Raw genomic sequence first — 53035 nt, 5'->3', positions numbered from 1 at the left:
CCGCGGAGGTGGAAACGGCGACTGGCTCGGTGATCGCGTCATCCGCGGAGGTGGAAACGGCGACTGGCTCGGTGATCGCGTCATCCGCGGAGGTGGAAACGGCGACTGGCTCGGTGATCGCGTCATCCGCGGAGGTGGTGGCAACGTCGTCCGAGGACGAGGCGACCGGCTCGGTGACAACGTCATCCGACGTAGCAGGTGCGGTGGCCGGAGCAACCGGCTCCGCCACCACCGGAGCCGCCACGACGGCGGTCGGCTCGGCGGACGATGCCACCGTCGAAGAGGAAGCGGGCACGGTCTCGCTGACGGCAGCCGGTGCGGTCGTCGCGGGAGCCTCAGCCCCAGCGCGGCGATCACGGATGAACCATCCGGCTATGAGGCCGATCACGAGCCCGGCCACAAGGGAGAGAATTTCTGCCATATCGGGCCTCCGGGCAGGAGATGAGGGTGCATGTGGTAGCGGGCAGCTTCGCACATCACCTTCAGTAGCCACGAGCAGGGTGGTTGGTCCGGCGGTGCAGTGCATACGTGATCGCCCACAGCACCATGCCGATCAGGAGCAGGATCCCGGCGACCCGGTAGTCCGCGGATGCCCGCCCGCTCAGCGGACTGGCCAGGAACGCGCAGGCCAGCGCCCGAGGACGGGAATCACCGTCGGCGCCCGGAAGTGGTCGTGAGTGACCCGGTCCCGCCGCAGGACCAGCACCGCCACGTTGACCACGGTGAACACGCAGAGCAGCAGCAGCGCGGTGGTCCCGCCGAGCGCGGTCAGGTCGGCGAACCAGATCAGCCCGAAGGCGACCAGCGTCGTGAAGACGATCCCCACCCAGGGCGTACGCCGTGAAGCGTGCACCCGTCCGAGAAGGCGCGGCAGCACACCCTCGTTCGCCATCCCGTACAGCAGCCGGCTCGCCATCATCATGTTGATGAGTGCGCTGTTGGCCACGGCGAACATGGTGATCCACGCGAACACCGAGACGGGGAACCCGGGCGCGCCCGCCTGCACCACCTTGAGCAGTGGAGTCTCGCCCGTGCCGAGCTCGGCCGGCGGTACCAGCGCGACCGAGGAGATCGCCACCAGCACGTAGATCACCCCGGTCACGCAGATCCCGGTCAGCATCACTTTCGGGAACGTCCGCCCCGGGTCCCGGGTCTCCTCGGCCATGTTGACCGAGTCCTCGAAGCCGACCATCGCGAAGAAGGCGAGCGCCGTCCCGGCGGTCACGGACAGGATCACGCTGTGCCCGGGTGGCGTGTTGAAGTCCCCGAGCCGCGACAGGTCGCCCTTGCCGCCGGTGAGGGCGAGTGCCCCGACGCCGATCACGATCAGCAGCCCGGTCAGCTCGACGCAGGTCAGGACCACGTTCGCCTTGACGCTCTCGCCGACGCCGCGGAAGTTGACCAGCGCGACCAGGACCATGAACGCCAGCGCGACGAGGGTTGTCGGCACGTCCGCCTGCAGGGCCGAGCCGAAGTTCCCGGCGAACGCCTTGGCCGCGCTGGAGGCCGAGGTCAGCCCGGAGCACATCACCGCGAACGCCACCATGAACGTGAGGAAGTGCAGACCGAACGCCTTGTGCGTGTAGAGCGCGGCGCCGGCCGCCCGCGGGTACTTGGTCACCAGTTCGAGATAGCTGAACGCGGTCAGCAACGCGACCACGAACGCCAGCAGGAACGGCAGCCAGACCGCGCCGCCGACCTGGTTGGCGACCTTGCCGGTCAGCGCGTAGACGCCGGTGCCGAGGATGTCGCCGATCACGAAGAGCAGCAGCAGTCCCGGCCCGATCACCCGGTTGAGGGACGGTTCGGTGGTGGTGGTCATCACCTCCGATTACCTGTGCCACGGGCAAAAAGTAACGCGGTGGTCACTCTCCGGAGAGGGTGACCACCGCGTCGGTGGATCAGGGAGCGGGGTACTGGTTCACGTAGACCGGCACGCCGACCTTCGTGGTGTCGGCCGCGTCGCCCACGCCGTTGACGACGTGATCGATGACGCCTGCGCTCAGGTTCACCGTCATGATGTGGTGCAACTGGACGCCCGGCTTCTGCGGCACCTCGAAGCCGTTCTCCGTGTGGATCGACGGGTTGTTCTGGTTGAAGACGTAGACCCCCGCGCCGTACAGCTGATGGGTCTTGACCTTGTCCCCGACCTTGTAACCGGCGTAACCCTCGACCTTGCCGTTCATCCAGTCGGCCTGGGTCGGCGGGTCGTAGGGCAGTTCGTTCTGGTACAGGATCGTCTCGCCGCCGTTGCCGTTCCAGACCGTGTTGTATTTCTGGAAGTGCTCGACGAACAGGCCGGTCGCGGTCACGTCGTCACCGTTGATCACCGCGCCGTACGTGCCGATGTTGGTGTTCCACCGCTCGGTGTCGCCGCCGGTGAAGCCCTCGACGCCGTGGTCCGCGCGCCACACCCAGGTGTGGTCGATCAGCACGTCGTCGCTGTTGACCTCGAGCGCCGTGCCGGTCTTGCCGACGTGCGGGCCGCCGACGCGGAAGTAGACGTCCTGCAGCGTGGTCGGGTTGTTCGGCTGGGTGAAGCCCTTGCCGTGGCTACGGCCGACGCGCAGCAGCGCGGACGACTTCTGCGTGCCGGCGTCGATGGTGAGGCCGGCGACGACGACGCCCGGGACGTCCTCGATCTGCAGCGGCGTGGAGCCCTTGACCGCGGTCAGCGTCGCGTGCCCCAGGCCCAGCACCACGGTGTTCGGCCGCCACACGTCGATGCTGCGGTCGATGTTGTAGACGCCCGGCGTGAACAGGATGTTCTTGCCGAGGGCGGCGGCCAGGTTGATCTTCGCGGCGGAGTCACCGGGCTTGGCGACGAAGAAGTCGCTCAGTGGGATGTTCCGGCCCGGCGAGTTCCAGGTGACGCCGGAGGTGTTGCGCTGCGCGGCGGCGACGTGGACCTGGTACTTGCCCTTGGCGTCGACGAACAGGTACGGCTTTTCCCGGCTGACCGGCGTCTTCGCCACCGTGGTGTACGGCGGGTTCGGGAACGCCGAGTCGTCGGGGGCGCCGACGACGCCGGAGAAGACCTGGTTCCACACACCGTTCGACCAGCTCGCGACCTCGCTGTTGCGGGTCAGCCACTGCTGCTGCGAGCCGTTCGTGGTGGCCGGCAGCTTGGAGTCGGCGATGAAGCCGCCGGAGGCGTACTGCGGTCCGGCGGTGCAGTAGTCCATCAGCGACAGTGTGCCGCCGGTGAACTGGGTGCGGCGCAGCGAGACCGCCTGCGAGACGCCCCAGAAGTTGGCCGTCTGCCGGCAGCCGTCCTGGCCGGCGCCGTTGATGTTGACGGTCAGGTTGCCCACGGTCCGCCAGAAGTTGACCAGGGCCAGGCAGTTGCTGGTGCCGCCGTTCTCCAGGCAGCGGTTGTAGACCTCGACCTTGCCGTTGATGACGACGTCACCCGGGTTCGCGCCCAGGCCGGCGAGCTCGGTGTAGTAGCCGACCTTGATCTGCAGCGGGTGCTCGGCGGTGCCGTAGGTGCCCGGTTTGAACAGGAACGCGTACCGGTCGGTGCCCATCTCGTTGTCGACCTGCTTGGCGTTCGCGGCGTCCAGGGTGGCCTGGATCTCGCTGACCGGCTGGCTCGGATCGAAAACGGTCACATTGGTGCCCAGGTTGGGCGTGGTGCTCTGGGGGTGCGCGGCGGCCGGCGCGGACTGCGCCGTCACCGCCGTGAGGGCCAGGCCGAGCGCGAACGCTCCGGCGGTGGTCCGGCGCAGAACGGTGCGCCGGCGGATTCTCGTCATACGGAGGAGTCCCTTCCGGAAACAAGATCGCAATGATCCAGGTCACGGAAGCAATCGGCGTGCCTCCATGTCAAGAGCGCTCTCAGAACAGACCGCCGCCAATGCGGGCAAGCCGCCCAGGTTCCGGAACTTCAATGTCCGTTCAGCTCGGAACCGGTACCGAGAGCGCTCTCTCAGCGTGACTCCGCGAACACCACGATATTGCTCCGATAACTGCCGCGATCACGGTCGAACGAGCCGCCACACGTGATCAGCCGCAGCGTCGACCCGGGTGTCTCGCCGTAGACGTCCGCACTCGGGAACGCCTTCTTCGGGTAGCTCGCCACCTTGGTGACCGTGAACGTGACGACGCTCCGGCCGTCCCCGCGCACCGTGATCGTGTCGCCCGGCTTCAGCTCCCGCAGCCGGAAGAAGACCGCCGGACCGTCCCTGGCGGTGTCGACGTGACCGGCAATGATCGCCGGGCCGGGCGAGCCGGGCATCGCCGAACCCTCGTACCACCCGGCCGGTGCGTCCGACCGCAGCGGCGGCGTGTCCAGGGTGCCGTCCGGGCGCAGCCCGATCGAGGTCACCGCGGTGTGCACCCCGATCGCCGGGATGTCCAGCCGCGTCGGCGGCCGCCCCGGTTTCGCCGACTTCGCCGGTTTCCGGGCACTCGGCGTCGGCGCGGGCAGGTTCTCCCACGTCAGCGCGGCCGTCTCCGGCGACTCGGCCACGGACGCCACCGGGGGCGGCAGGGCATCGTCGGTGAACAGGCCCAGCACGGTGATCGTGGCGCCGAGGACGGCGAGGACGGCCGAGAAGGCCGCCGCCCGCGGATTCTGGATCGCGACACGCCGCGATGTCCGCTCCTGCCCACCCATTCCGGCGCGGCGCTCGCTCCGCCGTGTCATCAAGGACATGTGCGCGTACGCCGTCAGCCGCGCGCCGGGCGACCGACCGCGAACCGAGCGGTCACCAGCGCCGCCAGCATCAGGAACACGCCCGCCACCAGCAGCGACACCCGCCGTCCGCTCAGCCCGCCGCCCCCGCCCGCATCCACCCCGCCGGCCGGGGTCGGCTTGGTGCTCGCCCGCTTGCTCGGCGACGGCGACTTCGTCGCCAGCGGCGTGGTCGCCGCCGGATCCACACCCGGACCGTCATTTCCGGTCGGCGTCGCCGTCGTCTTCGGTGACAGAGTGCCCGGCGACCCCGACGAGGCCGGCCCGTTCACCGGCGGAAGCGTCTCGGAGGACGCCGTGCTGCCCGGTGCGCTCGCGGTGTTGCCGTCCTTCGTCGAGTTGTCGCAGAACGACAAGGTCAGGGCGAGCAGGATCAGCAGCAGGGCCGCCGCGCCCAGCGCGATCAGCCAGTTCCGGCGCTGTTCCGCCGCGTGTTCGGCCATCGTGGACCTCCCCGGGACGCCCGGCCGGGCAGTGGGACCGCCACGATACCGGCCGCCCGGGCCGGGCCGCGCCGTTCCGTCCATGATCGGTCACTGTCGGCCACCTCCGTCGATGGCGGTCCAGTACCCCGTCAGGACAGTTTTCAATTCCTCCTCAGCTGTCAGCCTCCCGACCCTGCTGGCTCCCGGCGCGCTTCCCTGCTCCGGGAACACCCCGGACGGCCGGTCGGCGACCGTGAGCCGTGCCGCGTGGCCGGGCCCGCGGGCTGAGGGCTGTATTCCGGCGGGAGGACAGTCCTCAGTGCAGGTTCGGGGTCAGCGCAGGAGGACGGCGTAGACGACCAGGGCGGTGAGGATCACGGCGGCGAGCGTGGCCAGCAGCAGGGGGTGGGTGAGCAGGCCGGTGGCGTGGCGGGCGCCCGGGCGTTTGTCCGCCTCCGGGGCCGGGCTGCTCCCGAACGCCGACAACGCGTCCGCGGGGGAGAGCGTCGGATGATCGTCGGTCAGGGACACGGCCGGCGGCAGGGCGCCACCGTCGACGGGCGGCATCGTGTAGCTGATCTGTTCCGCGGCGGGCGCGGGCAGACCGCCACCATGTCCGCCGCCCGAGTACCCACCGGCCGCACCGGTCGACTGGGTCGCGAAGATCGGCGCGGACTCCGGATCGGCCGGAACCACGGTGTGCGCCCCCGGCACCAGCGGCCCCGACGGCGCCAGCTGCGGAAAGTAGCCGCCCAGCCCTGCGGTCGGGGGCAGCATGGCCGCTCCCGGCTGAAGGTGGTCGGTCCACTGCTGCCCGTCCCACCAGCGGGTCGCGGGCAGGCCGCTCGGGTCTGCGTACCAGCCGGCAGGCTGCGCGGGGATCGTCATCGGCGCGGGTCTCCGTTTCCCGTTGCGGTCCAGGACTGCCGCATCATCGGGCCCCACACCCTCTCCTTTAGCGAACTGTCCAGTGATCAACACCCCACCCGGGCAGAACCGGGCCCGGCGCCGAGCCGCCCGCGAAGCCCGCAGCCCGGCCCTGCCTGCGTGCCGCGCAGTGCGTGGCGCGGCTCTCACCTGCTCCGGGGCCGCGAGCCTCGCTCCCGGACCGGGCCGCGGCGCGCGTCTGACCTCCATCGACCTGTCGCGCGGTGGGTTGGTGTTCCGACCGTGCCCACCCACGGAGGTCGCCCTGGCGGGCTGAGCGTTCTGGGCGCCCCGCGCCCTGCTCGGCCCGCCAGGGTCCCCGCGGGAGCGGCGGAGATCGACCACAGCGGAGAGGGGACAAGAAATGCTTTTACACCGATTTTTGGTACGCCCGGAATGTCCGAGTGGAGAGCACCAGCATCACCACCGCGAGGATCAGCAGCCATCCGCCGCGACTGGCGACGACGCCCCAGTCCGGTTCTGATCGCATGGCGGCGCGCGCGGCGTCGAGTGACCAGTTGACCGGGTTGAAGTCGGCGATCCGGCGCATCCACGACGGCATCAGCGTGGACGCCATGAACGCGGACGACAGGAACGTCAGCGGGAGCAGCAGCAACGTGTTGATCCCGATGATCGTCTCGCGCTGGCGGACCAGCATGCCGACCGTGTTCGACAAGGCGCTGAAGATCGTGCCGAGCAGCAGCGCGGCGACGAGCATGGCCGGCAGGCCGGCCGCCCCGCCGGGGTAGGTCGCGCCGGCGGCCAGGCCGAGCAGGATGATCGCGGTGACCTGGACAGCCGTGGACAGCGCCTGTTCGAGGACGAGCGAGTTCATGATCGCGCCGCGCGCCACCGGGGTGGTGAGCAGGCGGTTCATGGTGCCGCGCTCGATCTCTTCGAGCACCCCCATGCCGGACCACATGTTCGACGAGACCGCGGTCATCGCGACCACGCCGGGGATGATGTAGTCCAGGTAGGAACCGCCGCCGAAGCCCGGCAGTTCGACGACCCGGCGGAACAGGTTGCCGAACAGGAAGAGCCAGATCGCCGGCTGGATCAGCAGGATGCCGACGAACGCGGGCTGCTTGACCAGCACTTTCAGCCGCCGGTTGGTCATCCACCAGGTGTGTGTCACGAGCGTCGTCACGCTGTGCCTCCTTGGGCATGCCGCCCCGGCCCGCGCCGGCGAGGTGGTTGATCGGCTGCGGCGAGGTGCCGCTCGGTGCAGTCGGTCATGCGGCGAACCGCCTTCCCGCGTGGCGGAGATAGACGTCGTCGAGGGACGGGCGGGCGACGGTCACCGTCGCGACGCCGATGCCGGCCGCCTCCAGCGCAGCCAGGGCGGCGGGCACGGCCGCGGCGCCGTCGTCGGCCCGGGCGCTCAGCGTCCGCCCGTCCAGGGCGACGTCGCGCAGGCCGGCGACGTGCGAGATCGCCTGCCGCGCCTGCGGCTCGTCCGGGGTCCGGTGCAGTTCCAGGTGTACGGCGTCACCCCGCAACTCCCCTTTGAGCTGCGCGGGCGTGCCCTCGGCGACGATCCGCCCGCCGTCGACGATGGCGAGCCGGGCGGCCAGTTTGTCCGCCTCGTCCAGGTAGTGCGTGGTCAGCAGGATGGCGATCGACTCGTCGGCGGCGAGCCGGCCGATCTCGGTCCACATCTGGGCGCGGCCCTCCGGGTCGAGTCCGGTGGTCGGCTCGTCGAGGAACAGCACCTCCGGCCGGTGGATCAGGGCGAGCGCGACGTCGAGGCGGCGCTGCATGCCGCCCGACCAGCCACGGACGCTGCGATCCGCGGCCGGGGTCAGGTCGAAGCGTTCCAAGAGGTCGTCGACACGGCGCTTGTCCCGTACGCCGAAGATCCTCGCCTGAAGCGTGAGGTTGTCGCGACCGCTCGCCATCGGGTCCAGAGCGGAGCGCTGCGGGACGACGCCGATCACGCGGCGCACCCGCTCGGGGTGGCGCAGCACGTCGTGCCCGGCGACGGTGGCCCGGCCGGAGTCGGGACGGGCCAGCGTCGTGAGGATCTTGACGGTGCTGGACTTGCCGGCGCCGTTCGGCCCGAGCAGGCCGAACACCTCGCCGGCGCGGACGGTGAGGGTGAGCCCGTCGAGGGCCCGCACCCCGCCGGGATAGGTCTTTCGCAGGTCTTCTGCCGTTACGGCATGACTCATGGTGATCCTTCTCCAGATCGCCACGGGTCGTGTCCCGGTTATCCTTGTTGCTGCTACACGCCTCGGATCACCGGGCCGTTCCCGCGGCCGGTTGATGGGGTCCGGCCCCGGCCCGGTGTTCCCGCACCGGCCGGGGCCGTTTTCTTACGTCTCCGTCATGAAGTCGGAGAGGTCGTCCGGGAGTTCCCCGGTCTCGTGGATGCGCTGCCAGGTGCTCATCCCCGGCATCTTCCCGTCCCGCAGGTCGCTGAGCAGCCCGGTGATCCAGGCGACCTCGGCCTCCCGCATGGCCAGGCGATATTCCGCCTCGACCAGGAAGAGCCGCGGCACCTCGTGGACCAGGGTGCGCAGATCCTGCCGCATCCGGTCGTTCTCCAGGGCGAGGATGCCGAGCCGTTGCTCGAGCAGCTCGATCACCTCGCCGGGTGGCAGCACCCCGAGGACGGAGAGGGCTGCCTGCAGCTTCGGGTATTCCGCCTCGGGGGTGCCGACCAGCTCGCGCATCCAGTCGGCGAGCTCGTCGCGGCCGGTGCCGGTCAGCCGGTACACCGTGCGCTCGGGCCGACGGCCTTCCCGGACCGTCTCCGCCGCCTCGATGAAACGGTGCTTCTCCAGGTTCTGCACCACCGTGTAGAGCGAACCCCACTGGATCTTGATGTCGGCGTCCTTGCCGAACGCTTTGAGCTGGGCCGCGATCTCATACGGATGCAGGGGCCGGATGCTCAGCTGCGCCATGATGTGCAACCCGAGCAGGTTGCCCACCTTGCGTCGCTTCGCCATCCCGCTCCCTCGCTCCCGAATGCTCGTAGCCGAGTATTACCCATCCGAGCATCGGAGCGAAAGACCCTGTGGTTATCCCCAGGGCAAGTCGGTGGACCGCCACATTCCGCCGGCCACCCGGAATTTCTAGCGTCTTCAGGCATGACGACTGCGACGGAAATGGTTATCGACCTGGTGGAACGACTCGGTGGCCCAGGTGCCGGGCTCGCCGTGGCGCTGGAGAATCTGTTCCCGCCGATCCCGAGTGAGGTGATCCTGCCGCTGGCCGGGTTCACCGCAGGTCAGGGCCGGATGAGCCTGATCGGGGCGCTCGTCTGGACCACGCTGGGTTCGGTGCTCGGCGCGCTCGCCCTCTACGGGCTCGGCGCGGCGCTCGGCCGTGACCGGATGCGCGCCGTGGTCGCTCGCCTACCCTGGTCAAACTCGCCGACGTCGACCGGACCGAGGCGTGGTTCGCCCGGCACGGCGCCAAGGCGGTCCTCTTCGGCCGGATGATTCCGATCTTCCGCAGCCTCATCTCGATCCCGGCCGGTCTGGAGCGCATGCCGGTCGGCACGTTCCTGGCCTGCACCACGCTGGGCAGCGCGATCTGGAACACGGTGTTCGTGCTGGCCGGGTATCAGCTGGGGGAGAACTGGGAGGCCGTCGAGGGCTATGTCGCCGCCTTCCAGAACGTGATCATCGTGGCCTGCGCGGTCGCCGTGGTGGGGTTCGTCCTGGTCCGGCTCCGTAAACGGCCGGCCCACCGTGCCTGATACTGGGCCGGTGGTGGTCGCCGTGCTCGCGAAGTGGACTCGCCTGATCGCGGGCCTGGTCACCGGCGTCGTCAGTGCGGTCGCCGGGATGCTCGTGCTGGTCATCGCCGTGCCGGCTGGGGGTCTCGCGGCCCGGGCCGCCGCGGCACTCACCGGCTGGGAGCGGCGCCGGGTCGCGTTCGCGCTCGGCGAGCCGATGCCACCACCGATCAGGATCAAAACCCGCCGCGCGTACGGCTATCTCGCCGCCCGTCTCCCGCTGGCGTTGCTCGGCGCGGTGGTCGCCGGCTTGCTCGTGGTCGGGATCGCGCTGGCCGGCATCGTGGTCCGGGCCGTGGTGACCGGCCGCATGAGCGTGCCCGACGCGCTGGCCCAGGCGCTGCTCGGGGCCGCCCTGCTGACGATGAACCTGCAGGGCGTCACCGCCGTGACCGGCATGGAGCAGCGGTTGAGCCGTAATCTGCTGGAGCCGTCCGGCAGCCGGGAGGCGTTGCGCGCGCGGATCCGGGAGCTGGCCACCAGCCGGGCCGAAGTGGTCGCGGCCGTCGACGCCGAGCGCCAGCGGATCGAACGTGACCTGCACGACGGGTTGCAACAGCGACTGGTCGCCCTGGGGGTGCTGCTCGGCCGGGCCCGGCGCCGGCCCGACGACGACAGGGTCGCTGAGCTGCTGGCCCAGGCGCACGCCGACGTGCAGCAAGCGGTCGAGGAGATGCGCGAGGTGGCCTGGCGGCTCTACCCGTCGGCACTGACCCACAACACCCTGGAGGACGTGCTGGTGATGCTGGCGCAGCGGACGTCCGTCCCGGTGAAGGTCGATTGTTCGCTGCCGGAGCGCCCGGCCCGGCCGGTGGAGACCGCGCTCTACTTCGTGGCGTCCGAGGCGATCACGAACGCGGTCAAGCACGCCCGGGCTACGGTGATCACCGTCGAGATCGGAGCGAGCGCCGAGGGGGTCCGGATGCGGGTCCACGACGACGGCGTGGGCGGCGCCGACCCGGACGGCACCGGGCTGCACGGCCTGGCCCGCCGGGTCGCGGCTCTGGACGGTCGTCTCCAGGTGGAGAGCCCGGCCGGCGGGGGCACGACGATCCGGGTCGAGGTGCCGTGCGACTAGTGCTGGCCGAGGACTCGGCACTGCTGCGCGAGGGCCTGGTGCGGCTGCTCGCCGACGAGGGCCACGACGTGCTCGCCGCCGTCCCGGATGCTCCCGGCCTGCTCACCGCGGTCGAGGAGCATCGGCCTGACGTGGTGGTGACCGACGTGCGGATGCCGCCGGACAACACCGACGACGGGCTGCGGGCGGCGCTGGAGATCCGCCGGCGCCGGCCCGGCATGGCGGTGCTGGTGCTCTCGCAATTCGTCGAGAAACGCTACGCCACCCAGTTGCTCGCCGCCGGCTCGGAGGGCGTCGGGTACCTGCTCAAGGACCGGGTCGCGCACGTCGACGACTTCCTCGACGCGCTCGACCGGGTGGCCGCCGGATCCACCGCGCTGGATCCCGAGATGGTCCGGCAGCTGATGACCGGTCACGCCGATCCGCTGGAACGGCTGACCCCGCGCGAGCGGGACGTGCTGCACCTGATGGCGCAGGGCCACACGAACGCGGCCCTGGCCACCCGGTTGCACGTCTCGCAGAGCGCGGTGGAGAAGCACGTCAACACCATCTTCGACAAGCTGGACCTGATGCACGTCACCGGGTACAGCCGCCGCATCCTGGCGATCCTGCGCTACCTCGGTTCCTAGGACTTGGTGATCACCACGTTGTCGACGGCGGCCTCGATCAGCGACGCCGTGCCCGTGTCGGCCGCTTCCACCTGGAGCTGGATCGTCTGACCGGCGTACGCGGAAAGGTTCGCCGTGGCGGTCGTCCAGGCCGCCGCCTTGTTGCTGGCCGCGGCGTTGAGGTTGATCAGCGTGGCACCTCCGGCGATCCGGATGCGCAGGTAGTCGGCGCTGGTCGCGTTGTTCAGGTACGCCAGGTACCACGACAGGTTCAGCGTCAGTGTCCCGCTCGGCAGCGTGATCGCCGGTGACGTCAGCGTGGTCACGCCCCCGTCCAGGTCGTTCGCGCCCGCGCTCGATCCCGCCGCCGCGCCGGTGACCAGTGCGTAGGTGCCGCCGGCGGCGGTGCCGAGCTGGGTGGTCACGCCCGAGCTGCTGGTCGCCTCCGGGTCGCCGCGCTCGAACGCGCCCGCCGTCGCGGTGTCGGTGGTCCCGGCCGTCCAGCCCTTGGCGGTCTCGAAGTCGTCGGACCAGACGGTCGACCCGGTCGGGGGAGTGGAGGCGCCGGCGAGCGTCCAGACGGCGTACGCGATCGCATCCGCATTCCGGTCCAGAGCGGTGTCGTTGATGTTCGCCGACGTGTCACAGGCCTTGTGGTAGCAGGCGTCGAACGCCGTGGCCGTACCACCCCAGAGCGCGACCTGCGCGGACGTCTTGATCCCCTCGGCCCCGGTGAAGATGCCACCGGCCGGGATGCCGGCGCTGATGAACGGGCCGTAGTCGCTGCGCCCGTCGAAATCGGTGCCGCGTGTGGGCACCCCGATCGAGGTGAAGTAATCGGCGAGCGTCTGTTCGATCGCGGCCGAACCGGTGGGCCCGGGACCCGATCCGGTGTTGTCCGAGTTGTCACCGTCGTAGAGGAAATAGCCGGGGTTCGGTGAAGCGACCATGTCGAAGTTCAGATATCCGGTGATGGCCGCTTTCTGCGCACTCGTCAGAGAATTGACGTACGCCGTGGAGCCGCGCAACCCGAGTTCCTCCGCGCCCCACCAGCCGAACCGCAGGTGTCGCGCCGGCTGGAATCCGGATCGCGCCACCTGGAGTGCCACTTCCAGGTTGGCCGCCGATCCGGAGCCGTTGTCGTTGATCCCCGGTCCGGCCGTGACGCTGTCCAGGTGCGCCCCGACCATCAGGGTCTTGCTGGTGTCGCCGCCGGGCCAGTCGGCGATCAGGTTGTAGCCGGTCGCGCCGTTGTACGTGAAGCTCTGCTGCGTGGTGGTGAATCCGGCCTGGTCGAGCAGGCCTTTCACGTAGGTGACGGAGGCCAGGTAGCCGGGCCGGCCGTGCGCCCGGTTGCCGCCGTTGGCGGTGGCGATGCTCTGCAACTGGGCGAGGTGGGCCTTGACGTTCGCCACCGGGATGTCCGGGGTGGCGGCCGCGGCGGCCTGGGCGGGGGCGGCGGCGAGGCCGGCGATCAGCACGACGGCGCCGATGGTTGCACGCAAGGGGTGTCCCTTCATTAGGGGGCAAACGCATCGACGAGCATGACATTTGTCATGGGCCTCAGGGGCATATCAATCAATACCTATTTCCGCCTTCGCCATCGATTGATCCGCCGAGGAAATCGGCCGTAAAGGTTGTGCGACATCTCCATGTCTGAATAACTAGTCTGCGGAGATCGCCCGGGCCCACCACGGCCCGCCGGGCGTTTCGTCAACGGAAGGCAAGGGATGCGCAAAATCCTGGCGGCCACCTTCGCCGCCTCGGTCGGCCTCCTCATCGGCGCCGGTACGATCCCGGTCGCCGCGGCGGCCCACACGAACCCGAGCGGCAGTGGCTACACGCCACCCCCGATCGACTGGGGCACCTGCACCCGGGCGAGCCTCAAGGCCCGTAACGCCCAGTGCGGTTTCCTGGTCGTCCCGCTCGACTACGCGAAACCGAACGGCACCAAGATCAAGGTCGCGGTGTCCCGGATCAACCACAAGAGCACCGCCGACAAGTACCAGGGCGTCATGCTCACCAACCCGGGCGGCCCCGGCGGCTCCGGGCTCGGCCTGCCGGTCATCGGCGAGACCGTGCCCAACGGCGCCGGCGACTACTACGACTGGATCGGCTTCGACCCGCGCGGCGTCGGCTCCAGCGTTCCGGCGCTGTCCTGCGACGTGAACTACGCCGGCTACAACCGGCCGTACTACGTGCCCGTCACCAAGTCTCTGGAGAAGACCTGGCTGAAGAAGGCCACGGACTACTCGAAGGCCTGCGACAAGGCCGGCGGCGCCCTGCTCGACCACGTCAAGACCACCGACTCGGTGGCCGACATGGAGAGCCTGCGCAAGGCCCTCGGCGCCAAGCAGATCAACTACTACGGATTCTCGTACGGGACGTACCTCGGTCAGGTCTACGCCACGTTGCACCCGGACAAGGTCCGCCGCGCGATCTTCGACGGCGTGGTCGACCCGCGGCGCGTCTGGTACGACGCCAACCTCGACCAGGACATCCAGTTCGACAAGAACATGGACGTCTACTTCGCCTGGATCGCCAAGTACGACTCGGTCTACCACCTCGGCACGACCGGCAAGTCGGTGAAGGCGAAGTACTACGCGACGCTCCAGCAGCTCCGCAAGGCCCCGGCCGCCGGCAAGATCGGCCCGGACGAGTGGAACGACATCTTCGTCTCGGCCGGCTACTACGTCTACGGCTGGCAGGACGTCGCCGACGCCTTCGCCGCGTGGGTCAACGAGAAGGACGCGACGCTGCTCCTGGCCAACTACGCCGAGCCGGGCGCGGTCGGCGCCGACAACAACTACGCGATGTACCTGGCCACCCAGTGCAGCGACGTGAAGTGGCCGACCAACTGGTCCAAGTGGCAGCGGGACAACTGGAAGATCTACTCCAAGTACCCGTTCATCACCTGGAACAACGCCTGGTACAATGCGCCCTGCATCAACTGGGGCGCCAAGCCGGGCACGCCGGTCACGATCAACGGCAAGAAGTCGCCGTCGGTCCTGCTGATCAGCGAGACGAACGACGCGGCGACGCCGTACACCGGTGCGCTGCAGGTTCGGAAGCTGTTCCCGAAGTCGGTCCTCATCGAGGGCGTCGGCGGCACCACGCACGCCGGCTCGCTCAGCGGCATCGCCTGCACGGACGACACGATCGCGAACTACCTCGCGACCGGCGCCCTGCCCAAGCGGGTCAACGGCAACCGCTCCGACATCCAGTGCGCGCCGGTTCCGCAGCCGGACCCGACCGCGGTCAGCACCTTCAGCAAGAAGACCGCCACGGGCGACACCGCCCGTGACGTCATCCGCGCCGCCACCGGTCGCGGCTGACCCTGCCCCACCGATGGGCCGCGCCGACCCCGGCGCGGCCCATTCCTTTCCCTTCGGGCCGCTTCTGGTCGCTGCCACTGATCGGCGCGTACGGCCTCAGCGCTTCTTGCGATCCGGCCGGGTGCCGCGCCAGGTGGCGAAGAGCGCGCTGCCCACGCCCGTGACCGCGGCGAGCGCGGCCGGCCCGGCGACGAGGTAGATCGCGCCGCAGGACACCAGGATGACGAAGAGTGCCAGCAATTCAACAAGCTTGATGTTCATGTGACCACTGAAGTGGATGCGAGCGGGGATCCCGGCACGTGACGAAGGACCTCGATGAGCCTCGAAGGGCCGCGGACAGGCGCGCTTCGCCGACCTTCGCCGGCCTTCGGCGTCGTACGATGAAAGCCCTGTCGAAGAACGCCGGAGGGCCGTCGATGGAACGGGACGAGCAGGCCGGGGACCCGAGCGTTCAAGCATACGAAGTGGAGCTCGCCCGCTTCGCCACGGACCTCACGACGCTGCGGATCGAACAGGGCAAACCGTCACTGCGCGCCATTGCGAGACATGCCCCCGCGGCCCGATCGCTGTCGGAGTCCGGCGTGAGCGAGGCTCTCAGCGGCCGCCGCCTGCCGAGCATCGACTTCCTCGTGGCGCTGGTCAAGACGCTGCTGAGCCTCGGCCACCCGCAGCACAAGCCACCGGCTGACGACGACCCTCGCCTCGAGTTCTGGCGGCAGCGCTGGAGTCTGCTCCAACGCCTGCAGGTCGCCGAGCGCCGCCACCGGCTGACCAGCACCCCGGTCGCCGTGAAGCCGGCTCCCGCCCCGCGCCCCGAGCCCGTGGTCCCGTCCGGGAAGCCGCTGCGCTGTTTCGTCGCGATGCCCGGCCGCACGATGGGCCCGGCCAGCGGGTGGGACGACGTGAGCGCGATCCGTGAGCAGCTGCTGCTCCCGGTCGTGCGGGCGGTCGGTGAACGTACCGGCCGTCCCGTCGAACTGGTCATCGAGAAGGAGAAGACGGCCTCCGGCGTCATTCACCGCTCGATGTTCCGCGAAGCCCACGACGCCGAGATCTACATCGCCGACCTGACCGGCGCCAACGCCAACGTGTACCTGGAGCTGGGGGTCCGCTGGGCCACCCGCGACAACGTGACGATCGTGATCTGTCAGGACCTCGCCGACGTCCGGTTCAACCCTCTCGTCGTCCGGATCATCGAGTACGGCAAGGACCGCATCGCCGAATCCGTGCGGCGGATCGCCCAGGCCGCCGTCGACGGGATCGAACACCCGGAACTCGTCGACAGCCCGGTCCGGGACACCGCGCTCGCCGTTGTCGTTTCCCGCGCCGAACTGGAGGCGATGCGCCGCGAGCACGCCGCGGCCGCCGTGGAACTCGCGCACCTGCGGGAGCAGCTCGGCGACGACCTGCTTCTGGCCGCCCGCAACACCTCCGACTCGCGGCGCCGGGTGTTGCTGCTGGAGAAAGCCGTCGAGCGGAACCCGGCGAGCTGGCAGGCCCACTTCGAGCTCGGCTCCATCTTCCGCCGGGAGGGAAAGTACGCCGAGGCCGTCGAGACCCTGCGCATCGCCACGGAGTTGCGCCCCGACCACGCCCCGGCCTGGCGGGAACTCGGCACTGCGCTCGGCAAGGTCTCCGGGTCGATGACCGAGGCGACGACAGCGTTCGAGCGGGCGCTCGCCCTCGACGACCGGGACGCCGAGAGCTGGGCCACCCAGGGCGGGCTGCTGCGCCGGCTGGCCCGCACCGCGACGCCCGGAGCCCTTGACGAGACCCTGCTCGACCGGGCCCTCACCTGCTACCGGCGGGCCGCCGAGCTGGCGCCCAACCAGCTGTACCCGGAGATGAACGCCGCCCGTATCGAACTGCTGCTCGCCGGATGCCGGCGAACGGACAGCGGCCCGGCCCGCGCCCGCATCGAACAACTCGAACACCTGGCCCGCTTCGCCGTGCACAACAGCGGCGGCAAGGACCCGTGGGCGGCGTTCGATCTGGCGGACACCCTGCTGCTGACCGGCCGGGCCGGCGAAGGGCTGGCCATGCTGCGCCGCGCGGCCGACCTCTGCGTCGCGGAAGAACGCACGGCCATCCTCAAGACGGTCGCGGAGCCGATGAACGACCTGCTGACCGTCGCGGACGCCCTCGAGCCGGCCGCCGCGGAGGCCCTCCGGGAGGCGATCGAATTGTGCAAGACTCTGGCTTTCCAGGACTGAACCCCTGTTAGCTTTACGGCGTTGATCCCGCCGATGCAGCCGGTGCCGAGGAGCCATGGGCGTCCACGAGTTCCTGGACACGTTCGCCGGTCTGCCGGTCGTCCGCTGGGACGAGGCAACACCGGAGGTTCCGCCGGCGGTCGCCTGGTGGATGACTGTCGAACGCAGCGGCGAGACGTTCGCGTCGGTCTTCGAGCAGGTGATGGAGCTGGCCGGGCCGGCCGGGCCGACTGCCCTGATCGTCAGCGACTGGGGCACACCGAACCTGGAGCCGTTCCCGGTGGAGGTGCTGACCCGCAGCGCCGCCCGGCTCGGCGGCCTGCGCGCACTGTTCCTCGGCGAGATGTCCGGCGAGCAGTGCGAGATCTCGTGGATCCGGCACGGCGACATCACACCCCTTCTTGAGGGGTTCCCACAGCTGCAGCACCTGTGGATCCGCGGCGGGGCCGGTCTGGAACTGACCCCGGTACGCCACGAGAACCTGCACGAGCTGGTCATCCAGTCCGGTGGCCTGCCCGGCTCGGTGGTGCGGTCGCTCGCCGCCTGCGAGCTGCCGAACCTCGAGGAGCTCGAACTGTGGCTCGGCGTCGCCCAGTACGGGGGCGACGCGCGCGCCGAGGACCTGGCGCCCGTCCTGGCCGGCCGGGCGATGCCGTCGCTGAGCTGGCTGGGCCTGCGCAACGCGGAGATCACCGACGAGCTCGCGGCCGCCGTCGCCGCGGCGCCGATCGTCGCCCGGCTCCGGGTGCTGGACTTGTCCATGGGTACGCTCAGTGACACCGGGGCGGAGGCTCTTCTTGCCGGTCAGCCGTTGACCCACCTGGAGCACCTGGTCCTGCACCACCACTTCCTCTCGCGTGAGGTGGCGCGCCGCCTGGTCGACGAGCTGCCGGAGGTCGAGGTCGACATCTCCGACGAGCAGCAGGTGGAGGACCGGGGCCGCTACACGGCGGTCAGCGAATAGGGGGAGTTTCGAGTCCGGACCGGAGGGAACGGTAGGGGGCATGTTTCCGGCGGAGAATTTGCGTGACTGGCGTGGGCTGAAGGTCATCGACCCGAACGGCGACAAGATCGGTGACCTGGAGGCCGTGTACGTCGACACGGCCACCGACGAGCCGTCCTTCGTCACCGTGCGGGTCGGGTTCATCGGCCGCCACCGCCTGGCCTTCGTCCCGCTCGCCGGCGCGACCGTCAAGCCCGACGCGGTGCGTGTCCGTTACGAGAAGAAGCTGGCCGGCGATGCCCCGGCGATCGACGTGGACGGCGAACTGCCGGCCGCCGACGAGCCGCGGGTGTTCGCACACTACGGCGTCCCGTACACCCCGGGCACCGGGGGAGAGCGCCGCCTCGCGCGCCGCTGAACGGCCCGCACCGTAGAGGTCCGGGCCGTTGAGCGGCAGTCAGTGCGTCGCGGCCTTCTTGGCCAACTGGATCTGTTCGTAGACGCGCGTCCGCAACTCCACGAACCGCGGGTCCGCCCGGGTGTGCAGCTGATCCCGTTCCGCCGGCAGGTCGACGACCAGCTCGTCCTGCACCACGGTCGGCGACGACGACAGCATCACCACGCGCCGCCCCAGATATACGGCCTCGTCGATGTCGTGGGTCACGAACAGCACGGTCACCTTCAGCCGCTGCCACAGTGACCGGACCAGATCCTCCAGGTCGGCCCGGGTCTGTGCGTCGACGGCCGCGAACGGCTCGTCCATCAGCAGCGTCTGCGGCTCGTAGGCGACGGCCCGCGCGATCGCCACGCGCTGCTGCATGCCGCCGGAGAGCTGCCACGGGTACGCCGACGCGGTGCCGCTGAGGCCGACCGCGTCGAGGGCCGTGTCGACCAGCGTCTTGCGGCGATCACGGTCGACTTTCTTCTGCTTGAGCGGCAGCTCGACGTTGTCGCGCACGCTCATCCAGGGGAACAGGCTGCGCCCGTACTCCTGGAAGACGACGGCCATGCCGGGGGGCGGCCCGGTGACCGCGTTGCCGTTGACCTTGACCGACCCGGAGGTCGGGGTGAGCAGGCCGGAGATGCAGCGCAGCAGGGTGGTCTTGCCGCAGCCGGACGGGCCGACGAGGCAGACCAGGTCACCGTTGTCGACGGTGAAGGTGAGCTCGCGCAGCGCCTCGACCTCCCGGCTGCCAGAACTGTAGACCTTGCGCAGGCCTTTGACCTCGAGCATCGTGGCCCTCCTAACCGGCCCGGCGCTGCGCCGCGCGCAGCCCCTCGTACCATCGCAGCGCCCACCGTTCGGCGAGCCGGAACAACAGCGAGAGCGCGAAGCCGAGCAGGCCGAGCAGGATGATCCCGCTCCACATCTCGGGGATCGCGAAGCTGCGCTGGAACTGCACGATGGTGAAGCCGAGACCGTTGCTGGACGCGAACATCTCGCTGATCACCATCAGGATGATCGCGATGGAGAGCGCCTGACGCAGGCCGGCCGCGATCTGCGGGGAGGCCGACGGCAGGATCACCCGGGTCAGCCGGGCCGGGCCGGTGATCCCGTAGGCGCGGGCGGTGTCGAGCACCACGCTGTCGGTCGCCCGCACGCCTTCCACCGTGTTGAGCAGGATCGGCCAGATGCAGCCGAACACGATCACGATCACTTTCATGCCGTCGCCGATCCCGGCGAAAAGCATGATCACCGGTACGAGGACCGGGGGCGGGATGGCCCGGAAGAACTCCAGGACCGGTTCGAGGACCGCGCGCAGCTGCCGGTTGAGGCCGATCGCCACGCCGAGTCCGATACCGATCAGCGCGGCGAGCAGGTATCCCACCAGCAGGCGGAGCAGGCTGGGTGCCACGTCGGTGCGCAGCCGGTCGACGGTCCAGGTGTCGCCGAACGCCGTCAGGATGGTGCGCAGCGGCGGCGAGTAGAAGCTCTCGCTGCCGTCGCTGAGGAAGTACCACCCGGCGAACAGGACGATCGGAAGAGCCAGGACGAAACCCGATTTCCGCAGTACGTTCACACGGCCACCTCGCCGCGGACCGACTGGTGCCAGGCGAGCAGGCGGCGCTCGCCGGTACGGGTCAGCAGGTTGATGACGACGCCGAGCGCGCCGGTCACCACGATCAGCGCGTACATCGTCGCCACCGCGTCGGAGGCCTGCGCCGTCGCGATCTCCTTGCCCAGTCCGGGCGCGCCGATCACCAGTTCGGCGGTGATCGCCAGGACCAGGGCGACCGAGGCGGCCAGGCGGAAACCGGTGAAGACGTACGGCAGGGCGGTCGGCCAGAGCACGTACCGCACCCGGCCCCACGCGGAGAACCGGAAGCTGCGCGCGGTCTCCTCGGCGACCGGGTCGACGTCCGCGACGCCGTACAGCACTTGGACGAGCACCTGCCAGAACGAGGCGTAGCAGACCAGCAGCAGGGTGGAGCCCAGCTCGGTGCCGTAGAGCAGCACCGCGAGCGGGATCAGCGCCACCGACGGGATCGGCCGCAGGAACTCCACGGTCGACGCGGTGAGTGCGCGCAGCACCGGCACCGACCCGATGACCAGGCCGGCGAGCACCCCGGCGGCGACCGCGATGAGCAGGCCGACGGCCCAGGCGTAGAGCGTGTCGCCGAGCGACTGCCAGAACGCGGCGGTGCTCACCTCGTCGGCCAGCGCGGACGCGATCCGGCTGGTCGGTGGCAAGAACCGATCGTCGACCAGGCCGAGCCGCGGCAGCAGTTCGAGAACGAGAAGCAACCCGGCCAGCCCGGCGAAGCCGAGCAGGACCGGGTTGCCACGACGAGCGGAGGTCACGGCAGCAGCTTGCCCAGGTCCGGAGCGCTGGCGAAGATGCCGTCCTTGGTGCCGAGGTCGGCCAGCGTCTGCACGGACGCCTTGTTGATCTCGGTGGGCCACTTCGGCAGGACCACGGCGGCCCGGGTCTTGTCGTCGATCTTGGTGTAGGTGGTGAGGATCTGCCGCACCTCGTCCGGGTGGGCGTCGGCATAGGTCAGCGACTCGTTGATCGCCTCGGTGAAGCGCTTGACCAGGTCGGGCTTGTCGGCGATCAACTTCTGCGAGGTGAAGTACGCCGCGACGTTCAGCTTCGGGTCGACGTCCACGTAGGTCGAGGCGATCTCCGTACCACCGGCGGCCTTGATCGCGGAGAGCTGCGGCTCGACGACCCACGCGGCGTCGACGTCGCCCTTCTCCAGTGCGGCCTGCATGTTCGGGAACGGCATCTCGACGAAGTTGACGGCCTTGTCGTCGCCACCGGCCTTACGGACCGAGTTGCGGGTCGCGGTGTCACCGATGTTCTTCAGCGTGTTGACCGAGACCTTCTTGCCGACCAGGTCCTTGGCGGTCTTGATCGGGCTGCCGGCCTTGACCGTGAGCGCGCCGAAGTCCTTGCCCTGCTCGCCGGTGGTCGAGACGCCGGCCGCGATCGCCTTGATCGGCACGTTCTTGGTCTGGGCGATCATCAACGAGGTCAGGTTGGAGAACCCGAACTGGAACTGGTTGCTGACCACGCCGGGCACGATGGCCGCGCCGCCCTGACCGGACTCCAGCTTGAGCTCGATGTTGCGGGACTTGAAGAAGCCCTTCGACTGGCCCAGGTAGATCGGGGCGACGTCGATGATCGGGATGACTCCGACCGTCACGTTGTCCACGCCGCCGGAGGACCCGCCGGAGCCACTTGAGTCCTTGTCGGAACCGCAGGCCGCGACCGTGCCGGCCACCAGCGCCAGTGCGAGGCCCGCGATCAAACGCCGCCGCATATCTATTCCTCCGTAGAAGTTGTGCGCATAACGAACGGAAGTTCTCAAAGAGAACGCTAGGATGTGGCTCGTGTCACGTCAACGATTTGGATCGATCATCGAATGACGCGGGAACCGTACTACGTCCAATCGCTGGAGCGCGGGCTCGCGGTGATCCGTGCATTTGACGCGGAACACCGCGAACTGACCCTCAGTGACGTGGCCCGCCAGTGTGGACTGACCCGCGCCGCGGCCCGCCGGTTCCTGCTGACCCTGACCGATCTCGGCTATGTCCGCACCGATGGCCGCCTCTTCTCGCTGACCCCCCGCGTGCTCGAGCTCGGCTACGCTTTCCTCGGCGGGCTGACCCTGCCCGAGGTGGCCGAACCGCACATGGAACGCCTGGTCAGCGAGGTCCGTGAGTCGTCCTCCCTGTCCGTTCTCGACGGTGACGACATCGTCTACGTGAGCCGCGTCCCGACCGGCCGGATCATGCGCGTCGCGATCAACGTCGGAACCAGATTCCCCGCGTACGCCACGTCGATGGGCCGCGTGCTGCTGGCCGCCCTGCCGCAGCCGGAACTCGACGCGTACCTGCGCCGGGCCGAGCTGGAGCCGCTCACCGACCGGACGATCTGCTCTCCTGACGCCCTGAAAGAAGAGCTCTCCCGCGTACGCACGGACGGCCACGCGATCGTCGACCAGGAGCTGGAGGAGGGTCTGCGGGCCATCGCCGCCCCGATCCACGACCGTTCCGGTGCGGCCGCCGGCGCCCTCAACATCTCGGTCCACGCCGCCCGCGCTACGGTCGGCACCATCCGGGAACGCCTGCTCCCACCCCTGCTCGCCGCGACCGCCGCCATCGAATCCGACCTGCGCATCGCCGCTCCGCGCCGCGGCCGGAGTTGACACGGCGGCGATGATCTCGACGTGCGGAAGGGCGTTCTCGCGTACGTCCCGGCCTTCCTGATATTCACAGGTGTAATTTTCGCCACTGTGGTCCGTCCAGTGGGCTCCGGTCCGGCTCCCGGGGACAGCATTCCCACAGCTCTGAACGTTCCTTACTTATGGCAGGCCGCCGCCGGGCCGGGTCACCAGAACCGCCGCGTCCGACATTGATCACGGTTCGAAGTTTGACGCGTGGATAGTTGCACAGCGGATCGAACCCGTTCGATGATGGGCGCCTGAGGGGAGGCGTCAAAAATGTCCCTGTTATCCGCGCTCGATCACCAACACACCGTGGCACCCGAGGGCTACCGCCGGTGGCTGATCCCACCGGCGGCGCTCGCCGTGCACCTCTGCATCGGCCAGGTCTACGCCACCAGCGTCTACAAGAACTCGTTCATCGCCCACTTCGACGCCAGCCAGACCGCGATCGGCATCATCTTCAGCATCGCGATCGTCATGCTCGGGCTCTCCGCCGCGATCGGCGGCACCTGGGTCGAACGCAACGGCCCGCGCAAGGCCATGTTCGTCTCCGCCTGCTTCTGGGCGGCCGGCTTCCTGGTCAGCGCGCTCGGTATCGGCACCGGCCAGTTGTGGCTGGTCTACCTGGGGTACGGCGTGCTCGGCGGCATCGGCCTCGGCATCGGTTACATCTCACCGGTCTCCACGCTGATCAAATGGTTCCCGGACCGTCCCGGCCTGGCCACCGGCCTGGCGATCATGGGCTTCGGCGGCGGCGCGCTGATCGCCAGCCCGGCGTCGCGCCAGCTGCTGTCGTACTTCGACTCCGGCTACGACCCGAACGTGTCCACCTCGGTCGCCGACGGTCACGCCCTGGTCCTGCTCTTCCTCACGCTCGGTATCGGCTACTTCCTGATCATGATGTTCGGGGTCGCCAACATCCGGGTGCCCGCGCCCGGCTGGCGCCCGGCCGGATGGAATCCCGCCACCGTCAAGGCCAGACCACTGGTCACCACCGCCCACGTGTCGGCCGCGAACGCGATCCGGTCCCGCTCCTTCTGGCTGCTCTGGGTCGTGCTGTTCTGCAACGTGACGGCCGGCATCGGCATCCTCGAACAGGCCAGCCCGATGATCCAGGACTTCTTCCGCGGCGCCGACGGGAAATCCGCGGTCGCGGTCGCCGCCGCCGGCGGATTCGTCGGCGTGCTGTCCCTGTTCAACATGGCCGGCCGCTTCGCCTGGTCGTCGACCTCCGACCTGATCGGCCGCAAACCCATCTACATGCTGTACCTGGGTGCCGGCATGGTGACGTACCTGCTGCTGGCCACCGTCGGCGACTCCGCCATCCCGCTGTTCGTCCTGCTGGCCGGCGTGATCCTGTCGTTCTACGGCGGCGGCTTCGCCACCGTCCCCGCCTACCTGCGCGACCTGTTCGGCACCTACCAGGTCGGCGCCATCCACGGCCGCCTGCTCACCGCCTGGTCCGCGGCCGGCGTCGCCGGACCCCTGATCGTCAACGGCTTCCTCGACGCCGAAGGCAAACCCGGCACGCTGACCTCGTCCGCCTACCAGCCGGCCCTGCTCACCATGGTCGGCGTCCTGGCCGTCGGTTTCCTCGCCAACCTCCTGATCCGCCCCGTCCCGGCCACCCTCCACGAGCCGGCCACCCCTGCTCCCGCGAAGGAGGCCGCGGCATGAACGCCCGCCTGGCTCTTTCCTGGCTCCTGGTCGCCGTCCTCCTCGGCTACGGCATCATCCAGACCCTCATCACCGCGGCCAAGCTATTCCAATAGCCGGCGACTCGCGCATTCCGCAGCCCGCCGAGGGTGCGTATCCATCGCCTGACCTGGCTGTTCGGGTAACCCGCACGATAACGTGCGGGTTACCCGAACAACCGCTGTCACCGCCTCTGCTGATCCCGCGCCTGCCGTTGTCCGTCGGTCAGATCTCGGGTGTGGTGGTCCGGCGAACGGAGGCGCGCCGCACCACCACGGGATCAGCGGGTGAGTCTGATGGTGCGGACCTCGAACGGGGTCAGGTGGAGTGAGATGCCGTCGCCGGTGATGGGGAGAGGGTTGCCCTCGGGGCGTTCCAGCAGCGTGGCCGTGTGCGCCGAGGTCACCGGAAGGTGCAGGTGCAGAGAGCCGGTGGCGCGGCGGCCCAGGGACTCGTAGAGGCGGACGATCACGTCGCCGGAGCGGTCGTCGGCCAGCTTGACCGAGGAGATCAGGAGGCCTTCGCCGGTGAGGGAGACGAGCGGGTCGAAGCCGTGCTCTCCCGTCACCACGCGCGGCGGGAGGTTGAGGTCGAGGCCGGCCTCGGTCGCCTCCTTGACCGAAGCGCCGATCACCAGGCCGTACGAGCAGGTCTGGCGGCCCTGGTCGGTCTCCGGGTCCGGGAAGCGGGGGGCGCGCAGCAGGGACAACCGTACGGTCGTCGTCACGCCGTCCTCGGTGGAGTCGCGGGTGACGTCGTAACCGTAGGTCGAGTCGGTGACCAGCGCCGCGCCGAAGCCGGGTTCCTCGACGAGGACGAAACGGTGCATGGACGCCTCGAACTTGGCGGCTTCCCAGCTGGTGTTCGTGTGGGTGACCCGCTTCTGGTAGCCGAACTGGGTCTCGGCGGCCACCTGTTCCGCCCGTACGTCGAAGGGGAATTTGATCTTCAGGAATTTCTCGGTCTCGTGCCAGTCGGTCTCCTGGTCGATGCGCAGGACGCGGCTGCCGGGGGCGAGGGTGAGCGTCTGCGTGACGCGGGACTTCGAGAACGCGCGCACGATCGTGACCGCATTGTCCGTGCGAACCAGGGATTCGACCGCGCGCAGGTCGGTGACGCGGTTGCGGTAGAAGCGGTCGACGTCCCAGGCGTCCCACATGTTCGGGAAGTCCTGGTGCAGTTGGAGCAGGTTGGCCTCGCCGGCGAGCGCCTCGCGCCCGGTGGCCAGATCGATCGCCGAGGTGATCAGCCCTTCGTCGGAGATCGTCACGGAGACGATCCCGTTCGAGATCACATTTCCGGAGAACGTGGACGTCGGAGCGGGGGTGGCCGCCGCACCTGCCCCGAGCGCCGGCACTCCGCCCCGAGCAAACGGCGCCGGATTCAACGTGATCACCGAGGACCCGGCCCCCACCAGCGCCCGCTGCGCCGACTCGATCAAGGCCGCGGTGTCCGAGTAGATACGCTCATACGCCGCGACGGCTTCGCGATGCACCCAGGCGATCGACGTCCCCGGCAGGATGTCGTGGAATTGGTGCAACAGAACCTGCTGCCAGAGCCGGTCGATCTCGTCATAGGGGTAGGGCTGCCCGGCGTGGACAGCCGCCGTCGCCGCCCACAACTCGGCCTCGATGAGCAGGTGCTCGCTGCGCCGATTCCCCTGCTTGGTCCGATGCTGGCTGGTCAGCGTCGCCCGGTGCAGTTCGAGATAGAGCTCGCCGACCCACACCGGCGGGTGCGGCATCTCCGCGCGAGCCGTGGCGAAGAAGTCGTTCGGGTGCTCCCATGCGACGGTCGCGCTGCCTTCGAGGTTGCGCAACCGCGCCGCCCGCCCGGTCATCTCCCGGGTCGTCCCGCCGCCGCCGTCACCCCAGCCGACCGGCGCGAGCGAGTGCGACGCCACCCGGCTCTCCCGGAACTGGTTGGTCGCCTTGGCCAGTTCGGCTCCGGAGAGCTGCGAGTTGTAGGTGTCCATCGGCGGGAAGTGCGTGAACACCCGTGACCCGTCGATGCCCTCCCACAGGAAGGTGTGGTGCGGGAACTTGTTCACCTGGTTCCACGAGATCTTCTGCGTGAAGAACCACTCGAACCCGGCCCGCCGGATGAGCTGCGGCAGCGCGGGGGAGTAGCCGAAGCTGTCCGGTAGCCACACCCCCTGGCTCTCCACGCCGAACTCCTCGCGGAAGAACCGCTGGCCGTAGGTGAACTGGCGGACCAGTGCCTCCCCGGTCGGCATGACGGTGTCCGATTCCACCCACATCCCGCCGAGCGGGATGAACCGGCCGTCCTTGACCGCGGTGACGACGCGTTCCCACACCTCCGGCCGGTGCTCCTTCAGCCACGCGTATTGCTGGGCGCTGGACATGCCGTACCGGAAATCGGGGTCGATCTCCATCAGCTCGGTCATGCCGGCCGCCGTGCGAGCCACTTTGCGGATGGTCTCGCGGACCGGCCAGAGCCAGGCGGAGTCGATGTGCGCGTGACCGATAGCGGACACGTGGTGGGCGCTGTGTTCGGCCGGCGCGGCCAGTACCTCCTCCAGTCGAGCCCGGGCGTCGCGCGCGGTGCCCGAGATGTCCTGAAGGTCAAGAGCGTCGAGGGCGTCGTCGAGCGCCTGCAGGATCCGCATCCGCCGAGGGGCGGTCGCCGGAAGAACAGACTGCAGTTCCAGCAGTACGTCGATGTCCAGCGACAACTCGTGGACCTGCTCGTCGAAGAGCACGAGGTCCATCCGCCGCGTCGTGTAGAGCGGCCGCTTCGAGGACGTCTGCACGTCCCCTTCCTGGGTCGGGAGGAAAGGGTGGTAGTCGAGCAGCACCGGGTTCGCGGCCGCCTCGAGGTAGAGATCGATCTCGGTCGCCGACACCGGGATCCACTGGTTCCGCGGGTTGATCGACTTCACCGGGCGGCCGTCGGCGCGGTAGACGAGCGCCTCACACTGGAACCCCGGCATGTTGATGTCGAACCCCAGGTCGACCAGGATCTCCGCCCGCTTGCCGGCCCATTCGGCCGGCACCTGCCCGCGCAGCCGGAACCAGGTGGTGTTCCACGCCGGCCCCCACGGCGTGCCGACGGCATAGGGCTCGAAGTCGAGAGCCAGTCCATCGGCCGGCGGAATCGATTCCCCGGGCAGCGCATGCCACCCCACTTCCAGCGGTACGGCCCCGGAGTGGATCGCCGGACGGATGCGCTCGGTGAGCACGCGGGTCGCGCGCCCGACGGTCAGCGGGATGTCGTCGTGCATGTCAGTGGCTCTCCTCGAGAGTGTGGATGCCGCGCGCGGCGAGCAGGGCGGCATCCCCGGCCGTGGACTTCAGGACGATCTGCGGCCCGGCGCCGTCGCCGGCCAGGTGGAGCCAGGTGCGGTAGAACTCCCGGGCCGGCCCGGAGGACGCGCGGTAACCGGGCACGGTGTCGTCGAGAACCAGTCCCAGAGGTTGATGCTCGGCGGCGGCAGAGCGCAGCGAGGCGATCGTCTCGGCGAACCGCACGCCGGTCGGCTTGACCTTGCCGTTGCTGGTGATCAGGCCCAGGTCGTATTCGAGTTCCGGGAAGTCCAACAGGTCCCGGGACACGTCGTGCGAGCACCACCACGTGATGCCGGACAGCTCCGGGATGCGGGCGACGTGACGCAGCGTGGCCTCCAGGAAGTCCGGGGCATCCGGCTCACGGACCACGTTGGTGGGTGCGCCGACCTCCTGCAACCAGACCGGGCGGCCCGCGTCGGGGTGCCAGGCCGCGGCCAGCCGGCACAGGTACTCGGCGTGGCGGACCGAACCGGCGCCGAGACCGCCGTACGCCTGAGCCGCCCCGTTGAACACCCACGAGTGCACGATCGTCTGGTCACCGTGCGCGACCGCGTGCGCCGGGCCGAACGGCTGGGTGTCGTCGTACCAGGCGGCGTCGTACATCGCGTGCGTGACCAGCGTCGACGGCCGCACCTCGGAGCGCACCACCGCGGTCAGCCGGGCCAGCCAGTTCCCGGCGCCCTCCTCGGTGACCGGGTGCGGGAACGGGTGCGGTGCCGCCGCGAACTGGTTCGTCTCGTTGCCCAGGGTCACGCCGAGCAGGTTGGGCCGGTCCGCGACCGCGCCGGCGAGCGCCCGCAGGTAGTCGGCGGTCGAGGCGACCACGTCCGGGTCGGTGAACATGTTCCGCCGGTGCCAGGACGACAACCACGCCGGTACGAAGTCGAAGCTGGACAGATGGCCCTGCAGCCCGTCGACGTTGACGTCCAGGCCGCAGTCGGCGGCGAGGTCCACGACCGTGACCACGTCGGCGAGCGCGCGCGGCCGGATCAGGCCACGGTTCGGCTGCACGTGCGGCCACAACGGCATCAGCCGGATGTGGTCGACGCCGAGCCCGGCGATCGCCTCCAGGTCCTGCCGGACCGCGGCCGGGTCGAAGTCGAGCCACGAGTGGAACCACCCGGCCGACGGGGTGTAGTTGACACCGAAACGCATCGAGGTGCTCATCCCTTCACGCCGCCTTCTTCGACACCCTTGAAGAAGTAGCGTTGTAGTGCGCTGAACAGGATCGCGATCGGGATGAAGGCGATCATCGTGCCGGCCGCGATCAGGCGCTGATCCTGCGTGAACGTGCCGGAGAGGTACTGCAGGCCGACCGTCAGCGTGTACTTCTCCGGTGACGTCAGCACGATCAGCGGCCACAGGAAGTCGTCCCAGGCCTGGATGAACGCGAAGATCGCGACGACCGCGAGCGTGCCGCGGACGGCCGGCAGCGAGACGCGCAGCAGCCGTTGCGGGACGGTCGCGCCGTCCACGATCGCGGCCTCGTCGATCTCCTGCGGCAGCGCTCGGAACGCGTTGTACATCAGCAGCACGTTGAGCGCGGCCACCATCCCCGGCAGCGCGACCCCGAGCAGGGAGTCGGCCAGCCCGAAGTCGCGGACCGTGACGTACTGGGAAACGATCGTCACCTCGCCCGGGAGCACCAGCGTGGAGAGGAAGAGGCCGAGGACCACGCTGCGACCGCGGAACTTCAGGCGGGCGATCGCGTAGCCGGCGGTGGTGGCGAACACGAGGTTGCCGCCGACCGTGAGCACCGCGACGACCAGCGAGTTGCTGATGTAACGCCAGACCGGGATCGCGTCGGCGACCTTCGCGTAGTTGTTCAGCGTCGGCTGGTGCGGGATGAAACTGGGCGTCCGGGTGTAGATGTCCTCACCGGCGCCCTTGAGCGAGGTCGACAGCTCCCACAGGAACGGGCCGACGGTGATGACCAGCACGAACGCCAGCAGGAAGTAGCGCAGCGTCTTCACCGCTCACCCCGGTTGTTCATCCGGGCGAGCACGATCATCGGGATCAGCGTGACGGCGAAGAGCAGCACGCTCAGCGCCGACGCATACCCGAAGTTGCCGTAGAAACCGCCGGCGTACTGCTGGATCAGCATCACCAGCGACTGATCCTTGCCACCCGGGCCGCCCTTGCCGCCGGTGAGGATGTAGAGCTCCGAGAAGACGCGGAGCGCGGCGACACTCACCAGAATCGACACCAGGAACATCGTTCCCCGTACGCCGGGGACCGTGACCGTGAGGAACCGGCGTACCCGCCCGGCGCCGTCGATCGCCGCCGCCTCGTGCAGATCCTTGCGCACGTTCCCGAGCGCGGCCAGATAGACGATCATGTAGTAGCCCAGCCCCTTCCAGACGGTCAGGCTGATCGCGCTGATCAGAACCAGCCAGCGGTCGGTCAGAAACGGCACCGGCTGCGCCACGACGTGCAACGCCCGGGCCAGGTTGTTGATCAGGCCGCGGTCGTCGAGCATCCAGGTCCACATCAGGCCGACCACCACCGCGCTGGCGATGACCGGGACGTAGAAGGCGGTCCGGAAGAACGCGATGCCGGGCAGCTTCTTCTCGACCAGCACCGCCAGCAGCAGCGGCAGGATCGTCAGCAGCGGCAGGCAGATCGCCATGTAGACCACGCTGTTGAGCAGGGCGGTCCGGACGTCGCCGTCGTGCAGCATGTCGGTGTAGTTCTGCAGCCCGACGAAGTCGTAGGCACCGCCGAGCGGCTTGGCGTCGGTGAACGACAGGCGCAGCGTGTTGATCGAGGGCCAGACGCTGAACACCAGCAGCCAGGCCAGCGCCGGGACGGTGAGCAGCCACGGCGTGAACCATCGTTGTGTCCTCACGTTCGTTCTCCCCGTGAAGGGGTGGCGGCCGGAAGTGACGGGGGGCCTCCGGCCGCCACCGGCTCTTACTGGCGGCTCAGCATCTGGTTCATCTTGGCGACCGCGTCGTCGAGCGCCTTCTTGCTCGTCTCGTCGCCCTTCACCGCCAGCGCGATCTGCTGGTCCAGGAGCTTCTGCATGTCGGCGTTCACCTCGTACGGGATGAGGTTCTTGGCGTCCTTGAGCTCGCCGAAGGCGAGTGCCCGGGCCTTGCCCGCGGGCGTGCCGTCGTCGCTGCTGAAGTAGGTGTCGGACGAGGACGAGACCGTGGACGGGAAGATGTTCACGAGGTGGCCGAACTTGTTCTGGTTGTCGGCGTTGGTGATCCACTGGGCGAATGCCTTCGCGGTCGCCGGGTACTTGCTCTTCGCCGAGACGCTGACGCCCTGCACGTAGAGCGGCGGCGTGTCGAGCGCCTTGCTGACCGCGACCTGGCCCTTGAGGCTCGGGTTGTCCTTCTCGAAGTCGGCCAGGCCGGTCGCGCCGCCGGTCGTCCAGGCGACCTTGCCCTGCGTGAACAGCTTCGAGTTGCCCTGGTAGTCGCTGTTCAGCACGCTCGGCGGCAGGTACCCCTTGGCGTAGGCGTCCTTGTACTGGTCGACGAGCGCGGCGGCCTGGTCGGTGTTGAACACGAACTGCTTGCCGTCATCGCTGGTGATCTTGATGCCGGCGCGGACGAAGTCGGAGACGTCCGGCTTGCGGCTCATCAGGAAGTTGTCCGGGCACTTGGCCTTCATCGTCGCCGCCTGGGTGAACAGCTCCTGCGTGGTGGCCGGCGGGGTGTTCGCGTCCAGCCCACAGTCGGAGAACTGCTTGAGGTTCCAGTAGTCCAGGTCGGTGTTGAGGTACCACGGGTAGCCGTAGACACCATCGACCCCGGTGAACTTGTACGCGTCGATGCCGCCCTGTACGTACGTCTTGCTCAGATCGTCGTCCTTGCCGACGTCCACGAGCAGTTTCTGCTTGGTCAGGGGGAGGGCGAAGTCGGGCGGCAGGTTGATCACGTCGGGGAGGGTGTTCGAGCTGGCCTGGGCCAGGACTTTCTCGGAGTAGCCGTCGCCCGGCTGGTCGAGCAGCTTGACACTGGTGCCGGGATATTTCGCGGTGAATCCGGCGATGACGCCGTTGAGGTAGTCGGTGAACTTGGGCGTGAGGGCCCAGGTCTGCAGCGTGATGCTGCCGGTGATCTCGTCACTCTCGGCGGCGGTGCCGCCATTCCCGCAGGCGGCGAGCAGCCCGAGGGTGAGAACCGCCGCGGCGGCAAGTCTGATTCGCATGGGTGAGGCTCCTGTGCATCGGTCTTCGTCGAACAGGAAACGTCGGCGAAACATCATCGTGGAGAACTAAAGCGCTATAGTCAACGATCGCGGCGAAGGTAGTTCATACGTTGTTTAGCTGGCTAAAACGCTATAGCGGAGGTAGGGTGCCGCCGTGGGAAACAGGCCGACCATCGCGGACATCGCCAAACGCGTCGGGGTGTCGCCGGGCGCCGTCTCGTTCGCGCTCAACGGCCGCCCCGGCGTCAGCGAACAGACCCGCGCGCGCATCATCGAAGTCGCCCGCGAGATGAACTGGCGACCCCATCGCGCCGCCCGCGCTCTCGGCGGCGCCCAGGCCGGCGTCGTCGGACTCGTGCTCGCCCGGGACCCGCGCACCCTCGGCTCCGAGCAGTTCTACACCCAGATTCTGTACGGCATGCAGGACGTCCTGTCGGCCGGATCGTCCGCCGTGCAGATGCAGCTCGTCCCGGACACCGCCGCCGAGATCGACCTCTACCGGCACTGGGCGGCCGAGCACCGCGTCGACGGCCTGGTCCTCGTCGACCTGCAACTCGACGACCCGCGCATCGCCGTGGTCCGCGAGCTCGGCCTGCCCGCCGTCACCCTCGGCCTCCCCGGTGAACCCGGTCAACTGCCCAGCGTATGGGCCGACGACGCCGAAGCCATGACCACGATCGTCGACTACCTGGCCGCGCTCGACCACCAGCGGATCGCGCACGTCGCCGGGCCGCCCGTCTACCAGCACACCGCGCGCCGCACGCTGGCGCTGCGGGAACAGGCCGCGGCGCGCTCACTGGCCGCCGAGTCCGTCCCGACCGACTTCAGCGACGCCCAAGGCGCGGCGGCGACCCGCACGTTGCTGTCCCGCGCCGAACGCCCGACCGCGATCATCTACGACAGCGACCTGATGGCGGCGGCCGGCCTGGGCGTGGCCCTGGAGATGGGCATCGAAGTCCCCCGCCGGCTCTCGATCGTCTCCTTCGACGACTCGGTCCTGACCCGGATCGTCCACCCGGCACTGACCTGTCTCTCCCGGGACACGTACGCCCTCGGCGCGCAGGTCGCCACCAGCCTCCTGGCCGCGATCGCCGACCCGGCCTCGCGCGAGAGCATCCGCACCGAGACGCCACGCCTCGTGGTCCGGGGCAGCACCACCCGCCCCGCGGCTCAGCTCACGCGGGACGGGCTGTCGTGGGCCGGCGGGGAGTTTGCGCCCGAATGACGGCGTGGGCGGGGGGGGCGCCCCCCGGCGCGGGGCCCCCCCCCCCCCCCGCCCGGGGGGCCCCCCCCCCCCCCCCCGCGGCACCGCTCCCGGGGGGGGGGGGGTGGGGGGCGGGGGGGTTTTGGCCCCCCTAGGGGGGGGGGGGGGGGGGCGCCGCGCGGGGGCGGGGCCCCCCGGCCACCGGGGACGCGGGGTCAGCCCGCCCGGCGCAGCGTCACGGCCGGGAAGTCGAGCGGCACCCCGAGAGCGATGTTGACGTAGTTGGTGAACAGGTTGAGCGCGACCTGTGCGATGGTCTCGACGATCTGCTCGTCGTTCCAGCCCTGCTCGCGGACGGCCGCGACGTCCTCGGCCGAGACCTGCCCGCGTGCGTCGACCAGCTTCAGGGCGAAGCCGAGCAGCGCGGCGGTGCGGGCGTCGCCGGACTCGCCGACCTGCGCGGCGGCGAGGTCCTCGCGGCTCACGCCGGCCTTCTTGCCGAGGGTGGTGTGTGCCGCCAGGCAATACTCGCACGCGTTGCGGTTCGCGACCGCCACGGCGATCTGCTCGCTCAGGGCCGCGCCGAGGGTGCCACCGGCGAACGCGCCGAACGACCCCCACATGCTCTTCAGCGCGGCCGGCGAGTTCGCGACGGCCTGGAACATCGAGGGTACGGCACCGAAGGTGGCGCGGATCTGCTGGATCCTCGACCACGTCGGCGATCTGGGCATACCCGCCGGCGTCCTCACCGGCCTCGCCGATCCACGCCTGGCTCGCTCGCTCATCGCACTGCACGAATCCCCGCAAGCCGACTGGACGCTGGACGGCATGGCGGGCGAGGCGCGCATGTCGCGCAGTGCCTTCGCGGCCCACTTCAAAGAGGTCATCGGCTCGACCCCGGGGCAATACCTGACCCAATGGCGGCTCACCATCGCCCAGGAACGGCTGCGCACCGGTGCCGCCGTGTCCACGGTCGCGGCGGAGCTCGGCTATGCCAACGCGTCCTCGTTCTCCCGCGTCTTCTCCCAGCACCTCGGCACAGCGCCGAGGAAGTGGCTCGCCGCCCCACCGCGTTCGTCGATCCCCGCGTAACAGCAGGTCCGTCCGGGTCCGGCGCGCCCTCTCGGCTCGAGCCACGGCGAATGCCGGGGACACGGCGGAGGTAGTCGTGCCCTCACCCGCTCCCGCGCGAGCGGGGCGGTGGCCGGCCCGGCGCTCGCCGGGGGCGGCGTGGTCCGCATGCTTCGACGGCGGCGGGGCAACCGGTTCGTCGCCTGCTCGCCGCGGCCGTGACACCCGGCCGGTGCGGTCCCGGCGCCCGTGGTGGGCGCCGGGACCGGCGGTCAGGGCAGGAGCGGCTGGAACCGGCGCGGCGCGAAGGTGCTGGGCGCCGGCGTCGTGGTGACGACCTGATCCGCCGCGGCGCGGAGCGGCACCCGGCTGGTCAGCGGCAGCGTGAGGACGCTGCGGCGGGTGTCGAGCTGGATGGTCGCGCCGGTCGACTGCGGGGACGAATACTCGTTGTCGCTGGCCTGGATGATCAGGCCGAGGACGTGACCGGCGGCGATGCGCTGGTCGGTGGCCTGCAGCGGGACGGTGATCGAGTACCAGCGGTCGGCCCGCAGCGGCGTGGTGAAGCGCAGTGACACGTGGTGCGCGGCGTCCTGCCAGCCGCGGGTGAGGATCGCGTGGTCGCTGGTCACGATGCGTTCGGCGGTGTCGTGGTAGCAGGCGTCGTCGGCCGCGGTGGAGGCGCCCCAGCAGGACTCGGTCTCCAGGGTCCGGATGCCTTCGCCGCCGCCCTGGTAGTCGACGCGGGTGCCGGTTCCGTAGTCGACCAGGCGTGCGGTCAGCTCGGTCGTCGGCTTGTCGACCTTGACGCGCAGGGTCACCGACGGGGTGCCGGAGATGCGGACGTTCCCGGTCAGCGGGCCGAACAGGAACGTGGTGCGCCCGGGGACGTCGGCGTTCGGGTCGGCGACCGCGGTGGCCTCACTGAGGTCGGGGTTGTCGGTCAGCGTCCGCACGTCGTCACCCAGGGCGATCCGGGTGGTGCGTGTCGGAGCCGGCCAGGTGCGCTCGTTCACCCAGGTGCCGGGCGCGGTCTCGATCGTGGCCTGCGGTTCCCGGTCGATGCCGTTGTGCAGGCCCTGCAGCCAGCGGTCGAACCATCGGTGCAGCGTGTCGACCCACTCCGCGCGCCGGATGTCGAACGGGTCGACGTGCCCCTCCTGGGAGAGCCAGATCTTCTTCGGTACGCCGAGCCGGCTCCACCACTGCGCGAACTGGTCCGTGGTGACGTTCGTGTCGTTGAGGCCGTGCGCGACGAACACGCTGGCGTGGACCTTGCGGGCGTCGGTGCGGAAGTCCCGTCCGGCCCAGTACGCGTTGTAGTCGCCGGTCGCGTCGTCACTGCCCTGATCCAGTTCGGTCAGGACGCCGGCGCAGGCCTCCTCGGGCCGCCCGGTCACGTAGGAGTGCAGGAACTCCGGGTAGTCCGGGGCGCGCAGGACACCGTTGTAGCGCTGGTAGTCGTACCAGCTGGAGATCGCCGAGATCGGCACGATCGTCTCCAGGCCCTGGACACCGGTCGCGGCGACACCGTTGGCGACCGAGCCGTCCCACGACTTCCCGATCATGCCGGTACGGCCGTTGGTCCAGCCCGTGGCCACGGCCGGCGTCCCGTCCGCGTACCGCGCCTCGACCCGCCCGTTGAGCCAGTCGATCACCGCCTTGGCGCCGAGCACCTCTTCCCGGCCGCCGACGTCCATGCAGCCGGTCGACCGGTTCGTCCCGGCCAGGTCGGCGGCGACGAACGCGTAGCCGCGCGGCACGAAGTAGTTGTCGTAGAAGAGCGGCTCCTTGGTGATGACGCCGTTCGCGTCGTACCGCTTCAGTTCGCTCTCGTTGCCGCGCCCGCAACACGAGTAGTACGGCGAGCCCTCCATGACGACCGGCACCCTGAGGTGTCTCGCGGCGGCCTCGCGCGGCCGGACGATGTCGACGGCGATCTCGTCGCGCTTGCCGTCGTGGTCGTTGTCCAGCGGCGTCTGCACCCAGACGCTCTCCCGGACGGCGTTCTCGTAGGAGTAGACCGGCACGGTCTCCCCGTTGCGGATGTGCGGAACCCCGGTGGCGGTGGCCGGTGCGGCGGAGACGGCCAGCGTGGCGCCGACTCCCGCGACGACGGCGATGGCCATCCCTCGCATTCGTGACCATGACATCGACGTATCGTAATTCGCCGCTCCCGCGGTCGAGTACAACGATCTGCTTCACATTCACGATGTCCTCGCTCCGCTGTGGTGCTTCTCCGCCGCTTTCGCGGGGACCCTTCCGGGCTGCGCAGGGCGCGGGGCGCCCAGAACGCGAAGCCCTCCAGGGCGATCTCCGTGAGTGGTCCCGCTCAGGACACCGAACCCGCCCACGCCGCCCGCCGACTTCGCGATCCGGCCCGGCGCCCGCGACTCCCGCTCCTCGGCCGGCCCCGGAGGGGGTGGCAGCACCCCTCGGAGCACGGGTCCCTCCAGCCTGGTGAGCCACCCTCAGGACCGGCCAAGAGCGTGACCCGCGCCGCGGCCCGGTGGCGGGCGCCGCCGGCGTGGCTGTTCGCGAGGTCGGCGGTGGGCAGGACGCGGGGGCGGGCTCGCCGAGTCCGTAGGCGGGACTGGTTCGGGGACGGGCGGGGTGTGGGGGTGGGCCGGGGTGAGCTCGCCCCGCCACGGACGTCGCCCTGGAGGGCTGAGCGTCCTGGGCGCCCTGCGCCCTGCTCGGCCCGGAAGGGTCCCCGCGGGAGCGGCGGAGAGCGACCCCGGCGGAGATGGGCGAAAAGGAATGTGATCTTGGGGGGTCGGAGGGTCAGCGACGGGTCGGGGTGGCGGCGCCGAGGGCGGCGGAGACGTCGTGGGCGGCGGCGAGGACTTCGGGCGCGCGGGACCGGAGGCCGGGCAGGCCCATGTCCATGGCCAGGGTGGAGACGGAGATGCCGCCGAGGACCTGGCCGGTGTGGTCGAACACGGCGACGCCGAGGCAGCGGATGCCCGGTTCGTTCTCCTCGTCGTCGATCGCGTAGCCGAGGGCGCGGACGCCGGCCAGGTGGGCGAGGAGATCTTCTTCGCCGGTCAGCGTGTGCGGGGTGCGCGGGGTGAGGCCGGTGCGGCGGCAGATCGACAGGACTTCGGCGTCGCTGAGCTCGGCGAGGACGGCTTTGCCGATGGCGGTGGTGTGCAGGGCGACGCTCATGCCGATGCGGGAGGGCATCTGGTACGGCCGGCGGCCTTCGTGCTTGTCGACGTAGACGAGCTCGTCGACGTGGCGGATCGCGAAGTGCGTGGTGAAGCCGGTCGCCTCGCAGAGCGCGCGCAGGGCGCCGGAGGCCTGGCGGGCCGGGTCGAAGCGGTGCATGACCCGGCCCGCCAGGGTGAGGATCCGGGGGCCGGGCTCGTAGCTGCCCAGGCCGTCGGGCCGGGCGAAACCCCAGGTCACGAGCGACTGGAGGATGCGGTGCACGGTCGACTTGGAGACGCCGGTCGCCGCCGCGATGTCGGTGACGCGGTGGTGCTCGGCGAGTGCTTCGAGCACCGCCAGCGTCTTGTCGATGGAGCTGCCTTCCCTGGCCACCGGATCAGCCTAACCGGGTCTATCGGCCCAGCCAGCCGCCGTCGACCGCCAGGACGTGACCGTTGACGTAGTCGGCGGCGGGGGAGGCGAGGAAGACGACCGCGCCGGCGATGTCCTCGGGGCGACCCCAGCGGCCGGCCGGGATCCGCGCCCGGATGCCGGCCTCGCGGACCGGGTCGGCCCGCAGCGGCTCGGTGTTGGCGGTCTCGACGTATCCCGGCGCGACGGCATTGACCTGCACTCCCTGGGCGGCCCACTCGTTGGCCAGCGCTTTCGTCAGCCCGGCGACGCCGTGCTTGGCCGCGGTGTAGCCGGGCACGGTGACACCGCCCTGGTAGGACAGCATCGACGCGATCGAGATGATCTTCCCGTGGCCGCGGGTGAGCATGCCGGCGCCGATCGTGCGGCTGAGCACGAAGACGGCGTCCAGGTCGACGCCGAGGACGGCGCGCCAGTCGTCGAGCGAGTGCTCGGCGGCCGGCGCGCGCCGGATGATGCCCGCGTTGTTGACCAGGATGTCGATCGGGGGCAGTCCGGCCGCCGCCGCGGCGATGCCGTCCACGTCGGACAGGTCGTGAACCCATCGGGTGGTCCGGGCTCCGGCCTCCGCGCACTCCTTGCCGACTTCGTCGAGATCCGCGGTACGGCCGTGGAGCACCAGGTCAGCGCCGGCGCGCGCGAGCGCGACGGCGACCGCCCGGCCGATCCCGCTGCGTGAGCCGGTGACCAGGGCGGTCCGTCCGTGCAGGTCGAACGAGGTCACCGCAGGTCTCCGACCGCGACCGGCTCGACGTCGTCGTACGCCTGGTTCTCCCCGCCCATCGCCCAGACGAACGCGTAGCTGCGGGTGCCGAATCCGCAGTGCACCGACCAGTACGGCGAGATCACCGCCTGTTCCGGGGCGACGATCAGGTTGCGGGTGGCGTCGGGCCGGCCCATCAGGTGCACGATCCGCTCGGACGGTGGCAGGTCGAAGTAGAAGTAGACCTCGGTGCGCCGTTCGTGGGTGTGGCACGGCATCGTGTTCCACATGCTGCCCGGTTCCAGCACGGTCACGCCGAGCACCAGCTGGCAGCTCTGGATGCCCTTGAGGTGGATGAACTTGTAGATGGTCCGCTCGTTGGAGCCTTCCGGCGAGCCCAGGCGCACCGGCTCGGCGTCGTCGAGGGTGGCCTTGACCGTCGGATGGCTGGTGTGCGCGGGCGTCGACACCAGGTAGAACCGGCCGTCGAAGCCGACCTGCCGGGCGCCGCGGCCGACGTAGAGCACCTCCTTGGCGGCCAGCTCGAAACGCTCGCCGTCGACGGTGACCGTGCCGGGTCCGCCGACGTTGACCACGCCCAGCTCCCGCCGCTGCAGGAAGTACTCCGAGCGCAGCGCCTCCGGGTTGGGCAACTCGGCCGGGCCGGCCACGCCACCGACCACGATGCGGTCCTCGTGGGAGTAGGTCAGCCGCACCTCACCGGGCGCGAACATCTCCTCCACCAGGAAGCGGTCACGCAGTTGCCCGGTGTCCATGCTCGCCGGTTGGTCCGGCGCCGTCGCGGGTCGCGTCTCCATCAAGGTCACCTTCCGTCGAGGGATCGGAGTCGAGCGAGTCGACCCTCGGGGTCACAGGAGTGGTGCGTCTCCAGAATGTTCTGCTACATGGAACCAGTTATCAACACATGGAACACAGGATGGGCGCCGATGTCGGTGGAATGCGGTCACCGCGGCCGCGGTCGACCTCCTCGAGCGCGGCGGGCCCCGGTGCGCATCCGCTTCGACGAGATCGAGCGGGCGGGTGTCGCCGGCGGGTGCGTCCTGGAGCCGGGCCAAAATGCGACATAGATCATGCCGATTGCGTGCAACCTCCCCGAAACCGCTGGTCAATACGGTGGAAATTCGGGTGATCACGTGGTGACGCAGGATTACGTACCACAGAGTCCAGTAGAACGACGTCTATGCGGGTGTGCAGGAAGAATCGCTCGAGAAGCAGGACCCGCCGCCGGAGATCCCTGAGCCGCCGGCCCGTAAGCGACCCCGCTGGCGCCGGATCGTGGCCACGGTTGCCGCCGTGAGCGCGTTCTGGGTGGCCGGTGGCATCGGCGCCGCCGAGGCCTACGTCGAGTCGATCCCGGTCCCCGGCGCGGTGCCGCAGCCCCAGGCGTCGGTCCTGTACTACCGGGACGGCCGGACGATCCTGGCCCGGGTCGGCGCGACCGACCACAACGACGTCCCGCTGAGCGCGATCTCCCCGGATCTGCGCCAGGCCGTGCTGCTCGCCGAGGACCGCGACTTCTACGACCACGCCGGGGTGTCGGTGCGGGGGGTGGCGCGGGCGATGGTGGCCGACGTGAACGGCAGCCACCAGGGCGCGTCGACGATCACCCAGCAGTACGCGCGGAACGCCTTCCTGAGCCAGCGGGTCACGGTCGACCGCAAGATCCAGGAGATGGCGCTCGCTATCAACCTGGAACGCCAGTACAGCAAGGACGAGATCCTCGACCGGTATCTGAACACGATCTACTACGGGCGGGGTGCGTACGGGATCGCGGCCGCCGCCAACGCGTACTTCGGCGTCACCCCGGACAAGCTGGACTTCGCCCAGGGCGCGGTGCTGGCCGCGGTGATCAAGGACCCGTGGCTCTACGACCCTGACCACAACGCCGGCCAGGCCCGGCGCCGCTGGAACTGGATCTTCGCGACGGCCCGGGACGCCGGCGTGATCGACCCGGCGAAGGTGACGTACCCGCCGATCCGCCCGGCCGGCTCGGCGATCGGTGGCCCGCTCGGGCTCGTCGTCGACCAGGTCGAACGAGAGCTCGGCACGCACGGCATCACCTCGCAACAACTGCACACCCGGGGCCTGAGGGTGGTCACCACCCTCGACCAGGCCGCCCAGCAGTCGGCGATGACGTCGGTGAAGAAGACGCTGACCGGGCAGCCGGCCGGGCTGCAGGCGGCCCTGGTCGCGCTCAACCCGTCGACCGGCGGGGTGCTCGCCTACTACGGCGGGGACCGCGGCAGCGGCTACTTCGACAACGCGTCGGCGATGCACCCGGCGGCGTCGACGTTCAAGCCGATCGTGCTGGCCGCCGCGCTGACCAAGGGCATCGCCTACCAGTCGAAGTGGGACGGCAGCTCGCCGCGGCTCTTCCCGGACCGGGGTGTGCCGTTGCGCAACCACGGCAACCTGCAGTGTCCCGAGTGCACCCTGCAGCACGCGATGGTCGACTCGCTGAACACACCGTTCTACGCGGTGACCGCCCAGATCGGGCCGGACAAGGTCCGGGACATGGCCGTACGCCTGGGAATCCCCGACAAGTACGCCGGCCAGAAGTCGATGGTCGACGTCAAGGGCGACCCCGCGCCGGGCAGGACCCGCGGCGACATCTCGCTCGGCCGGTACGCCGTCCTCCCCGCTGACCTGGCCGGCGTCTACGCGACCCTGGCCGGCAACGGCGTCCGGCACGAGCGGCACTTCGTGCAGGCGGTGACCGGCGCCGACGGCTCCGGCTACACCACCCCGGACAAGGCCGCCGCGGTGCTCGACCCGAAGGTCGCCGCCGACGTCACCACCGTCCTGCAGAGCGTGGTGAAGGAGCACGGCATCGTCCCGGGCCGCCCGGCGGCCGGGAAGACCGGCACCCAGCAGTACCTCGACACGCTGGACAACCAGGACGCGTGGATGGCCGGGTACACGCCCGAGATGGCCAGCGTGGTCTGGATTGGCAAGGCGAAACCGGGGCCGCTGCGCGACGCGAAGAACAAGCCCATCGAGGGCGACACCATGCCGTCCTACCTCTGGCGCGACTTCACCGAGACCGCGTTGCGGGGCGAGCCGGTCACGCCGCTGCCCAGGGCCGCGCACGTCGGGCGCCTCGACGCCGGTGACTTCGGCAAGACCGGCCCGCAGGCCAAGAGCCCGGACACGGTCGCGAACCTGCACGCCGCCGCGGCCGGTTACGAGCCGGTCGTGCACACCGAGCACAGCGGCAAGCGGCTGGCGCTGACCTTCGACGACGGCCCGTCCGCGGACACCCCGGCCGTGCTCGACCTGCTCGCGCAGTACCACGTCAAAGCCACGTTCTGCATCGTCGGCGAGAACGCCACCTGGTACCCGGAGCTGGTGCGCCGGATCGTCGCCGACGGCCACCGGCTCTGCAACCACTCGATGCACCACGACGACCTGGGGGTCATCTCCGAGGCGAAGAGCCGGGCGGACATCCTGGAGGCGGACGCCGCGATCGCCGCCGCGGTGCCGGGGGCGACGGTGACGTACTACCGCGCGCCGTACGGCGACTTCGGCCCGTCCGCGAAGGCCGGCGGCAAGCTCGGGCACACCCCGCTGGGCTGGGTCGTCGACCCGGACGACTGGCTGCTGCCCGGCGCCGGCGTGATCGTGTCCCGGATCAAGCAGCAGCTCAAGCCGCGCGCGGTGGTGCTCGTCCACGACGGCGGCGGTGACCGCAGGCAGACCGTCGAGGCGCTGCGCACGCTGGTCCCCGACCTGCTCGCCGACGGGTGGACGTTCGACTTCCCGGAGACGACCGTGACCGGCAAGCCCCTCCCGGGTCCGTCGCCGAGTGCGTCCACCCCGCAGCCGGAGTCGTCGTCGGTGTCGCCGAGCCCGTCGGGCTCACCGGCACCGTCCGGCTCGGTGTCCCCGTCGGCGTCCCCGTCGGAGGCCGCGACCAGCGGATCGCCGGAGCCGAGCAGCACCGACTGAGCTTCCCTCCCGTCGGCGCCGGGCAGCGGTTCGCTGCCCGGCGCCGCTGTTCCCGGTATTAGTGAGCATTGTTTCCAGGTCATTTCGAACAACGTCTTGACAACGTTGTCAGTGCGGGTTGAAGCTGGCGATCTCTGATAGCAGGGCGTCCACTGTGCCTCCTCCGTCTGGAGTCCGCATGAAGTTCTCCCGCCCGCCCCGACGGTGGTCAGCCGTCGCCGGCGCGCTTCTTCTCCCGGTCGGCTTGATCTCCGCTCCCACCCTCGCGAACGCCGCCGTCAAGGCCGGTGACTTCGCCTCCTCGTTCGAATCGGCCGACCCGCAGGCCACGGCCAGCACGGTAGAGCTCGACGCGAACGGCAAACCGGTCCAGGGCAACCTGACCGGCTCGATCCGCACCGGGCTGCCCGGCAGCGTGCTCGACAAGGTCGGCGCGGTGACCGCGAGCGCCGAGAACCCGCCGAACGAGACGGCGCTCAAACTCAAGGACGGCGACTCGTCGACCAAGTGGCTGGCGTTCGATCCGACCGGCTGGGTCACCTACCGGCTGACCGCGCCGGTGACCGTCGTCAAGTACTCGCTGACCTCGGCCAACGACGCGGCCGGGCGGGACCCGAAGGACTTCGCGATCCAGGGTTCGGCCGACGGCACGGAGTGGACCGACCTCGACAAGCAGACCGGCCAGACCTTCGGCGGTCGCTTCGCGACGAACACCTACACCTTCAAGAACACCAGCGCGTACGCGTTCTACCGGCTGAACGTCACCGCGAACTCCGGTGACTCGCTGGTGCAGCTGGCCGACTGGGACATCAGCGACGGCACCGACGTCAAGCCGCCGTCGACCCCGATGGTGACCGTCACCGGCACCGGCCCGTCGCGCGGTTCCAACGCCAAGCCGGGCGCCGGGTTCACCGGGGTCGCCTCGCTGCGCTACGCCGGTGCGGCTGAGGGCGGCGGACGGTCGTACGCGAGCAATCGGCTCTTCGACGTGAACATCCCGGTCGGGCCGAAGTCGCGGCTGAACTACAAGATCTTCCCCGAGCTCACGGGCGAGGACCTGCAGTATCCGTCGACCTTCGTCTCGCTCGACCTGCACTTCACCGACGGCAGTTACCTGAGCAGGCGGTCCGCGATCGATCAGCACGGCTACGCGCTGACGCCGACCGGCCAGGGCACGTCGAAGGTGCTGCTCGCCGACGAGTGGAACGCGGTGCAGGCCGACCTCGGCACGGTCGCGAACGGCAAGACGATCGACCGGATCCTGCTCGCCTACGACAACCCGAAGGCGACCGCGGCCACCCGCTTCCAGGGCTGGATCGACGACGTCGCGGTGACCGGCACGCCGGCCGCGATCGACGGCTCGGCGCTGACCGGCTACGTCGACACGCGGCGCGGCACCAACGCGTCCGGCGGCTTCTCCCGCGGCAACAACCTGCCCCTGACCGCGGTGCCGAACGGCTTCAACTTCCTGACGCCGGTCACCAACGCCACCTCGGACTCCTGGGAGTACGTCTACCACCGCGACAACAACGCGGCGAACCTGCCCACGCTGCAGGGCCTGGCGATCTCGCACGAGCCCAGCCCGTGGATGGGTGACCGCAACCAGATGTCGGTGATGCCGGTCGCGGCCGGTGGCAACCTCACCGGTGCACCGAACACCCGCGCGCTGGCGTTCAGCCACGACGACGAGATCGCCCGCCCCGACCTCTACTCGGTGCGGACGCAGAGCGGCCTGGTCGCGCGGATGTCGCCGACCGACCACGGTGGCGTCGCCGACTTCACGTTCCCGGCCGGCTCGGCCACCGGCAGCGTCGTCTTCCAGAACGGCACGTTCACGTTCGGCGCCGACGGCACGGTCACCGGCTGGGTCGACAACGGTTCCGGGCTCTCCGCCGGTCATAGCCGGATGTTCTACGCCGGCACGTTCGACCGCGCGCCGAGCGCGACGGCGGCGGCCTCGGCCACCTTCGACACCGCGGCGAGCGCGACCGTGACGCTGCGGTTCGCCACCTCGTTCATCTCCGTCGACCAGGCGAAGAAGAACCTGGCCCTGGAGGTCACCGGCAAGAGCCTCGACGAAGTCCACAAGGCCGCCACCGCGGCGTGGAAGGACCGGCTCGGCCGCATCGAGGTGAAGGGCGCGACCGAGACGCAGCTGGTCACGCTCTACTCCAACCTGTACCGGCTCAACCTCTACCCGAACTCGCAGTCGGAGAACACCGGCACCGCGGCCGCGCCGCACTGGCAGTACGCGAGCCCGGTCTCCGCGGCGACCGGCACGTCCACCCCGACCACCACCGGGGCGAAGCTGGTCGACGGCCAGATCTACGTCAACAACGGGTTCTGGGACACCTACCGGACCGTGTGGCCGGCGTACTCGCTGCTCTACCCGGACGTCGCCGCGAAGCTCGCCGACGGGTTCGTCCAGCAGTACCGCGACGGCGGGTGGATCGCCCGGTGGTCCTCTCCCGGTTACGCCGACCTGATGACCGGCACCAGCGCCGACGTCGCGCTGGCCGAGGCGTACCTCAACGGGGTCGAACTGCCCGACCCGCTCGGCGCGTACGACGCCGCGGTCAAGGACGCCACGGTCGCCTCCGGCCGCAGCGCCGTCGGCCGCAAGGGCATCGAGACCTCGCTGTTCCTCGGCTACACGCCGACCACCACCGGCGAGTCGGTGTCCTGGGCCCTCGAAGGGTTCATCAACGACTACGGCCTGGGCAACATGGCCGCCGGACTGGCCAAGGACAAGGCCACCCCGAAGGAGCGGGTGCAGCAGCTCAAGGAGGAGTCGCAGTACTTCCTGGAGCGGGCCCGCAACTACGTCAACATGTTCGACACCAAGAGCGAGTTCTTCCAGGGCCGGCAGGCCAACGGGACGTTCCTCGACGGCGACCCGCTGGACTGGGGTGGCGTCTACACCGAGACCGACGGCTGGAACTACGCGTTCACCGCGCAGCAGGACGGCCAGGGCCTGGCCAACCTCTACGGCGGCCGCAAGCAGCTGGAGCAGAAGCTCGACGAGTTCTTCGCCACGCCGGAGAAGGCCGACCACCCCGGCGGGTACGGCGGCACGATCCACGAGATGCTGGAGGCCCGGGCCGTCCGCCTCGGTCAGCTCGGCATGAGCAACCAGCCCTCGCACCACATCCCGTACATGTACGACTACACCGGCGTCCCGTCCAAGACGCAGGCGATCGTGCGGGAGATCCTGCAGCGGCTCTACGTCGGCAGCGAGATCGGCCAGGGTTACCTCGGCGACGAGGACAACGGCGAGATGTCGTCCTGGTACATCCTCAGCTCGCTCGGCCTCTACCCGCTGCAGAACGGCTCGTCGAGCTGGGCGATCGGCTCACCGCAGTTCGAGCAGATGACCGTGCACCGCACCACCGGTGACATCATCGTCAAGGCGCACGAGAACAGCGTCAAGAACGTCTACATCCAGTACGCCCGGGTCAACGGCAAGGACCAGAAGAAGGTCGCGATCGACTCCTCGGTCCTGGCCAAGGGCGGCACGATCGAGTTCGTCATGGGCCCGAAGCCGTCGTCCTGGTTCACCGGCAAGAACGAGGTGCCGGACTCGCTGACCAAGGGCAACGACGTCCCCAAGCCGCTGCAGGACGTCACCGGCCCTGGCCTGGGCACCGCCACCACCGACGGCGGCTCGGACGCGTCCAAGCTCTTCGACGACACGTCGTCCACGCAGCTGACGTTCGCCTCCGGCACCCCGCAGGTCGACTGGACGTTCCGCGGTGGTGAGCAGGCACCGGCGTACTACACGCTCACCTCCGGGGCCAAGGGCGGCGACCCGTCCGACTGGACGCTGCAGGGCTCGGCCGACGGCATCACCTGGACGACGCTCGACACCCGCAAGGACCAGGTGTTCGCGTGGCGCAACCAGACCCGGCCGTTCCGGATCGACAAGCCGGGCCGGTTCACGAGGTTCCGCCTGGCCGTGACGAAGACGACCGGGGCCGCGCAGGCCACCCTGGCCGAGGTGGAACTGCTCGCCGGTGGCGACGTCCGGCTCGGCGGCGGCTCGGTCACCGTCTCCGGCGTCACGAACGTGGCCGCTCGCTCGGGTGCCGCGGTGTCCGTGCCGCTGGCCACGGTCACCGGGGGCACGGCGGCCGACTACCAGGCCACGATCAACTGGGGGGACGGGACACCGGCCACCGCGGGGACCACGACGCTCAGCTCGCGCGCGGTCTACGGGGTGAGCGGCTCCCACACGTACGCGAAACCCGGTTTCTATCAGGCGTCGGTCACCGTGAGCGATGGCGACGGGCAGGACTCGGCGACCGTCGGCGTCACCGTCTCCTATGCGCCGGAGTCCGGCCTGACCGCCGCGTTCGACACCGTCTGCATCGGTGACGACGGAGTGCAAGGAGCCAACTGCGACGCCAAGACCTGGGCCTACTCGCGGAGCGCGCTGGCCACGGCCGGCCTGACCCAGGGCAAGCGGGCCACCGTTCCCGGAACCGCGCTCGGCTTCACCCTGCCGGTCACCCCTGCCGGGCAGCCGGACAACGCCAGCGGCAACGGCAAGACGATCGCGCTGAACCTGCCGGCCGACGCCAGGAGCATCTCGTTCATCGGCGCCGGGACGCAGGGCAACCAGAGCACCACCGGCACCGCGACGTTCAGCGACGGCACCACCGCGAGCCTCCCGATCCAGATGAGCGACTGGACGCTGGGCGGGAACGCCAACGGGACGCCGGCCTACGGCAACGTGATCGTCGCCAAGTCCGCCTACCGGTTGCACGGGACCGACCGGGACGGCGCGGTGCCGTTCCTGTTCGCGACCGCGCCGTACCAGATCCCGGCGGGCAAGACGCTCGTCTCGGTGACCCTGCCGGCCCAGACCGGTGACCCCGGTTCGATCGGCCGGATCCACGTCTTCGCGATCGCCGACGACGGCACGCCCCGGCCCGACCTGACGCTGACCGCGCCGGCCGGCCAGAGCGCGACCGCCGGTACGGAGTTCGCCGCGAAGCTGGGCACGGCCACCGGCGCCGAGCACGCCACCGTCCAGTGGGGTGACGGCACCGTTCCCGCCGACGCGGTGATCGACGCCTCCGGGGCGATCAGCGGGACGCACACCTACGCCCAGCCGGGCACCTACACCGTGCACGTCACGGCGTGGGACGCGTACGCCGGCAGCACGGTCACGTTCACCACGACCGTGGCCAAGGGTGCCGCGTCGGCCACGGCGAGCACGGTGGACCTGAGTGCGAAGGAGGCGGCGCCGGCGTACCAGCCGGAGGCCAAGCTCTCCGTCACCGAGGGTCCGCGGGCCACGGCCATCACCGTCGACGCCTCCGGGTTCGCGCCGAACGAGACGGTGACCGGCACGTTCGGTCCCGGGCTGGCCGTGAGCACGCTGCACGCCAACGCCGACGGTGTCGTCGCGGGCGAGACCGTCAGCGTTCCGGGGGCGGCAACCCCGGGCACGACCGGCGTGACGCTGACCGGTGCCGAGTCCGGCGCCAAGATCCAGCTGCCCTTCACGGTCACCCCCGCGAAGTAGCAGAACCCCCAACCCACTGATGGGCCGGCCCGAACATGGCCGGCCCATCAGTGTTTCCCGGTTCTGTCGTGACGTCATAGCCGGGCCTGCCCCAGGGCGCCGGGGGCATCGCAGCCGTACCCGCTCGGCCCGTCGGCCGGTGACGACACGCCGGGCGAAGGCGACGGCGCCGGAGTGCCGGATCTGGCGGACCCGGAGCCCGGGATCGGCCTGCTGGAGGCAGGCTTGCCGGTACGCCGGATGGCGAATAACGCCGATTCGCTGGCACGATGGCGCTACCGTCGGATTCTCTTGACCACAACTCGGAGATCGGGGCGTGCCAGCACATGGAACCTCACCAGGATCCCGCTCAGCCGGCCGACGCGGAGGCACCCGAGAGTCTGGAGGGCTGGCTGCGGGACCTGCGCACCGAGGTCGCCGCGGACCCGTCGAGCTGGGCCGACCCGGACGGCGAGGCCCCTGCGCCGCCTGCGCCGGAGGAGAAACGCGGCGGCGGCCGGCACCGGGCGGCCGACTGACGGCGCAGGCCCTCTCGCGGACCGGAGGCGGCACTGTCGTGATGCACGCCTGTTCCCGCGGATCAACCGTACTTACTTCTGCACGGTAACGATCACCCCGCCACACACATCTGTCAGAGCGCGCTCCGAGGTGGGGCCAGCTATACCGCACAGGTGGAGCAAACTCACCCGGTTGTGCTACATCCTGTGTCATCGTGCTCCGGGCTGCCGTTCTCTACCGTCAGCCCATGCGCATGCGACCTATCACGACAACTGTCGCCGCCGGACCACCGCCGGACTCCGGTGGTAGACCAGTTCGATGGCATTCGAGGACCGTGATCGGTTTGCTGCTGGTGGCCGGCTCAGCGTTGGGGGCAGCATTCGAGCTCGCCCCCAGGGTCCTCCTGAGGCCGAGCTTCGGGGCTTACAGTGACGCGAAACTGCACGACGCCCTCGGGCGTGCGTTCGCCGAGTATTGGGAAAGCGGATCCCCGGCGCTCCCCGCCCACCTGACGTCGCTGGTCGACTACTGGTTCCAATGGCATGCGATCAAAGTGGTGAACAGCGCCTTGCTGGCTGTTGTCCTGGCCCTGCTCACCACCGCGCTGTGGCAGAAATATGTGCGTGGCCGGCGCTGGTACGCGGCGGTCGCCACAGCCGCGACGATGTCGACGGTTCTCGTCATCTGGGTGCTGTCGGTGAACATCCAGGTGACGGCCCTGCCGCTGATCCCGTTGCTGGGGCTGTTACCCGGTGGAACCGCCGACGGAGAGCTCGCCCGGGTGGTGAGCGAGATGCGCGAAGAGCTGACGAACGCGGCCGCCCCGCACGCCGGTTCCCCTGTGCCGGCGGTGCTGCTCGGCGAGGTCGAGCGCTATTACTGGGTCACGGCGGGGATTTCCGCCACGCTGATGGTGGCAGCCGGCCTGACGAGCGCCTGTTTCTGGAGGCGGCGTCTCGCCGGCGACACGAGCGCCATCCGGGTCAGATTCATGCACAGTACGCTCGGTGTCATCACGGCCCTGACCGCATGTGTGCTGCTGCTGATGACAGTGGCCAGTGCACTCTCGGCGCTGGAACCCGCCGCCTCGCTGCTCGGCATCACCGCGGAGGCGTACAACACGCAAAGTTGACAATTGTCGATCGGGTCTTGTGTGGACAGTGGCAGGCCATCAGGGTTGTTCCGGCAGTTTCCGACAGCTCCCGGGGGACCCCGATGGCATACCGCCGCATGATCGCGTTGACCGCGGCACTGGCCCTGACCGTCACTCTCACTCCGTCACCCGCCGAGGCCGGCAGCACGTCCGGCCCGAATGCGGTGGTGACCTGGAACCTCAACGCCCAGAACGAGATCTACGAGGTGGCGCGGCAGTCGCCGGCCACCGCTGCCCGCAGCTTCGCGATGGTGCAGGGCGCGGTCTACGACGCCGTGAACGCGGTCACCGGGGTACGGTACCAGCCGTACCTGACCGCGCCGAAGGTGCGCCACGGCGCCTCGGCCGACGCCGCGGTGGCCGCGGCCGCCTCCGACGTGCTGCTCGCGCTCTTCCCCGAGCAGGCCGCGACCGTCCAGGCGCAGTACGACACCGCCCTCGCCGCGATCCCGGCCGGGCGGGCCCGCGTCGCCGGCGTCGCCGCCGGCAAACAGGCCGCGGCCGCGATGATCGCCGCGCGGACCGGTGACGGCGCGTTCGACCCGGACAGCTGGAACGTCAGCACCGAACCGGGGCAGTGGCGGCCCACCCCGCCGACGAACGTCCAGGACGGCGCGTGGTTCGCCGACCTCACACCGTTCGTGCTCCCCGACTCGGGGATGTTCCGGACCGCCGGGCCGCCCGCGCTGAGCAGTGCCGCGTACGCGAAGGACCTCGACGAGGTCAAGGCGATCGGCGGGGTGAACAGCACGGTCCGTACGCCGGACCAGACCGAGTCGGCCAAGTGGTGGCACGACCGCCGCCTCACCGAATGGGCGATGAAACGGCAGCTCGCGCAGACGCAGCACCTGAGCACGCTGCAGACCGCGCGGATGTTCGCGATGATCGACATCGTCAACGTGGACGCGCTGATCGCCTGCTACAACGAGAAGAAGTACTGGAACTTCTGGCGCCCGGTCACCGCCGTCCAGGAGGCCGGCCGCGACGGCAACCCGGCGACCGAGGCGGACCCGGCGTGGATGCCGCTGCTGGTCACACCGCCGTTCCCGGACTACACCTCCGGGCACACGTGCTCGTTCTCGGCGCTGACCCTGACCTGGCAACGGTTCTTCGGGCGCGACGACATCGCGATGAGCGCCTACAGCTCGGACTCCGGGACGACCCGCTCGTTCCCGAGCTTCTCGTCGGCGCTGGCCGAGGTCGTCGAGGCGCGGATCTGGGGCGGGGTGCACTTCCGGACCGCTGACGAGCAGGGCGTGAAGATCGGGACCGGAACCGCGCGGTACGTGCTGGCGCGCGAGTTCCGGCCGCTCCACTAGGGGTTTCACGGCATGAGGGCGGGCCCGGCGGCCCGCCCTTTCGCGTGCTGTTCCGGTCACTGCATGTCGTCACGGCGGTACGGAACCGTCGCAACGTAGACGTACGTGCGCGGACGCCCTACGCTGTGCCGAACCTGTGAAACGAGGAGGACGCAGTGGCCGAATCCCCACCAGAACAACGGAAGGCCGCCGAACCCGGGCCGCCCGTGCCACAACTGCTGGTCATGCCGCCCAGCGACGCGCTGCCGTCGATCGCGTGGCCGGGGCCCGAAGGTGCGCCGGCCTGGGCCATCCCGGTGCAGGTGCCGGCCGGGACCCAGGGATATGCGCTGTTCATCCCCATGCTCCCCATCTCGTCGGCGACCGCGACCGCGGTTCCGGCTTCGCCCGTCGGTTCCACCGAAGCGCCGGCCTCAGCTTCCGTCGCTGCCCCGGCGCCGTTGTCCCCGGCCGACACGGAACCTCCGGCCGAGGGTGTCGCGGAGTCTTCGCCCGAGGCCGCGGCGGCATCTGACTCCGAGGCCGATCCGGAACCGGCTGCTGTTGCTCCGGCGCTCGTCAACGCCGGTGCGGAGGCCGTCGTTGCCCCGCCGTCCGCACCCGCGCCCGCCTCGTCCGCCGAGGCCGCGCCCGGTCAAGCCGCGCCCGCCTCGCCCGCCGAGGCCGCGCTCGGTCAAGCCGCACCCGTCTCGTCCGCCGAGGCCGCGCCGGCGGTTGCCGCTCCGGGTGCGCCATGGCCGGCCCCGGCCGAGGCCGCCGCGGCACCGCCCGCCGCGACTCCGGCTCCGCCACCCGCTCCCAACGTGTGGACCTTCTCCGAGCAGGGTGCCCGCGTCCCGTTCCAGCAGACTCCCCACACCCCGTTCCCCCGCTACCAGGCGCCGCCCACCCCGTGGCAGAGGTTCCGCGACAAGCACTGGCCCGGCCCGGTCGGCACCCGCGGACGGGCGGTCCCGGCCGGCGTGCTCGCCGGTGCACTCGGCATCGCCTGTTTCACGCCGCTCGACCGTACGGGAATCGGTTGGTTCCTGGGTTGGCTCGTCCTGACCGTCGGCGTGGTTCTCGGCGTCCGCCGCTCCGCCGACCTGCCCCACTCCGAACGGTGGATCCGGGGTGGCTGGGCGGTCGCGGCGCTGGCGCTGCTCGCCGTCCCGGCCTTCCGCAACGCGTGGTGGCTGGTCACGTTCAGCGTGTTCGGGGCGCTGGGCTGTGCGACGCTGGCGATCGTCGGCGGTCGTCAGGTCCGCTCGATACTGTTCGGGCTGGTGGCCACGCCGTACGCCGGATTCCGTGGTCTTCCCTGGGTCCGCCGGCACCTGGGGACGAACCGCAACACCGGGATCGGCAAGCGGGTCGGTTTCTCGATCGTCCTCACGGTGCTGGTCCTGCTCGTCTTCGGCGGGCTGCTCTCCTCGGCCGACGTCGCGTTCTCGACGCTGCTCGGTGACGTCGTGCCGGACTTCGACATCGGTTCGGCGTTCCGCTGGATCTTCCTGGCCGTCGTCGGAGCCCTGATCGCCGTCGCCGGCATCTACACGCTGTCCGCGCCGCCGGTCGTCTCCAGCCTGGACACTCCCGGTCGAGGCCGGTACGGCCTGGTCGAGTGGGCCCCGGCCGCCGCCGCGCTGGTGCTGCTCTTCGGCGGCTTCGTCGGGGTGCAGTTCGCGGTCCTCTTCGGCGGCAGCCGGCACGTGCTGGAGACCGCCGGGCTCAGCTACGCCGAGTATGCCCGCAGCGGCTTCTGGCAGCTCGTCGCCGTCACACTGCTGTCGCTGGCGATGCTCGCCGCACTGGCCCGCTGGGCGAAACGCGACACCGCGACCGAACGACTCGTGCTGCGCGTCCTGCTCGGCCTGGTCTGCGCCCTGAGCGTGGTGATCGTCGGCTCGGCGCTCTCCCGCATGCTGGCCTACCAGCGCGTCTACAGCTTCACCGGTGAGCGGATCTTCGTCATGTCGCTGGAGTTGCTGCTCGGCACGGTGTTCGTCATGATCGCCGCGGCCGGCATCCGCTGGCGTGGCCGCTGGATCCCGCGGGCCACCGTCGGTCTGGCCGTACTCATGCTGCTCGGCCTGGCCGTCCTCGACCCGGAGGGCTACGCCGCCGACCGCAACGCCCAGCGCTACGAGCAGTCCGGCAAGATCGACGCGTGGTATCTGCGGGCCCTCTCGGCCGACGCGACCCCGGCC

At 70.0% G+C, this 53035-nt stretch carries 40 protein-coding genes and 2 pseudogenes (1 of these 42 cut by a window edge); 17 read left to right on the top strand and 25 right to left on the bottom strand.

Going from position 1 to position 53035, the window contains the following annotated elements; genetic code table 11:
• The 9 genes and pseudogenes from ACH442_RS32155 to ACH442_RS32115 all read right to left on the bottom strand — a co-directional run.
• Positions 1-400 (bottom strand): annotated as a pseudogene (locus ACH442_RS32155) (hypothetical protein); the annotation flags it as partial.
• 201 nt (positions 401-601) lie between these two features.
• On the bottom strand, positions 602-1822 hold the full coding sequence (locus tag ACH442_RS32150; RefSeq protein ID WP_396341889.1) for an APC family permease: 1221 nt from the start codon (positions 1820-1822) through the stop codon (positions 602-604).
• 79 nt (positions 1823-1901) lie between these two features.
• Positions 1902-3758, bottom strand: a complete 1857-nt coding sequence (locus ACH442_RS32145; RefSeq protein ID WP_396341888.1) for an adenylyl cyclase — start codon at positions 3756-3758, stop codon at positions 1902-1904.
• A gap of 173 nt (positions 3759-3931) precedes the next feature.
• On the bottom strand, positions 3932-4651 hold the full coding sequence (locus tag ACH442_RS32140) for a class F sortase (protein WP_396341887.1): 720 nt from the start codon (positions 4649-4651) through the stop codon (positions 3932-3934).
• Positions 4652-4674: 23 nt separating this feature from the next.
• Positions 4675-5142 (bottom strand): hypothetical protein, encoded by a 468-nt coding sequence (locus ACH442_RS32135; RefSeq protein WP_396341886.1) that lies wholly within the window; start codon positions 5140-5142, stop codon positions 4675-4677.
• A gap of 315 nt (positions 5143-5457) precedes the next feature.
• Positions 5458-6012, bottom strand: a complete 555-nt coding sequence (locus ACH442_RS32130) for a DUF2510 domain-containing protein (RefSeq protein ID WP_396341885.1) — start codon at positions 6010-6012, stop codon at positions 5458-5460.
• A 409-nt stretch (positions 6013-6421) separates the two neighbouring features.
• Entirely contained in the window at positions 6422-7198 is a 777-nt protein-coding gene (locus ACH442_RS32125; protein ID WP_396341884.1) for an ABC transporter permease, read from the bottom strand.
• Positions 7199-7283: 85 nt separating this feature from the next.
• The gene (locus ACH442_RS32120; RefSeq protein WP_396341883.1) at positions 7284-8222 is read right to left on the bottom strand and encodes an ABC transporter ATP-binding protein; all 939 of its coding nucleotides are present in this window, start codon (positions 8220-8222) and stop codon (positions 7284-7286) included.
• A 144-nt stretch (positions 8223-8366) separates the two neighbouring features.
• Positions 8367-9002 carry a PadR family transcriptional regulator gene (locus ACH442_RS32115; protein ID WP_396341882.1) on the bottom strand — a complete coding sequence of 212 codons (636 nt, stop codon included), beginning with the start codon at positions 9000-9002 and terminating at the stop codon, positions 8367-8369.
• A gap of 141 nt (positions 9003-9143) precedes the next feature.
• Here ACH442_RS32115 and ACH442_RS32110 point away from each other — a divergent pair.
• The 3 genes and pseudogenes from ACH442_RS32110 to ACH442_RS32100 form a co-directional block, all read left to right on the top strand.
• Positions 9144-9736: pseudogene (locus ACH442_RS32110) on the top strand (DedA family protein); the annotation flags it as partial.
• Between the two features lie 31 nt (positions 9737-9767).
• Entirely contained in the window at positions 9768-10874 is a 1107-nt protein-coding gene (locus tag ACH442_RS32105) for a sensor histidine kinase (protein ID WP_396341881.1), read from the top strand.
• On the top strand, positions 10865-11503 hold the full coding sequence (locus tag ACH442_RS32100) for a response regulator (RefSeq protein ID WP_396341880.1): 639 nt from the start codon (positions 10865-10867) through the stop codon (positions 11501-11503). Before ACH442_RS32105 ends, ACH442_RS32100 begins: the two co-directional genes overlap by 10 nt.
• On the opposite strand, the gene ACH442_RS32095 is transcribed toward ACH442_RS32100, so the two are convergent.
• Complete coding sequence (locus ACH442_RS32095) at positions 11500-13002, bottom strand: M28 family metallopeptidase (RefSeq protein ID WP_396341879.1); 1503 nt, start codon at positions 13000-13002, stop codon at positions 11500-11502. The two genes, ACH442_RS32100 and ACH442_RS32095, sit on opposite strands and share 4 nt — an antisense overlap.
• A gap of 210 nt (positions 13003-13212) precedes the next feature.
• Here ACH442_RS32095 and ACH442_RS32090 point away from each other — a divergent pair, with 210 nt between their 5' ends.
• The gene (locus tag ACH442_RS32090) at positions 13213-14817 is read left to right on the top strand and encodes an alpha/beta hydrolase (RefSeq protein ID WP_396341878.1); all 1605 of its coding nucleotides are present in this window, start codon (positions 13213-13215) and stop codon (positions 14815-14817) included.
• 96 nt (positions 14818-14913) lie between these two features.
• Here ACH442_RS32090 and ACH442_RS32085 read toward each other — a convergent pair whose 3' ends face one another.
• On the bottom strand, positions 14914-15078 hold the full coding sequence (locus tag ACH442_RS32085; RefSeq protein ID WP_396341877.1) for a hypothetical protein: 165 nt from the start codon (positions 15076-15078) through the stop codon (positions 14914-14916).
• A gap of 119 nt (positions 15079-15197) precedes the next feature.
• On the opposite strand from ACH442_RS32085, the gene ACH442_RS32080 reads away from it, so the two are divergent.
• From ACH442_RS32080 to ACH442_RS32070, 3 genes are read left to right on the top strand one after another with little or no spacing between them, the layout of a single operon-like run.
• On the top strand, positions 15198-17030 hold the full coding sequence (locus ACH442_RS32080; protein ID WP_396341876.1) for a tetratricopeptide repeat protein: 1833 nt from the start codon (positions 15198-15200) through the stop codon (positions 17028-17030).
• Positions 17031-17085: 55 nt separating this feature from the next.
• Positions 17086-17994 (top strand): STM4015 family protein, encoded by a 909-nt coding sequence (locus tag ACH442_RS32075; RefSeq protein WP_396341875.1) that lies wholly within the window; start codon positions 17086-17088, stop codon positions 17992-17994.
• A gap of 40 nt (positions 17995-18034) precedes the next feature.
• Positions 18035-18391, top strand: a complete 357-nt coding sequence (locus ACH442_RS32070; protein ID WP_396341874.1) for a PRC-barrel domain-containing protein — start codon at positions 18035-18037, stop codon at positions 18389-18391.
• A gap of 39 nt (positions 18392-18430) precedes the next feature.
• On the opposite strand, the gene ACH442_RS32065 is transcribed toward ACH442_RS32070, so the two are convergent.
• The 4 genes from ACH442_RS32065 to ACH442_RS32050 are packed head-to-tail and all read right to left on the bottom strand — an operon-like array spanning position 18431 to position 21741.
• On the bottom strand, positions 18431-19207 hold the full coding sequence (locus tag ACH442_RS32065; RefSeq protein ID WP_396341873.1) for an ABC transporter ATP-binding protein: 777 nt from the start codon (positions 19205-19207) through the stop codon (positions 18431-18433).
• Positions 19208-19217: 10 nt separating this feature from the next.
• Complete coding sequence (locus ACH442_RS32060) at positions 19218-19994, bottom strand: ABC transporter permease (protein ID WP_396341872.1); 777 nt, start codon at positions 19992-19994, stop codon at positions 19218-19220.
• Positions 19991-20776 (bottom strand): ABC transporter permease, encoded by a 786-nt coding sequence (locus tag ACH442_RS32055; RefSeq protein ID WP_396341871.1) that lies wholly within the window; start codon positions 20774-20776, stop codon positions 19991-19993. The genes ACH442_RS32060 and ACH442_RS32055 overlap by 4 nt, the downstream gene beginning before the upstream one ends.
• Positions 20773-21741 (bottom strand): ABC transporter substrate-binding protein, encoded by a 969-nt coding sequence (locus ACH442_RS32050; RefSeq protein ID WP_396341870.1) that lies wholly within the window; start codon positions 21739-21741, stop codon positions 20773-20775. The genes ACH442_RS32055 and ACH442_RS32050 overlap by 4 nt, the downstream gene beginning before the upstream one ends.
• A 102-nt stretch (positions 21742-21843) precedes the next feature.
• Between ACH442_RS32050 and ACH442_RS32045 the strand changes: the two genes are divergently transcribed.
• Together ACH442_RS32045 and ACH442_RS32040 are read left to right on the top strand one after the other, a co-directional pair.
• On the top strand, positions 21844-22629 hold the full coding sequence (locus ACH442_RS32045; protein ID WP_396341869.1) for an IclR family transcriptional regulator C-terminal domain-containing protein: 786 nt from the start codon (positions 21844-21846) through the stop codon (positions 22627-22629).
• A gap of 300 nt (positions 22630-22929) precedes the next feature.
• The gene (locus tag ACH442_RS32040; RefSeq protein WP_396341976.1) at positions 22930-24324 is read left to right on the top strand and encodes an OFA family MFS transporter; all 1395 of its coding nucleotides are present in this window, start codon (positions 22930-22932) and stop codon (positions 24322-24324) included.
• Positions 24325-24622: 298 nt separating this feature from the next.
• On the opposite strand, the gene ACH442_RS32035 is transcribed toward ACH442_RS32040, so the two are convergent.
• The 5 genes from ACH442_RS32035 to ACH442_RS32015 all read right to left on the bottom strand — a co-directional run bounded on the left by ACH442_RS32035 (position 24623) and on the right by ACH442_RS32015 (position 31814).
• Positions 24623-27586: an alpha-mannosidase gene (locus tag ACH442_RS32035; RefSeq protein ID WP_396341868.1), complete on the bottom strand. Its 2964-nt coding sequence runs from the start codon at positions 27584-27586 to the stop codon at positions 24623-24625.
• A 1-nt stretch (position 27587) separates the two neighbouring features.
• A complete protein-coding gene (locus ACH442_RS32030) occupies positions 27588-28805 on the bottom strand; it encodes a glycosyl hydrolase (RefSeq protein WP_396341867.1) in 1218 nt (405 codons plus the stop codon).
• Between the two features lie 8 nt (positions 28806-28813).
• Positions 28814-29623, bottom strand: a complete 810-nt coding sequence (locus ACH442_RS32025; protein WP_396341866.1) for a carbohydrate ABC transporter permease — start codon at positions 29621-29623, stop codon at positions 28814-28816.
• Complete coding sequence (locus tag ACH442_RS32020; RefSeq protein WP_396341865.1) at positions 29620-30498, bottom strand: carbohydrate ABC transporter permease; 879 nt, start codon at positions 30496-30498, stop codon at positions 29620-29622. The genes ACH442_RS32025 and ACH442_RS32020 overlap by 4 nt, the downstream gene beginning before the upstream one ends.
• Before the next feature lie 65 nt (positions 30499-30563).
• Positions 30564-31814: an ABC transporter substrate-binding protein gene (locus ACH442_RS32015; RefSeq protein ID WP_396341864.1), complete on the bottom strand. Its 1251-nt coding sequence runs from the start codon at positions 31812-31814 to the stop codon at positions 30564-30566.
• 154 nt (positions 31815-31968) lie between these two features.
• Between ACH442_RS32015 and ACH442_RS32010 the strand changes: the two genes are divergently transcribed.
• Entirely contained in the window at positions 31969-33039 is a 1071-nt protein-coding gene (locus ACH442_RS32010) for a LacI family DNA-binding transcriptional regulator (protein WP_396341863.1), read from the top strand.
• 194 nt (positions 33040-33233) lie between these two features.
• Here ACH442_RS32010 and ACH442_RS32005 read toward each other — a convergent pair whose 3' ends face one another.
• The gene (locus ACH442_RS32005) at positions 33234-33683 is read right to left on the bottom strand and encodes a carboxymuconolactone decarboxylase family protein (RefSeq protein ID WP_396341862.1); all 450 of its coding nucleotides are present in this window, start codon (positions 33681-33683) and stop codon (positions 33234-33236) included.
• Here ACH442_RS32005 and ACH442_RS32000 point away from each other — a divergent pair.
• Entirely contained in the window at positions 33640-34110 is a 471-nt protein-coding gene (locus tag ACH442_RS32000; RefSeq protein ID WP_396341861.1) for a helix-turn-helix transcriptional regulator, read from the top strand. The genes ACH442_RS32005 and ACH442_RS32000 overlap by 44 nt on opposite strands.
• Positions 34111-34361: 251 nt before the next feature.
• On the opposite strand, the gene ACH442_RS31995 is transcribed toward ACH442_RS32000, so the two are convergent.
• From ACH442_RS31995 to kduI, 4 genes are all read right to left on the bottom strand, one after another.
• On the bottom strand, positions 34362-36242 hold the full coding sequence (locus tag ACH442_RS31995) for a Xaa-Pro dipeptidyl-peptidase (RefSeq protein WP_396341860.1): 1881 nt from the start codon (positions 36240-36242) through the stop codon (positions 34362-34364).
• Positions 36243-36873: 631 nt separating this feature from the next.
• The gene (locus ACH442_RS31990) at positions 36874-37635 is read right to left on the bottom strand and encodes an IclR family transcriptional regulator (protein WP_396341859.1); all 762 of its coding nucleotides are present in this window, start codon (positions 37633-37635) and stop codon (positions 36874-36876) included.
• A 19-nt stretch (positions 37636-37654) separates the two neighbouring features.
• Positions 37655-38398, bottom strand: coding sequence for an SDR family oxidoreductase (locus tag ACH442_RS31985; RefSeq protein ID WP_396341858.1), 744 nt, complete (start codon positions 38396-38398; stop codon positions 37655-37657).
• The gene (gene kduI / locus ACH442_RS31980) at positions 38395-39195 is read right to left on the bottom strand and encodes a 5-dehydro-4-deoxy-D-glucuronate isomerase (protein ID WP_396341857.1); all 801 of its coding nucleotides are present in this window, start codon (positions 39193-39195) and stop codon (positions 38395-38397) included. Before kduI ends, ACH442_RS31985 begins: the two co-directional genes overlap by 4 nt.
• A gap of 496 nt (positions 39196-39691) precedes the next feature.
• On the opposite strand from kduI, the gene ACH442_RS31975 reads away from it, so the two are divergent.
• The 6 genes from ACH442_RS31975 to ACH442_RS31950 all read left to right on the top strand — a co-directional run.
• On the top strand, positions 39692-42346 hold the full coding sequence (locus ACH442_RS31975; protein ID WP_396341856.1) for a transglycosylase domain-containing protein: 2655 nt from the start codon (positions 39692-39694) through the stop codon (positions 42344-42346).
• A gap of 178 nt (positions 42347-42524) precedes the next feature.
• Positions 42525-47876: a GH92 family glycosyl hydrolase gene (locus ACH442_RS31970; protein WP_396341855.1), complete on the top strand. Its 5352-nt coding sequence runs from the start codon at positions 42525-42527 to the stop codon at positions 47874-47876.
• Positions 47877-48145: 269 nt separating this feature from the next.
• Positions 48146-48394 (top strand): hypothetical protein, encoded by a 249-nt coding sequence (locus ACH442_RS31965; protein WP_396341854.1) that lies wholly within the window; start codon positions 48146-48148, stop codon positions 48392-48394.
• 314 nt (positions 48395-48708) lie between these two features.
• Positions 48709-49506 carry a hypothetical protein gene (locus ACH442_RS31960; protein ID WP_396341853.1) on the top strand — a complete coding sequence of 266 codons (798 nt, stop codon included), beginning with the start codon at positions 48709-48711 and terminating at the stop codon, positions 49504-49506.
• A 98-nt stretch (positions 49507-49604) separates the two neighbouring features.
• On the top strand, positions 49605-50846 hold the full coding sequence (locus ACH442_RS31955; RefSeq protein ID WP_396341852.1) for a vanadium-dependent haloperoxidase: 1242 nt from the start codon (positions 49605-49607) through the stop codon (positions 50844-50846).
• A 155-nt stretch (positions 50847-51001) separates the two neighbouring features.
• Positions 51002-53035 carry the 5' portion of a DUF4153 domain-containing protein gene (locus ACH442_RS31950; protein WP_396341851.1) on the top strand. It continues 204 nt past the right edge of the window, so the window shows 2034 of its 2238 coding nt (coding positions 1-2034); the start codon lies at positions 51002-51004; the stop codon falls past the right edge of the window.

Source organism: Actinoplanes sp. NPDC020271 (genome assembly GCF_044388125.1).
Lineage (GTDB): Bacteria > Actinomycetota > Actinomycetes > Mycobacteriales > Micromonosporaceae > Actinoplanes.
Note: the sequence above shows the minus strand (reverse complement) of the source record. Positions and strands in the feature narration are given on the sequence as shown.

Bases quoted from the DNA above. Each gene is read 5' to 3' on its own strand.
- ACH442_RS31955 (WP_396341852.1), top strand. From the start codon at position 49,605: ATGATCGCGTTGACCGCGGCACTGGCCCTGACCGTCACTCTCACTCCG.
- ACH442_RS32000 (WP_396341861.1), top strand. From the start codon at position 33,640: ATGCTCTTCAGCGCGGCCGGCGAGTTCGCGACGGCCTGGAACATCGAG.
- ACH442_RS32145 (WP_396341888.1), bottom strand. From the start codon at position 3,758: ATGACGAGAATCCGCCGGCGCACCGTTCTGCGCCGGACCACCGCCGGA.
- ACH442_RS32135 (WP_396341886.1), bottom strand. From the start codon at position 5,142: ATGGCCGAACACGCGGCGGAACAGCGCCGGAACTGGCTGATCGCGCTG.
- ACH442_RS31995 (WP_396341860.1), bottom strand. From the start codon at position 36,242: ATGTCATGGTCACGAATGCGAGGGATGGCCATCGCCGTCGTCGCGGGA.
- ACH442_RS32090 (WP_396341878.1), top strand. From the start codon at position 13,213: ATGCGCAAAATCCTGGCGGCCACCTTCGCCGCCTCGGTCGGCCTCCTC.
- ACH442_RS32070 (WP_396341874.1), top strand. From the start codon at position 18,035: ATGTTTCCGGCGGAGAATTTGCGTGACTGGCGTGGGCTGAAGGTCATC.
- ACH442_RS32005 (WP_396341862.1), bottom strand. From the start codon at position 33,683: ATGTTCCAGGCCGTCGCGAACTCGCCGGCCGCGCTGAAGAGCATGTGG.
- ACH442_RS32140 (WP_396341887.1), bottom strand. From the start codon at position 4,651: ATGACACGGCGGAGCGAGCGCCGCGCCGGAATGGGTGGGCAGGAGCGG.
- ACH442_RS32035 (WP_396341868.1), bottom strand. From the start codon at position 27,586: ATGCACGACGACATCCCGCTGACCGTCGGGCGCGCGACCCGCGTGCTC.
- ACH442_RS32045 (WP_396341869.1), top strand. From the start codon at position 21,844: ATGACGCGGGAACCGTACTACGTCCAATCGCTGGAGCGCGGGCTCGCG.
- ACH442_RS31970 (WP_396341855.1), top strand. From the start codon at position 42,525: ATGAAGTTCTCCCGCCCGCCCCGACGGTGGTCAGCCGTCGCCGGCGCG.
- ACH442_RS32080 (WP_396341876.1), top strand. From the start codon at position 15,198: ATGAAAGCCCTGTCGAAGAACGCCGGAGGGCCGTCGATGGAACGGGAC.
- ACH442_RS32030 (WP_396341867.1), bottom strand. From the start codon at position 28,805: ATGCGTTTCGGTGTCAACTACACCCCGTCGGCCGGGTGGTTCCACTCG.
- kduI (WP_396341857.1), bottom strand. From the start codon at position 39,195: ATGGAGACGCGACCCGCGACGGCGCCGGACCAACCGGCGAGCATGGAC.
- ACH442_RS32115 (WP_396341882.1), bottom strand. From the start codon at position 9,002: ATGGCGAAGCGACGCAAGGTGGGCAACCTGCTCGGGTTGCACATCATG.
- ACH442_RS32085 (WP_396341877.1), bottom strand. From the start codon at position 15,078: ATGAACATCAAGCTTGTTGAATTGCTGGCACTCTTCGTCATCCTGGTG.
- ACH442_RS32015 (WP_396341864.1), bottom strand. From the start codon at position 31,814: ATGCGAATCAGACTTGCCGCCGCGGCGGTTCTCACCCTCGGGCTGCTC.
- ACH442_RS32130 (WP_396341885.1), bottom strand. From the start codon at position 6,012: ATGACGATCCCCGCGCAGCCTGCCGGCTGGTACGCAGACCCGAGCGGC.
- ACH442_RS32050 (WP_396341870.1), bottom strand. From the start codon at position 21,741: ATGCGGCGGCGTTTGATCGCGGGCCTCGCACTGGCGCTGGTGGCCGGC.
- ACH442_RS31965 (WP_396341854.1), top strand. From the start codon at position 48,146: ATGGCGCTACCGTCGGATTCTCTTGACCACAACTCGGAGATCGGGGCG.
- ACH442_RS32065 (WP_396341873.1), bottom strand. From the start codon at position 19,207: ATGCTCGAGGTCAAAGGCCTGCGCAAGGTCTACAGTTCTGGCAGCCGG.
- ACH442_RS32095 (WP_396341879.1), bottom strand. From the start codon at position 13,002: ATGAAGGGACACCCCTTGCGTGCAACCATCGGCGCCGTCGTGCTGATC.
- ACH442_RS32120 (WP_396341883.1), bottom strand. From the start codon at position 8,222: ATGAGTCATGCCGTAACGGCAGAAGACCTGCGAAAGACCTATCCCGGC.
- ACH442_RS32150 (WP_396341889.1), bottom strand. From the start codon at position 1,822: ATGACCACCACCACCGAACCGTCCCTCAACCGGGTGATCGGGCCGGGA.
- ACH442_RS32075 (WP_396341875.1), top strand. From the start codon at position 17,086: ATGGGCGTCCACGAGTTCCTGGACACGTTCGCCGGTCTGCCGGTCGTC.